Origin of the sequence: Erwinia sp. B116, from assembly GCF_002865965.1 — a bacterium.
GTDB lineage: Bacteria > Pseudomonadota > Gammaproteobacteria > Enterobacterales > Enterobacteriaceae > Erwinia.
Genome location: NZ_JRZZ01000005.1, coordinates 115,344 through 173,014 on the forward strand (window position 1 = coordinate 115,344; position 57,671 = coordinate 173,014).

Sequence of the window (57,671 nt, forward strand, 5' to 3'; positions counted from 1 at the left end):
AAGAGAGCCTGGCCAGCGGTAAGGTGATCGAAGATATGGATGCCAAAGGGATCGTGCTGACGCAGCCTTTATCGGCTTTTCCACCCATCTTCCAGGAAGCGCTAAGTAAGATAAAAAATCATGGTTCCGTTACTATTGTGGTCCCGCCAAATCTGGCGTATGGCGAGAAGGGCTATCCACCTAAAGTGCCGCCCAATGCCACAATGGTTTACGATATACGGATTGCCGAGTCGTATCCGGAAAATAAAAAGAAGAACGCATCGCCAGAGAAAAAGGTGTTACCCGGCAATCCCGCTCCGGAGAGTAAGAGAAGCCAATAGTTAAATTCCCTTAAGTTTCTCTGTTTTATTCCAGTACAAACTCTTACGATTTTCATTCTTAATGGAGGTAATCATTCCTTCTTTTTCAAGCTTGATCAATATATGTCTGGCATTATAAATACTTAAGTCGGAGCGATCTGCGATATCACGCGTACTGGCATAAATGGGATGCGGTCCGGATGGCATTTTTTCCGCAAAAAACTCGTTAAGTGCATGAATTACCTTTGCGACAGATTTTTCCCGATGCAGACAACTGGCACGTTCGAACATTGACAACTCCTTTATAAAATATATAGCTCCTGCTGTGAAAGGATCGGCCAAACTTTTACCTAACCCCTGTTGTGACAATGATAACCTCAGCCTGACTTAATCAAAACTTAATATCAATTATTAATTTATAATAGAATATAAAACTAACATAGTGAGATTTTAAGGAATTAAAGACTGATTTATCGAAAAACCAGCCTCCTGATAAGGATTTTTATATGCGCATTAATATAGCGTCAATAGTGATTAATTTTAATCACGCATGAGGCAGGATGTTATATCGCACTGCAGCGACAGGATAAGTTCGTCCGGCCAACTTGCGTTATGAATCTTTTGATAACAAACGCAATCAAAAATAAAAATCAGAAATGAAATGAAATATTTGATTAATGAAAAAATAGATTTTGATTCTGCAACCGGCTGGCTCCAGCTTATGGGGGAAGAGAACGCCTCTCTGCAACTTTCGCGCCCAAGCACGCTATTATTAACCGAACTCATAGTAAATGCCGGCAAAACATCATCGCGCGAATCGTTGCTCACCAACGTCTGGGAAAAAAATGGCCTTATCCCTTCCAGTAATAACCTTAGCAATCATATCAGTTATTTGAGAAAAACATTCAGGCAGCTGGGCGTTGAGGATGATGTCATCACGACCGTTCCGAAAGAAGGATTTCGGCTGGCGATGGTCACCCGATGCCATGATGCCGTTCACATAAACAAAAACCGCGTTGATGCCGATACCAAAACAGTTTCACCTGAATCGGAGGCAACCGAAAAACCACACCAGAAGGCGTCTCTTTCGCTTAATACCGTCGCTAACATTAGCATAACAGTAGCGCTGATACTGATATCCATTAGTTTACTTACTGTAATTACCCTGCCGACGAGATCGCAGGTGGCGATGACTCCTTTCCCACCGATCGGGCTTTGCCTGATGTATGAGATGAATGCAGGTAATCCGTCGTATCAGGAGGAGAAAAAAAACCGCCTCAAAGAGGTTATTAATCGTAATAACATCGATTGTAATAATAAAAAAAGCACGAATTACTTTGAATTCTATCATTTCAATCCAGAGGAAAAAAATGAACAGAAAGGTCTGTTTTTCGCCCAGTGCGTTATCGGAACGCTGGAGAGCGAACACTGTGTGAACTACCTCTCTGTCACCATCGATAAACCATGATCAAGAAAACGCTTATCGCCGGTGCCCTGCTGTGTACTGCACTGATTATGCCGATCTGCATGTGGATCCTGGCGCCCGAGCGGGCCAGCCCTGCGCTGGCACTCTCCTGCCGGGCGAACGTTCATTTTGCGATTAATCAGGATGCCACCACCACCACCATGGATGGCCAGGTTTCCCTGGTCACGCTGGGAAAATCACGACTGGCAATGCAATTTTCCGGTCAGATGACCACACCTGAAGGGCGATTTCTGCTCAACCGGGTCCTGATGATGACCTACCACTATCATCCTGAAAATCAGGCACTGGAACTCAATTACAGCCATAGCAACGTCAGTGAAACTGACAACATTCCTGATAGCGTGTTTTATCAACGGCTGGTAAAAAACCCTGCTTTACTGCTCTACCTGCAGCGCTTTAACCACGACAGCTGGCTGGTTTCCGGGCTGAATATGCCGCTTTACATCTGTACGGATCGCTGAGGATAAAAAAACGGCCTATCCTGCAGGATAAGCCGTTGTCGGAAGACGTAATCGGAGGTTATTTTTTACCGTATTTTGCTTCCAGCGGTGCGAACCACGGTGCGACGAAATCAGGTGAGGTGCCCCAGCCTGGGATAATCTTGCTCAGTGTGGCGACGTTAACGGCACCTGGCTGGGCCTTGAGCTGCGACTGAGAGATGGCTGCGGCCTGGAACTGATAGCTGGCCGGCGTTGGCTCGCCGCCGATTTTATTGGCTACCAGGCGCATGTTGATTGCACCAATCAGCTTGCTGTCTACCGCCACGGTCTGCTGCCACGGGCTGTTTTTCTCGCTCATCAGCTGCAGATCCTGGTTGGAAACGTCAATGCTGTAGAGTTTGATTTCAGTGCGGCCGTTCTCCTGCAGGGCTTTGTAAGCGCCCTGAGCAAACGCGTCCCATGAACCCCAGATGGCGTCAATTTTGCCTTTCGGATATTTAGCCAGAATGGCGCCAATCTTATTAGCGGTATCGCCCTGCACGTCGGAAGAGACGGCACCAATCGATTCCAGCTGGTGAATACCCGGGTTGGCCTTCAGCACCTTCTCATACACCACCTGGCGACGTTCCATCGCCGGGAAGCCGGCGACCCACAGCTTCACGATATTCGCTTTGCCGTTGCTGTCTTTCACCAGCTGATCGAGTGACAGCTGCGCCAGCGAGGCGTCATCCTGGGCGGTCACCGTGACGCCCGGCAGAGTCTGATTCACCGGCGTGTCGAAGACCGAAACCTTGATGCCGGCGTCGGTAATGCGTTTTACCAGCGCGGTCGCGTAAGGGTCTTTACCGTGCGACAGAATGATGCCGTCATACTTCTGGCTGATCGCCTGGTTCACGAAGTCCTGGAAACGGGCGTCATCGCCGTTGCTGAGGAAGGTGCTGACCTTAAAGCCCAGCTTGCGCCCTTCCTGGATCGCCCCGGCCACAAACTGGGTGGTGTTATCGTCCGAGCCCAGGTTGCGGATCACCGCCACGCGCACCGGGCCCTGATGATCGGCAATCGCGGCCGGGATGGCAACGTCAGCCGCAAGGGCGGGCAGCGAACTTAACAGGCTCAGCGCCAGCAGTGAAAGCGTAATTTTTTTCATTATTCTCTTTTCCCGTCTGCAAATGTCAGGCCGGTCGGCGCTGAACGTAGGTGATAGCCAGTGCAACCGCCAGCACCAGACCTTTAATAATATCCATGGCGTAATAGGGCACCGACAGCATCACCAGGCCATTCTGCAGCACCCCGAGGATCACCGCGCCCAGCAGGGTGCCCAGCGCGTTCGGTTTACCCGCCCCCGCCAGCGACAGGCCAATCCACGCCGCCGCCACCGCATCCATCAGATAACCGCCACCGGCGTTTACCTGCGAGGAGCCGATGCGTGACGCAAGCAAAATGCCGCCCAGCCCGGCCAGCAGCGCCGAGATCACATAGGCGAGGATGCGGTAACGGTTGGTGCGAATGCCGGACAGGCGCGCCGCCTCCGGGTTACCGCCGATCGCATACATGCGCCGCCCGTGTTTGGTCAGCGACAGCAGCAGTTGCGCTACCACGGTGACGACCAGCATAACGATAACAATTACCGGCACCTGGCCCAGCAGCGAGAACACCGGCGGAATAGTGCCTTCGGCCATATCACCGCTCGGCAACACCATGTTTTCCGTGATCGAACCGCCAAAACTGTAGGTCATCGCCACGCCCTGCACCACGAACAGGCTGGCCAGCGTCGCCAGCATATCGGGAATTTTCAGCACCACGATCATAAAGGCGTTAAACAGGCCGACCAGCGTACACAGCAGCAGGGTCAGAGCAATTGCCTGAGTGGGACCAAAGCCGTACCAGACAAACAGTGAAATCACCAGCGAGTTGGCCAGCGACGCCGTTGACCCGACAGAGAGGTCGAATCCGCCGATGGTCAGCGAGACGGAGACGCCGATGGCGATCACCGTCACGATGGCGATCGAGCGCAGGATATTGATAATGTTGGTCGGCTCAAGGAAGCTGTCAGACGCGATGCCAAAGCCGGCGATCAGCAGGACTACCGTCAGCAGCATGCCCCACTTATAGAGAAAATCCGTGAGCTGATGGCGGACGGACGGTGCCGCTTTAAGAGAGTGTTCTTTGCTGCTCACGCAGGGGTTCCTCCGGTGGAGTAAAGTAAAAGTGTTTCTTCGTTAACGTCGCTGGCCGCCATCTCGGCAACAATGCGACCGTCCCACAACACGCAGATGCGGTCACACAGGCCAACCAGTTCGGAAAATTCGCCGGAGGCGTAAATCACGCCTTTGCCCTGGCGCGCCAGCCCGTCGATCAGTTCGAACAGGTCCGTTTTTGCCTTGATGTCGACGCCCTTAGTCGGTTCATCAAAGATCAGCACGTCGGCGTCATTGCGCAGCCATTTGCCAATCGCCACCTTCTGCTGATTGCCGCCGGAGAGGCGTCGCAGGGTCTGCCGTGGCCCGGTGGTGCGCACCCCCAGCCTGGCAATCACCTCTTCCGCCCAGCGCCAGGCGCGGCGGTGGCCAAACAGGCTCCAGCGCGAGAAGCTGTTATCCGCGCTGACGCTGAGGTTCATCACCACCGACTCATCGATAAAGATCCCCTCTTTACGCCGCTCTTCCGGGATCAGCGCCATGCGGTTAGCCACCGCCGCGTGCGGCACGGTCGGCCGCCACGGCTTGCCATGCAGTTCGCCCTGCTGCAGGCGGCTCTTGCTGGCACCGAACAGCGCCTTGCACAGCTCGGTTTTGCCCGCGCCGGCCAGCCCGGCAAGGCCGAGGATTTCGCCTTTGCGCAGGGTCAGGGTAATGTCTTTCAGCAACTTCTCATCGTGCAGCCCGGTCACCTGCAGCAGCACCTCATCGCTGAACGGCGGCCGCCGCGGCGGGTAGATATCGTCCAGCTGGTGGCCGAGCATTTTTTCAACGATCTGTTCACCGCTCAGCCCCTGCATCGGGCCGCTTTCAATCAGCTGCCCGTCACGCAGTACCGTCAGCCGGTCACAGGTAGCCTTCAGTTCATGAATGCGGTGGGAGATAAACACCACGCCGATGCCACTCTCACGCAGACGCCGCACCACGCTGAACAGCCGTTCGCTTTCATGCTGATCGAGCGGTGCGGTAGGTTCATCGAGGATCAGGAAACGGCAGTGGTGGGAGAGCGCACGCGCCAGCAGGATCTGCTGCTTTTCCGCCAGCGTGCACTGCTCAACTTTCTGGCGCACGTCGATCTGCACGTCGAGCTGTGCCAGCAGGGCGCGGGCCTGGCGGCGCAGTTCACCCCAGCGATACAGCACGCCGCCTTCGGCCAGCCGATCCAGCATGATGTTCTCCGCCACGCTGAGGCCGGCGACCAGCGCCACGTCCACCTCCTGCTGCACCAGGTGAATACCCAGCTGTTTGGCATCGCGCGGGGAACGGATAGTGACCGGTTGTCCATCGAGCAGGATTTCACCGCTGTAATGCTCCCAGGCACCGGAAAGGACCGCCATCAGCGTCGATTTTCCGGCCCCGTTGGCGCCGGTGAGCGCGTGAATCGAATGTCCTTCCAGGGTGAGGTCCACCGATTTAAGCGCCATAAAACCGCCAAAAGCGATCGAGATATGGCGCATTTCAAGGCGATTTAACGCGGTCATGACGAGTTTCTCTGGCAAAAAAAATCAACAGTCGAGCCGCATTTTTTAATGGATTATCACTGCTGGCAACGAACGAAAGGGCATAAGCTAACACGAAATGGTATTAGCCATCCAGATGTCCAATGACTATAGCGCTAAGCGCTGAGTAGGAAGCAATAAGCAGATGATTAAGTTAATTTATCACTTAATCACAGCGTAATTATGCTGTTTACGCCAGGGTAGCCGGCCAGGTTAAGTGAGTAAGGGTTACCAGGGCCGTGAACGGCGTGGCGCCAGACGGGCGAAAAAAAACCGGCGAGGGATGACCCTCGCCGGTTATCAGCGGACTAACAGATTATTTCGCCGCAGCGAACAGCTCTGCAGCCTGGTCCCAGTTTACTACGCTCCAGAATGCCTTGATGTAGTCAGGGCGTTTGTTCTGGTATTTCAGGTAGTAAGCGTGTTCCCACACGTCCAGACCGATGATTGGTGTACCGGAAGCACCGGCAACCGCTTCGCCCATCAGCGGGCTGTCCTGGTTAGCGGTAGAGACCACCGCCAGCTTGTCGCCCTTCTTAACCAGCCACGCCCAGCCGGAGCCGAAGCGAGTGGTTGCGGCTTTTTCGAACTCGGCCTGGAAAGCCTCAACGCTGCCGAAATCTTTTTCGATCGCCGCTTTCAGCTCGCCACCCAGGGTGGTGCCGGTTTTCAGGCCTTTCCAGAAGAAGCTGTGGTTAGAGTGGCCACCGGCGTTGTTGCGCAGTGGGCCTTTCTTGTCGGCCGGCAGCTGGTCCAGTTTAGCGATCAGCTCGTCAACCGGCAGGTTAGCGAACTCGGTACCTTCCAGCGCTGCGTTAGCGTTATTAACATAGGCCTGGTGGTGTTTAGAGTGATGGATTTCCATCGTCTGCTTGTCGAAATGGGGTTCCAGCGCGTCGTAGGCGTAAGGCAGGGATGGCAGTGAATAACTCATGTTCATCGTCTCCATTAAAGTTATGGCGGTGCCAGTTTTTTCAGCACCGGGTAAGCAGTCGGATCATTATAGTTAAATAAATGATCGGGAAAAGGGATATCAATGCCCCGCAATCAGTAAGGTTAACACCCCAGGCGGGCGGGGCACAGGGGTTATGGCTTTCCCTGCCTCCAGTATAACCAAACGATCTAAGGGATTGTTTTACTTTGGGTCTGACTGGCGCAGGCGCTGAGGATGGCTGTATACCGTGGCCCGGCCCGGCTTGCTGAACCCGACCAGCGTCAGGTTACTGCGCTGCGCCACCTCCACCGCCAGCCGGGTGGCAGCAGAGACGGCGAACAGGATCTCCACACCGCACATCGCCGCTTTCTGCACCATCTCATAGCTGGCCCGGCTGGAGACCAGCACAGCACCGCAGCTTCCCCACTCTGCCTGACAGCGCTGGCCTAACAGCTTATCCAGCGCCACGTGGCGACCGACATCCTCACAGCCTGCCTGCAGCTGGCCGTCTGGCGCTATCCACGCGGCCGCATGGGTACAACCGGTCAGCTGGCCGATCGGCTGAAAGTCGGTGAGCTGGCGCAGCGCGCCGTCCAGCCGGTTGAAATCAAAGGTCTGGGTAAAGGGCAGCGCGGGCACCGGTTTACCGATCTCGGCCAGTTGCTCCACGCCGCAGACGCCACAGCCGGTGCGCCCCGCCATCGCACGCCGCTGCGCCTTCAGCGCCATAAAACGTCGGCTGGAGAGCTCAATCTGCACTTCAATACCGCCACAGGCCGGCACAATATCGATGCCAAAAATCTCTTCCGGCCCGCTGATAATGCCTTCTGACAGGGAAAATCCGAGGGCAAAGGCCGCCAGATCCTTTGGCGTGGCCATCATCACCACGTGCGAGATGCCGTTATAGACCAGCGCTACCGGCACCTCTTCCGCCAGCCAGTCTGGCTGCGCCTGCTCCAGCGCGTTGCGCTGCCAGACGGACAGCTGGCCTGCACCGTCTAACGGCGCGTGGTGCTCGTCCTGCCGTTGTTTATTGCTCACTAAGTCACCTGCCCGGTCCGCCCTGCGAAGAGTGTGGTAATGTTGCTACTAAGCGTACCAAAAAACGCCGCGGCTGAGTGTGAACCGGCGGCGGGCGTGCCGAAAAACGCATTTTGCCGTGCGATGGCGCATGGAAGAGGCGGCAGACGGCCACTATAATTTTCAGCAGACTGCCCTTTCTGGCAGTGCCATTCACCCGAATAAGGCTCCTGATGACTATTCGCATTATCCCGCAGGCACCACAGGACAGGCACCCTGACCGGCCCGAAGGGGAGATCCCGCCGTTACTGTTTCCACAGCTGAAGTCACTGTATGCCCGCCGGGCTGGCCGCCTGCGCCAGCTGGCCGAGAAAAACCCGCTCGGCGACTACCTGCGCTTTGCGGCGGTGGTGGCCAGCGCGCAGGTTATCGTACTGTACGATCATCCGCTACAGGGGGATTTACAGGCCCGGCTGGCCGACAGCGCCCGCGTGGGAACGCCGCCGCTGGACGTGGCGACGCTGCCGCGCGACGGACACTGGCAGCGGCTGCTGCAGTCGCTGATCGCCGAGCTGAAACCCGAGATGAGTGGCCAGGCGCTGGCGGTGCTGGAGAATCTGGAGAAGGCCTCCGCCAGCGAGCTGGAGGCGATGGCGCAGTCGCTGCTGCGGCATGAATTTACCCAGGTCAACAGCGACAGTTCACCTTTTATCTGGGCGGCGCTGTCGGTCTACTGGGCGCAGATGGCGGCGCTGATCCCCGGCCACGCGCGGGCTGAGGCCGGCGATCCCCGTCCGCTCTGCCCGGTGTGCGGCAGCGTGCCGGTCTGTGGCGTGATGCAGATGGCCAGCGGCGGCGAAAGCGCCCGCTATCTGCACTGCAACTTATGCGAAACTGAATGGCATATGCCGCGCAGCCAGTGCAGCAACTGCGGGCAGGAGAAGCAGCTACACTACTGGTCGCTTGAAGGGGTGAATGCCGCGGTCAAAACCGAGAGCTGCGGCGACTGTGGCTCCTTCCTCAAGCTGCTTCACCAGCAGATCGACCCGGCGGTAGAGCCGGTGGCCGACGATCTGGCGTCGCTGGTGCTGGATGCCCGTATGGAGCAGGAGGGCTTTGCCCGCAGCAGCATCAATCCGTTTTTATTTCCGGGAGAGTGAACGATGAAACTGATCGGCAGTTATACCAGCCCTTTTGTGCGCAAAATATCCGTGATGCTGCTGGAAAAGGGCATCACCTTCGAGTTTGTTAACGAATCGCCGTGGGTCGCTGAGAGCCACGTTCCGGACTATAACCCGTTAGGAAAAGTCCCGGCGCTGGTCACCGATGAGGGTAAGGTCTGGTACAACTCAGCGATGATCGCGGCTTATCTGGAGTCTCTGCACCAGGCTCCGGCGTTTCTGCCGGTTGACCCGGTCGCCGCGCTGGAGGTGCGTCAGCTTGAGACGCTGGCCGACGGCATTGGTGATGCGGCGCTGCTGATCGTCCTTGAGCTGCAGAAGAAACCGGAACAGCAGTCAGAGCAGATGATGGCGCGCCAGCGCCAGAAAATCGAGCGCGGGCTGGATACCCTGGAAGCCGCGGCTGTCACCGGCCGCTGGCTTAACGGACGGGATATGAATCTGGCCGATATCGCCACCGCCTGTCTGCTGAGCTATCTGAACTTCCGCCGCGTGTTACCCGGCTGGCCGGTTAACCGCCCGGCGCTGGTCGCGCTGGCCAATAACCTGTTCACCCGCGCCAGCTTCACGCGCACCGAGCCCTCCGCCGCCTGACGTCCTGTATTGCCTGCGCCCCGTTCGCCCGATTGCCGGTGCCCGCCAGCGGCAACCGGCAGCGAAAGCGGTGAACACGTATTGCACAACCTGCAAAAACCCCGCTAAAATACTGTATTAATTTACAGTATCCACTAACCGGCAAAGGACCAGGGATATGATGCAACGCTGTGGCTGGGTCTCTGACGATCCACTGTACCTCGCTTACCACGATCGCGAATGGGGCGTACCGCACCACGACGCGCAGGCGCTGTTTGAAATGATCTGCCTTGAGGGCCAGGTCGCCGGGCTCTCCTGGCTAACCGTGCTGAAAAAACGGGAAAATTATCGCCGTCTTTTCCACCACTTTGATGCGAAACAGGTGGCGCAGATGGATGAGGTGGATACCGACCGCCTGATGCAGGAGAGCGGGATTATCCGCCATCGCGGCAAAATCAACGCCATCATCGCTAACGCCCGCGCGCTGCTGGCGATGGAGGCCAGCGGTGAATCCTTCCACGACTTTATCTGGGGCTTTGTTGACCATCAGCCGCAGATCACCCGTTTTGAACACTATCGTGATGCGCCGACCATCAGCCCGGCCGCCGAAGCGATGTCAAAAGCGCTGAAAAAACGCGGTTTCAAATTTGTCGGCCCGACGACCTGCTACTCGTTTATGCAGGCCTGCGGGCTGATCAGCGAGCACGTTAGCGGCTGCTTCTGCCACCCCGATCGTCAGCCGTAGCCGGCCCGGAAAATTTGGGAATGCACCTGGGGATTTCCCGCGCTTTTCAGCGGCATAATAGCCCGGCCAGCGGGTAAGGTTGCCCGCAGCTGAATGAGAAAGAGGGAATACCCATGAAGAAAAGTGTCATTACCCTGGCGCTGGTGCTGAGCGGAACGCTGGCCCTCGCAGGCTGCACCACCAACCCGTATACCGGCGAACGGGAAGCGGGCAAATCTGGTATTGGCGCTGGCCTTGGTGCGGCGCTGGGAGCGGGCGTGGGTGCGCTCTCTTCATCGAAAAAAGATCGCGGTAAGGGCGCGCTGATTGGCGCGGCGGCGGGTGCGGCACTGGGCGGCGGAGCCGGTTACTATATGGACGTGCAGGAAGCCAAACTGCGCGACAAGATGAAAGGTACCGGGGTCAGCGTCACCCGCAACGGCGATAATATCGTGCTGAACATGCCGAATAACGTCACCTTTGACAGCAGCAGCAGCACGCTGAAACCTGCGGGAGCGAATACGCTGACCGGCGTGGCGATGGTGCTGAAAGAGTATCCTAAAACCGCGGTTAACGTGGTGGGTTACACCGACAGCAGCGGCAGCCGTCAGCTGAATATGACCCTGTCGCAGCAGCGCGCCGACAGCGTGGGCAGCGCGCTGGTGGTACAGGGCGTGGCGGCCGATCGCCTGCGCACCAGCGGGCAGGGCCCGGATAATCCGCTGGCCTCTAACGCCACCGCCGAAGGTAAAGCGCAAAACCGCCGCGTCGAAATTACCCTCAGCCCTCTGCAGTAACGCCTGAACGGCGGCGTTGGCGTAGGGAATAAATCCTCTGCGCCATAGCGAATTTTAGTGAATCGTGCTAGTGTGCGCAAAAAATGATCGTTGCCTGCACACCATGTCACTGAAAGCTATCGCCGCCAAACTGGGCCTCTCCGTTACCACCGTCAGCCGGGCGCTTAATGGCTACAACGACGTGGCAGAGGAGACGCGCCAGCGTATTCAACTGGAAGCCCGCCGTCGCGGATATCGCCCCAGTACGGTCGCCCGCCGCCTGAAGATGGGTAAAACCAACGCGGTCGGTTTACTGTTTCCGGTTGAGCCCCAGCCGTTTAACGATGCCAGCTTTGTAGAAATGATGGCGGCTACCGCACAATCGCTTGCGCGGCACGATATCGACCTGCTGGCAATCGCCGATGATACCCAGGACGACCACCGCAACCTGCAGCGCATTCTGCGCACGCACAGCGTGGATGCGCTGATCGTCGCCCATACCTGCCGCCATGACAGCCGCCTGCTCAGGCTGCAGCAGCTGGACTTTCCCTTTCTGGCGCTCGGGCGCAGCCAGCTGGATGCCCCCTATGCCTGGTTCGATTTTGATAACTACGCCGGTGGCCGTCTGGCCGCCGGACATTATGCCGCTCAGGGGCTGGGCCAGATAGGCTGGCTGGGCAGCCACCACGATCAGACCTTCGTCAGCCAGCGCCGCCAGGGCTATCTGGACGCAATGCAGCAGCACCGGCTGTCATCGGCGCTGTGCTGGCAGGTGGAACCTTCACGCCGTGAGGGGTATCGTATGACCCGCTCGCTGCTGGCAGAACAGCCCGCGCTACAGGCCTTAATCACCGACTGCAATATGCTGGGCGACGGCGCGGCGATTGCCCTGCGCGAGGCCGGTCGCCTGGCCGGCAGTCATCGCGTTGAGCTGATGGTCTACGACGGCCTGCCCGCGGACTCGGTGGTCACCGAGCCGGTTGCCAGTATCGCCCAGGCCACCCGGCTGGCGGTCGGGCAACAGGTGGCACAGATGGCACAACAGCTGATTGAGGGTGAGCCATTGAGTGCCCTGCAGGTGCTGTGGCAACCGCAGCTGATACTGCCGTGAGCGGGCAGTTGTGATAGGCTGACGCAATACCTGCAATCCGAGACCGCCATGAATCCTAAGGCCGCTAAAGCCACCATCAGCGACGTTGCCCGCACGGCAAAAACCGGCAAGACCAGCGTTTCCCGCTATCTCAACGGCGAGTTTGACGTGCTTTCCGACGCGCTGCGGCAGCGTATTGAAGCGGCGATCGCCGCCCTCGATTACCGCCCCAGCCAGATGGCGCGCGGGCTGAAGCGTGGCCGCACCCGCCTGATTGGCCTGCTGATTGCCGATATTACCAACCCGTACTCGGTAGACGTGCTGAGCGGTATCGAAGCCGCCTGCCGGGCGCACGGCTACACCCTGCTGATGTGTAACACCAATAACGCGCTGGAGCTGGAACAGTATTACCTCAACCTGCTCAGCAGCTATCAGGTTGAAGGGCTGGTGGTTAACGCCGTCGGCATGCGTGAACAGGCGCTGAGCAAACTGCAGCAGTCTTCGCTGCCGATGGTGTTGATTGACCGCAAGATCCCCGACTTTGTCTGCGATGTGGTCGGCCTGGATAACCACGCGGCGGCGCTAGAGGCTACCGACCATCTGCTGGATCGCGGTTATCAGGCGCTGCTGTTTGTCAGCGAGCGCCTCGGGCTGGTGAATACCCGGCTGGAGCGCGTGCACACCTTCCGCCAGCGCATGGCGCAGCATCCCGGCCTGGTGGCAGAGCAGGTAGAGGTGACGCTGGGCGAAAATCAGCGGATTGAGCAGGTGCTGCAGGAGTTTTATCAGCGTCACCGCCATCTGCGCTGTGCGGTGATGGCGGTCAACGGCGCGCTGACGCTGCAGGTGGCGCGGGCGCTGCGCCGCCTTGACCTGAACTGGGGAGAAGATATCGGCCTGCTGGGCTTTGACGAGCTGGAGTGGGCTGAGCTGGCCGGCAGCGGCATCACCACCTTAAAGCAACCTACCTGGCAGATTGGCCACGCCGCACTGGAACAGGTGATCCGCCGCATCGAAGGCGACCCGCAGCCACAGGGGGAGCAGGTGTTCCAGGGAGAGCTGATCGTGCGCGGTTCAACGCGAATGCTGCTGGGTTAGTGCGTCTGGTTTAATTTCAACAACTCATTGAAATTAAACCAGATTAAATAAAATCTAATGCTATAAGCCCCTCTTCGTCGGCTGTTTATTTTCACTTTATTTCCCATCTATTCTTCAAAATCAGCAAAACCATCATTTACTTCCCCGACCAGCAAGCAATACAGTTCCTGAAATTCATTGAAAAGGAACTCACTATGGCTATTCCGGTATATCTTATCGATGAAATACAATGGATTGTCAGATGAAAAAAATACCGCCATTCTGTTAACGCTACTTATCATTAATTTTCAGACAAAAGCCATCTCTCCCCCCATCGGTATGGCTGAAAGGTATGAAAGAGAGGATGGAAGTAATGCTCAGGAGAACCTCAGTAACCACCGGTTAATACCGAGGATCCTTGTCGACGGTGAAGAGGTACAGTTTGAAAAAAACACATTATTACAGGTAAAAGCTAAGCTTGGCGGAGAGATAAAGGATAGCGGAACCACACAATGGTTATGCTATAAAAATCAAATAACAACCTTCTGGTTTATCTCCAACAATGAGATGCAACACGGCGACCTTTCAGGTGTTGCACTCTCCAGTGCTGATAAAAATGAGGATTGTAAAAAAACCCAAAAAACTATCGTAGTTAAAATCCACCATACGGAAATCGGTACGAGCTGGGATTATTTTTCATCGATCTGGAAAACAGAGACACTTCCCAAATCCGGTTCTGTCTGGCTGTACAGTGAATTACCCGCAGCTAAGAATTTCATTCAGCTAAATATGGCGAACTTTACATTCAGACAGGGAAAACTTGCCGATATGCTTTTCACTCAGGTCACCAGCAATTAGCCGATAACCCTTTTATCCAGGCCACCAGCGACCCGATACCGCAGGCGGGGAGATCCCCGCCGGTTAATTCTTTCAGTGCGCCACCCGCGGTGGCTCCAGCCGGACGGAGATTTTACTGCCGTCGGAGACCTCCATCTCCACCAGGTTACCGCGGCTGGAACGCATAATCAGGTAACTGAAGCGTATTATTACCGCCATTTTCTCTTCAAGACTTAGCGGACTGTCGTTGAGAACGTCCTCAATTTGCCGGTGAAGTTCCTCGAAAAGCGCCTGCCTTTGTTCACTGTACATTCGGTTATACTCCCTGCCAGAGTGAAATCCTGTAAAACACCCGCGGCTATTGTGCTGAGCGCTGCGGAGGTTTTCCGGTCATTTGCTGCTTTTGATGCCTGATGGTACAAAAAATTACCAGGTCCGTGAGCGCGATCATAAATTCAGCAGCCGCCGCTTTCCTTTGGAACCGGTCCCATTTAACGTTTTTACATCAAATCGGGCAAAAGAGGCCGGAAACATGAAAAGAGAAGTGTTTGTCGTCACTGCAGCCTATGGCTCGCAACAGATTGAGGAACTCGGCGGGCAGCAGGCGCTGCTGCCGGTGATTGCCGCCGCAGGAGCAGACGGCGTCGAGATCCGCCGCGAGTTGTTTAGCGAACAGCAGCTGCAGGAACTGCCCGCGCTGGCGGCGGCGATCGCGGCGGCGCGGCTGATCGCGGTCTATTCGGTGCCGGAAGCGCTGTTTATGGCCGACGGCGCGCTGAACCCGCGCCTCGACCAGCACTTTGCCGAAGCCGGGGTGCTGAACGCCCAGCTGATCAAATATTCGCTCGGCCACTATCGTCCGCAGCAGGATCGCCGCGCCCTGCGCGACTACCTTGCCCGGCAGCAGGTGCACCTGGTGGTCGAGAACGATCAGACCGACTGCGGCCGGCTGGCCGCGCTGGACGCCTTCTTCCACGGCTGCGGAGAGGAGCGCACCTGCAGCGGCATGACCTTCGACACCGGTAACTGGCTGTGGGCGGGAGATCCACCGCTGGAGGCCGCCCGCCGCCTGGCGCGCAACGTCAGCTATATCCACGTGAAGGCGGTGGCCGCCCAGGGCAGCGGCTGGCGGGCGGTACCGCCGGATGAGAACGACACACTGTGGCGTGAGACGCTGGCGCTGCTGCCCGCTGACGTTCCACGGGCGATCGAATTCCCGCTCGAAGGCCCTGACCTGGTGGCTGTCACCCGCCGCTACGTCAACCTGCTGCGGGAGGCGTAACCATGAACCTGAAAACTGATGCTACGCTGGACGTGGTGACCCTGGGTGAAGCGATGGCGATGTTTGTCGCCGGTGAGCGCGGCGACCTGGCCAGCGCCACGCGGTTCAGCAAACGCGCTGCCGGTGCCGAGCTGAACGTGGCCACCGGGCTGGCGCGCCTCGGCCTGCGGGTCGGCTGGGTCAGCCGCGTTGGCGATGACTCCTTTGGCCGCTTTATCTGCCAGCAGCTGGACCTGGAAGGGATCGATCGCCGTCAGGTGACTACTGACCGGCGTTACCCCACCGGTTTTCAGCTGAAATCATCGGTGGATGACGGCTCTGACCCGCAGGTAGAGTATTTTCGCAAAGGCTCTGCCGCCAGCCATCTCTCCACAGACGACTTTAACCCGGACTACTTCGGCGCGGCGCGCCACCTGCACCTCAGCGGCGTGGCTGCCGCCCTTTCCGACAGCTCGCTGGCGCTGGTTCACCACGCGGCGGCCGAAATGAAAGCGGCGGGCAGGAGCCTGTCGTTCGACCCAAATCTGCGTCCGTCACTGTGGCCCAGCGAAGGAGTGATGGTCGCGCGGCTGAACGAACTGGCGCAGTACGCCGACTGGGTGCTGCCGGGACTGGCCGAAGGCCAGATCCTGACCGGCTATCGCCAGCCGGAAGCCATCGCCGATTTCTACCTGGCGAAGGGAGTAAAAGCGGTCGTGATTAAGACCGGCAGCGACGGTGCCTGGTATAAAACCGCCGCCGGTGAACGGGGCCATGTCGCTGGCTTCCCGGTCAGCAGGGTGGTAGATACGGTCGGCGCGGGCGACGGCTTTGCCGTTGGCGTGATCAGCGCGCTGCTGGAAGGTAAAGCGTTACCGGCGGCCATTCGCCGCGGCAATAAGATCGGATCGCTGGCGATTCAGGCGATCGGTGACAGTGAAGGACTGCCGAACCGCGCAGAACTGGGTGATTTTTAACCCCGACAGCCTGCGAAAAAAGAACCCGCCACCCCACCGTTCCCGCCCGGAAACGCCGGTGGCTCCCCTCTACAGAGGAAACACCATGAACGCAGAAAAACCGCAGTCACTCGCCGTTAAACGCTGGTGGTACATCATGCCGATTGTGTTTATCACCTACAGTCTGGCATACCTCGATCGGGCCAACTTCAGCTTCGCCTCCGCCGCGGGGATTAATGAAGACCTGGGCATCACCAAAGGCGTCTCGTCGCTGATCGGTGCGCTGTTCTTCCTCGGCTACTTCTTCTTCCAGATCCCCGGTGCGATCTACGCTGAACGACGCAGCGTGAAAAAGCTGGTGTTCTGGTGCCTGATCCTGTGGGGGATGTGCGCCACCCTGACCGGCATGGTCAGCAACATTCCGATGCTGGCCGCCATCCGCTTTGCGCTCGGGGTAGTGGAAGCGGCGGTGATGCCGGCGATGCTGATCTACATCAGCAACTGGTTTACCCAGTCGGAACGTTCCCGCGCCAACACCTTCCTGATCCTCGGCAACCCGGTGACGGTGCTGTGGATGTCGGTGGTCTCCGGCTACCTGATCGAGGCGTACGGCTGGCGTGAGATGTTTATCATCGAAGGCTTCCCGGCGGTGATCTGGGCCGTCGCCTGGTGGTTCCTGGTGCAGGATAAACCGGCGCAGGCTAAATGGCTGAGCGACGCGGAAAAAGCCGCGCTGCAGGCGCAGCTGCAGAAAGAGCAGGCCGGCCTGAAGGCGGTACGCAACTACCGCGAGGCGTTTAAGTCACGCAACGTGATCCTGCTCTGCGCCCAGTACTTCTGCTGGAGCATTGGCGTGTACGGCTTCGTGCTGTGGCTGCCCTCCATTCTGCGCAACGGCAGCCAGATGGGGATGGTGGAAGCCGGCTGGCTGTCGGCGGTGCCCTATCTTGCCGCCACGGTAGCGATGATCCTGGTCTCCTGGGCCTCGGATAAGTTACAGACTCGCAAATTGTTTGTCTGGCCGTTACTGTTGCTGGGCGCGCTGGCCTTTTTTGGCTCATATTGGGTAGGGGCAGGCAACTTCTGGCTCTCTTACGCGCTGCTGGTGATTGCCGGTGCCGCCATGTATGCCCCTTACGGACCGTTCTTTGCCATTATTCCGGAGATGCTGCCACGTAACGTCTCCGGGGGCGCGATGGCGCTGATCAACTCGATGGGTGCGCTGGGGTCCTTCCTCGGGTCGTGGGTGGTCGGTTATCTGAACGGCGAAACCGGCAGCCCTGCAGCCTCCTATATCTTTATGGCCGGGGCGCTGCTGGTGTCCGTGGTGCTGATGCTGGCGGTACGGCCGGCCCGCAACCAGACGTCAGCGCTGCCTGAGTGCGCAAAACACGCTTAATCTCATACGGGCCGCCGCGGCCCGTCGCTATCAAACAGGGAGAACCGAATGAAACCTTCTGTGGTGTTGTACAAGTCGCTACCTGCCGATTTACGCGCGAAGCTGGATGACCACTTCAGCGTGACCGAATTTAACGGCTTAACCCCGGAGAACATTGCGGCGCACGCCGACGCGCTGAACAACGCCGAGGGCCTGCTGGGCGCGGGCGGTAAGGTCGACGCTGAATTCCTGCAGCACGCGCCGAAACTGCGCGTGGCCTCTACCGTCTCCGTCGGTTATGACAACTTCGACGTCAATGCGCTGAACGATCGTGGCGTGGTGCTGATGCACACCCCGACCGTGCTGACCGAAACCGTGGCGGATACGCTGATGGCACTGGTGCTGAGCAGCGCGCGCCGGGTGGTGGAAGTGGCGGAAAAGGTGAAGGCCGGCGAGTGGCAAAAGAGCATTGGCCCGGAGTGGTACGGCGTTGACGTCCACCACAAAAAGCTGGGTATTCTGGGGATGGGCCGCATCGGCATGGCGCTGGCGCAGCGCGCCCATTTCGGCTTCAGCATGCCGATCCTCTATAACGCCCGTAAACATCATCCGCAGGCCGAGGAACGTTTTAACGCGCAGTACTGCGACCTGGATACGCTGCTGGCCGAGTCGGATTTCGTGTGCATTATCCTGCCGCTGACCGATGAAACCCATCACCTGATCGGCCGCGACCAATTGGCAAAAATGAAATCCAGCGCGATCCTGATCAACGCCGGGCGCGGGCCGGTGGTCGACGAGCAGGCGCTGGTCGCCGCGCTGAAGGACGGCACGATCCACGCCGCCGGGTTGGACGTGTTTGAGCAGGAACCGCTGCCGCTGAGCTCTGAGCTGCTGAAGCTGAACAACGTGGTGGCGCTGCCGCACATCGGCTCCGCCACCCATGAAACCCGCTACGGCATGGCGCGCGACGCGGTGGATAACCTGATCGCTGCGCTGGCAGGTCAGGTAGAGAAGAACTGCGTTAATCCGCAGGCCCTGAAGTAAAGCGCTAAGGCCGAAAGGGGAGATCCTGACCCCGAACACTATGCCGCCGGAACGGCTGACAGAGGGCTGCATAGTACACTGCAGGTAAGAGGCGGATACATACGGTTTTACGCCGCCTCTTACCGATTCCTGTAGGATGTTCAGCATAAAATGCCAGCACCTGTGCTTTAAGCGGTGCGATGATTGCATCCCTCCTGCCCCGGCGTTAAGGTTGTCACCCTCAGCGAACAACAAGTGATTAACAGGGTATGAGCTTCTCGGCATTTGGCGATAAATTTACGCAACATTCAGGCATTACGCGGTTGATGGAAGATATGGGCGAGGGCTTACGCCAGCCCGGCGCGGTGATGCTCGGCGGCGGCAATCCGGCGCAGATCCCCGCGATGAATGACTACTTCCAGCAGCTGTTGCAGCAGATGCACGACGAAGGCAAGCTGGCGGACGCGCTGTGTAACTATGACGGCCCGCGCGGCAAAAGCACCCTGCTGGATTCGCTGGCAACGCTGCTGCGTGAACAGTTTGGCTGGGAGATCTCGGCGGAGAATATTGCGCTGACCAACGGCAGCCAGAGCGCCTTCTTCTACCTGTTTAACCTCTACGCCGGCCGCCGCGCCGACGGCAGCAAAAAGCGCGTGCTGTTCCCGCTGGCGCCGGAGTACCTCGGCTACGCCGACGCCGGGCTGGATGAAGATCTGTTCGTCTCCACGCGGCCAAACATCGAAATGCTGCCGGAAGGCCAGTTTAAGTACCACGTTGACTTTGAAAACCTGCATATCGGCGACGATACCGGGCTGATCTGCGTCTCGCGCCCGACCAACCCGACCGGCAACGTGGTCACCGATGAAGAGCTGCTGAAGCTGGACGCGCTGGCGCAGCAGCATCAGGTGCCGCTGCTGATTGATAACGCCTACGGCGTACCGTTCCCGGGGATTATCTTCAGCGAGGCACGCCCGCTGTGGAACCCGAACATTATCCTGTGCATGAGCCTGTCGAAGCTGGGCCTGCCCGGATCGCGTTGCGGCATTATTATCGCTGACCAGAAGGCGATCGCCGCGATCGGCAATATGAACGGCATTATCAGCCTCGCCCCCGGCGGCATCGGCCCGGCGATCGCCCATGAGATGATCCAGCGTGGCGACCTGCTGCGGCTGTCGGAAGAGGTGATTAAGCCCTTCTACCAGCAGCGGGTGAAGGAGACAGTGGCGGTGATCCGCCGCTATCTTTCAGCGGAGCGCTGCCTGATCCACAAGCCGGAAGGGGCGATTTTCCTCTGGCTGTGGTTTAAAGATCTGCCGGTCACCACCGAGGTGCTGTACCAGCGCCTGAAGCAGCGCGGCGTGCTGATGGTGCCGGGTCATCTGTTTTTCCCGGGTCTTGAGCATGAGTGGCCACACACCCATCAGTGTATGCGCATGAACTACGTGCCGGAGAGCGAGAAGATCGAGCAGGGGATAAAGATTCTGGCGGAAGAGCTGGAGCGGGCGCACCGCGAGGGGTAATGCAGCGGGCCGCCGTGGGCGGCCCGTTAACGCGCTTATTTGAGGATTTCGATGCGGCGCGGTTTATTGGCTTCCGGCACCACGCGCTCCAGGTCAACGTACAGCAGGCCGTTGACCAGCCGTGCGTCACGCACGTGGACGTGCTCGGCCAGCTGGAACTTGCGCTCAAAGTTGCGCTCGGCAATGCCCTGATAGAGGTAGGTGCGCTCTTCCTGTTCTTCAGGATGGGCACCGCGCACGGTCAGCAGGTTGTCGTGGGAGGTAATCTCCAGCTCGCTCTCGGCGAAACCGGCCACGGCAAGGGTAATCCGGTAGTGGTTCTCCGCCACCAGCTCCACGTTGTAGGGAGGGTAGCCGCCATTGTTGCCCTGCGCCTGGCTGGATTCCAGCAGGTTGATCAGACGGTCAAAGCCAATAGATGAACGGTACAGTGGGGCAAGGTCAAAATTACGCATAGCTTAAGCTCCTGAATATCAGCGAGATTGCAGTACCGGCTCTCCACAATGGACGAGCCGCAGGCCCGGTAAACGCTGCCCTGTCGGCACAGGTTTCGTCGGGCGTAACAAATAAATGGAGATGCAGAAAAAGCTTTCAAGGGTAAAGTGCGATTTTTTTCAGCGGATCGCACTGAATGTCATACACTCAGGGATGAGCTCATCGGATCACTGTGCCAGCCGCCAGAGAGTGGCCGGGCGTGACGCCCCCGCACACCGGTGACCCGTCTCAGGTAAGGGCTTGCCATGACTGAAGGGATAATGATGATAACTGTACTGAAGAAGTACCGGATTGCCGGAATGATCGCCGTGTCGCTGGCCGGTACCAGCGGCTGTTCCAGCGTAATGACCCACACCGGCTCCAGCCAGGGCTACTACCCCGGCACCCGCGCCAGCGCCGAGGTACTGACCGACAAGGAGAGCAGCTGGGCAATGAAACCGCTGGCCGCTATCGATCTGCCCTTTTCAGCGGTAATGGATACCTTACTGCTGCCGTGGGACTATTACCGCGCCGGCGACACCAACTCCACCCGCGAGCGCATCCGCCGCAGCGAAGAGCAGAACCAGACCCGTGAAGGCCTGGCGCAGTCTGCTCCGCTGGTTACGCCTGCTCCGCGGGTAATGGTGGCACCGCAGCAATAAATATCTGCCGCCACTCGCCGCATTCACGCAGGAAGGCCACCCGTTTTCCGTCAGGCGAAAATACCACCGCGTCGCCGACCGGGGCCGGTTCACTGCGCGCGGTGATCGGCCGCAGCGCGCCGCTGGCCAGATCGCAGACCACCACCTGATTATCGCAGACAAACGCCAGCCGCTGGCCATCAGGATGCCAGCTGAACGCCGACTGAATATCGCTGGCAGCGTGCGTGACCTGCCGCGGTTCGCCGCCCAGCGGCGATACCGTCCACAGCTGCACGACCCCCGCGTCATCGCGCATCAGAAAAGCGATAGCGCTGCCGTCCGGCGAGCTGCGCAGCCAGTGGCGCGGCACGCTGACCAGCCCCGGCCAGCGGCGCGCGTCGGTGAAGGTCAGACGCTTCTGCTGCACGCCGCGCGGCGGGGCCGGCATCTGGCTAAGGGTGCCCTGCAGCGGCCGGTCGCCGGTGACGGCAAAATCGGTATTCTTCTCCGGCAGATCGACCAGAAACACCTCCGGCACCTTTTCGCCGCCGGCGCTCAGGGTGTCGCCGATAAACGCCAGCGCCCAGCGCTGGCGGCTGCCATCGGCCCGCAGATAGCCCTGCTGCCCGACCCAGCCCTCTTCATAGGCGCGGTTGATCTCGTCGCTGCCCGGCCGCGGCGCGGAGCAGGTACGGCTGACCAGCACGCAGTAGTGGCTGCCGTCGTATTCGCGCGGATGCTGTTTCGGCGGGCAGACCGCGTGCAGCGGCACCGCCACGCCGACGTTGCGCAGATCTTCCGCCACGTCCCGCTGGCGCATCACCTGATCGTTATAGGTGAAACTGAGGCGGCTACCGTCCGGGCTGAACACGTGCACGTGGGAACCGCCGCGCAGCGCACCGGCGGTAAACGGCGGCGTGATATCACAGGCGTCGAGATTCTCCGCCCGGCCGTGTTGCACGATCACCCCGCGCCGGTGGTGAAAATCGTATTTCCCCTGAATTTCCGGGTGCTCCGGTCCGTGAATAAAGACGTAACGCGGCGGCAGATCCGGGCTGACGGTGACCACGCCGACGTGCGCGCCGTGCTGCGCCTGATAAAGCACCTCCACCGCACCGCTGACGACGTTAACCCGTTCGATAGTCAGCCCGGTAAACGAGGCCCCGGACGGGCGCACGTCATAGGCCAGCCACTGACTGTCGGCGGTCCAGACGTTGATATTGGTGAGCTGATGGTGGCGTGGAGCGAAGGTGAGCTGTTGTTCTTTCATCGACATTACCCTTAACGGTTTCGTTAAGGGTAATGTATTTGCGGCGGCAAGGGTATGCCCGGCCCGCAGAGGTCGGGCGTTTACAGCACGAACTTCTCGACGGCGTGCGCTACGCCGTCTTCGCTGTTGGATTTGGTAATAAACTGCGCGATGGCTTTCACCGCGTCGATGCCGTTTTCCATCGCCACGCCGGTGCCGGCGTACTCGATCATCGCCAGGTCATTTTCCTGATCGCCGATGGTCATCACCTCGTCAGGCTGCAGGCCGAGCAGCTCCGCCAGCGCCTTCACCCCGGCCCCTTTGTTCACCTGCTTGTTGAGAATTTCGAGGAAGAACGGCGAGCTTTTCAGAATGGTGTTGCGCGCGTGTGCCTCAGCCGGAATACGCGCGATGGCGGCGTCCAGCAGCTCAGGTTCATCGATCATCATAATTTTCGGGAAGGTCAGCGAGCGGTCCATCTCCTCTACCGCGCGGTAGCGCAGCGCGATACCGGTCATGCTGGCTTCATGCACGCTGTAGCGGCTGATATCTTTGTTGGCGGTATACAGGTGGGTCTGGGTCAGCGCCTGAAAATGCACCCCCAGTTCTCGCGCCAGCTGCTCGTAGTAGAGATAGTCGTCAAAGCTGACCGGCACTTCCGCCACGCACTCGCCGCTCTCCGCGCGCTGCACCAGCGCACCGTTGTTAGTGATGCAGTACTGTCCCGGCTGCTGCAGATCCAACTCCTGCAGGTAGCGCTGCACGCCGATAAACGGCCGCCCGGTCGCCAGCACTACCGCTACGCCTTTATCGCGCGCCGCCTGCAGGGCCTGCTTCACGCGGGGAGTGATCTCATGCTGCGGGTTGAGCAGCGTGCCATCCATATCAATCGCAATCAGTTTAATCGCCATACCGTCCTCGTTAGCTTAGGGTTTGCCCCATGCTAACGCGATTCAGCCCACTCTGACCAGCGCGTGGAGGGCGTCGGGGGGCGAAACGCCTGCTTCGTGACGCAACGCGCTTTTCACGCTCCGGGCACCGCCGGTCGCCGCAACGTTATCATTTTTGGCTAAATAATTTACATCCATACAATTTTTTACAATACACCATTAACAAATCAGGGTTATCCCAGTAATATTTGTGACCTCCATCTCAATCCCGCTGTACGTTTTTATAATCAGGAATATCCATGCGATCGTCATCATCACCCCCGGAGGTTATCCTATCCAAAAATGGAACCGGTTCCACTCGACGGGAATTTCTTCGTAACACGCTCGGTATATTGGCTATCGGGGCGCTGACCCCGCTGCCGTTTAAAGCGGTCGCTGCCGGCGTCGCCAGCGGCGCTGACCCGCTCAACGGCTTTATTGCGCTGTCACAGGCGATCACCGAACACCGGCAGATCGACAGCCGGCTGGCGGCACGTTTTTATGCGGCGTTCAGCCAGTGTGACGCACAGTTCGTGCCGCGGGTTAACCGGCTGGTTCAGCTGCTGCAGCCCGGCGACAGCGCACAGCAGCTGCTGGATAAGGCCAGCCAGGCCGGGCTGAAAGACTTTCTCTATCAGATCGTTACCGCCTGGTACACCGGCACCGTTGGCGATGACCATCACGGCACGCTGGTGGCCTATCAGCAGGCGCTGATGTACCGGCCGGTCAGCGATGGCCTGGTGGTGCCCACCTACTGCGGCAATGGCCCGATCTGGTGGACCCAGCCGCTGCCCGATGAACACAGCAACCTGATTGCCAGCCTGTAATTCAACAACATAAAAAATAAGACCAAGATGAAGAAACCCATTTTTAGTGAGCAGGGAGATGCCAGCGCAGACGTTGTCATCGTCGGATCCGGCATCGTCGGCGGCATGATGGCCAACGCACTGGTCAGCCAGGGCTACTCGGTGCTGGTGCTGGAAGCCGGGCTGCGCATCGAGCGCGCCCAGGCGGTAGAAAACTGGCGCAATATGCCGTTCGCCAACCGCGCCGGTTCGGATTTTCAGGGGCTGTATCCGCAGTCGCCGCTGGCACCGGCACCGCTGTACTTCCCGCCGAACAACTACGTTAACGTCACCGGCCCCAATGCCAGCAGCTTCCAGCAGGGCTACCTGCGTACCGTGGGCGGCACCACCTGGCACTGGGCGGCATCCTGCTGGCGGCACGATCCCAGCGACTTTGTGATGCAGTCAAAATACGGCGTCGGTCGCGACTGGCCGATCGCCTACGACGAGCTGGAGCCCTGGTACTGCCAGGCTGAAAATGAGATCGGCGTGGCCGGTCCAAACGATCCCGCTAAGCAGTCACCGGCGCAGCGCAGCCAGCCCTATCCGATGGATATGGTGCCGTTTGCCCACGGCGATAACTACTTTGCCAGCGTAGTGAACCCGCACGGATACAACCTGGTGCCGATCCCGCAGGGGCGCAGCACGCGGCCGTGGGAAGGGCGGCCGACCTGCTGCGGCAACAACAACTGCCAGCCGATCTGCCCGATCGGTGCGATGTATAACGGCATCCACCACGTGGAGCGCGCCGAGCGCGGTGGCGCGGTGGTGCTGGCTGAAGCGGTGGTACACAAAATCGATACCGACGGCAATAACCGGGTCACCGCCGTGCACTGGCTGGACAGCTCCGGCGCGTCGCACAAGGCGACGGCGAAAGCCTTCGCCCTGGCCTGTAACGGTATTGAAACCCCGCGCCTGCTGCTGCTGGCCGCCAACGGCGGCAACCCGAACGGCATCGCCAACGGCTCGGATATGGTCGGCCGCAATATGATGGACCACTCCGGCTTCCACTGCTCGTTCCTGACCAAAGAGCCGGTATGGCTGGGGCGCGGCCCGGCGCAGAGCAGCTGCATGGTCGGCTTCCGCGACGGTGAATTCCGCCGCGACTACTCGGCCAACAAGGTGATCCTCAACAACATCTCCCGCGTGGTCGCCGCCACTAAGCAGGCGCTGGCGCAGGGGCTGGTCGGAAAAGCGCTGGATGAAGAGATCCGCTATCGCGCTGTGCACAGCGTCGATCTGTCGATCAGCCTTGAGCCGCTGCCGGACCCGGAAAACCGCCTGACGCTAAGCAAAACCCGCAAAGATCCGCACGGCCTGGCCTGCCCGGATATTTACTACGACGTCGGCGACTACGTGCGCAAAGGGGCCGAGGCCTCCCACGCGCAGCTGGAGCATATCGGCCAGCTGTTTAACGCCCGCGAGTTCACCATCAGCAAAGGGCTGAACGCCAACAATCACATTATGGGCGGCACCATTATGGGCAGCAGCGGCAAAGACGCGGTGGTCGACGGCAACTGCCGCACCTTCGATCACGAAAACCTGTGGCTGCCGGGCGGCGGGGCGATCCCGTCCGCCAGCGTGGTCAACAGCACGCTGACCATGGCCGCGCTGGGTCTGAAGGCCGCGGAAGATATCGCCCGCCGCCTGCGGGGGAACGTATGAAGCTGATGCGTAGCACCCAACCGCAACGCGATGCCGCCGGGCGCGGTGGCCGACCGGACGTTAATGCCCCGTGCAGCGCACCCATCGCCCGCGACGCAGCGACCTTTCCGGTTCGAAAGGCAGGCAAAATGCGGCTGACGATGGCGCTGCTGCTGGCGGCCTTCGCGCTGCCGGCGGCCGGCCTGCAGGCCGCCGATGTTGATCTGAAGCTGCTGCATCAGGGCGAGCAGGTGGCAATCGCCTCTGACTGCCAGGCCTGCCATACCGCGCCGGGCAGCAAAAAACCCTATTCCGGCGGCTATGCCATCGCCTCGCCGATCGGGGTGATTTATGCCACTAACATTACCCCGGCGCAGGGCGGAATTGGCGGCTACAGCGAGGCGCAGTTCTCGGCGGCGGTGCGTGACGGCGTTCGCGCCGACGGGGCACAACTCTACCCGGCAATGCCTTACACCTCTTACGGCAAAATGACCGACGAGGATCTGCACGCGCTTTACTACTACTTCACCCACGGCGTGCAGCCGGTAGAGCAGGCAAACCCGCAGACCCGCCTGCCGTTCCCGTTCAGCCTGCGCTTCAGCATGAAGTTCTGGAACCTGCTGTTTGCCGACGGCGCGCGCTACCAGTACGACAACCGGCAGAGCGCCGAGTGGAACCGTGGCAACTACCTGGTCAACGGCCTGGCGCACTGTAATACCTGCCATACGCCGCGCGGCGTGCTGATGCAGGAGAAAAGCGCGCTACCGCTGGCCGGCGGTCCGCTGGGCAGCTGGTACGCGCCGAATATCACCTCGGACCCGATCAGCGGTATCGGCGGCTGGCGCGACGATGAGCTGGTGCAGTACCTGAAAACCGGCCGTGCCGCCGGGAAAAATCAGGCGGCGGGCGGCATGGCGGAAGCGGTGGAAAACAGTCTGCAGCACCTGCCGGACGACGATCTGCAGGCGATCGCCACCTATCTGAAGAGCACGGCTCCGCTGCGCGACGAGGGCGACACGCGCCCGGCTCACGCCTGGGGTCAGGCGGATAACGTGGAGAACAGCGTGCGCGGGCGTAACCCGGCGACCGCCAGTAACAGCCTGACTAACGGCGCGGCGCTGTTCAGCGGCAACTGCGCCAGCTGCCACCAGCCGGACGGTGCCGGCAGCCAGAACCAGGCGTATCCGTCGCTGTTCCACAACACCGCCACCGGTCTGCAGAGCCCGAACAACCTGATTGCCGCCATTCTTTTTGGCGTGCAGCGGAAAACGGCCGACGGCGAGGTACTGATGCCCGGCTTCAGCTCGCCCTCTTACGTCGACAAGCTGAGCGATCAGCAGGTGGCGGACATCAGCAACTATGTTCGCCAGCATTACGGCAATCCTGCCGGTGAAGTGACGGCGGGTGACGTGGCCTGGGTGCGCAAAGGCGGCCATCCGCCGTTGCTGGCGCAGCTGCAGCCGTGGATCCTGCCGGGCGGCGCGGTAGTGGTGGTGCTGATCCTGCTGCTGGTGCTGTACCGCGCCAGACGGCGCTAAGTGATACCAGGGGGGAAGCGTTCGGCTTCCCCTTTGCCGTTCAGGGACGCACGTGGCTCCGCTGATGAACCGCAGGAGGACAACATGAAATTACCGCGTATCACCTTAGATGACATCGCATCGCTGGCCGATGTGACCAAAATGACCGTCAGCCGCTATCTGCGTACGCCGCACAAGGTGGGCAAAGAGACGGCCGCACGCATTGCCGCCGTGATGGTGGAGATTGGCTATCAGCGCGATGCCGACAATCCGCAGGTGATAAGCCAGGTTCAGCCGCGCATTGGGGTGATCATCCCCTCATTTCATAATCAGATTTTTGCCGACCTGCTGGCGGGCATTGAGTCCGTTACCGCCGCCGAAGGCTGGCAGACGCTGGTGATGAACTACGAATACGATCTGCAGCGCGAAGAGGAGCAGATCGCCACGGTGCTGGCCTGCAACGTCGCCGCCATCCTGCTGACCGAAACGGTGCATACGCTGCGGGCTGAGAAGTACCTCAGCGGCGCACGCGTGCCGGTAGCGGAGGTGATGGGGCTGGCAACCACCGCCGGGCGGATTAACGTCGGCTTCGATAACCGTCAGGCCGCTTACGAGATGACGCAGCGGCTGATTGCCGGCGGCCGCAAGCCGGTGTGGTTTGGCTCAATGGCCGATCTGCGTGACGAACAACGCTATGCAGGTTACCGCGACGCCATGACAGCGGCGGGCCTCTCCGCCGGGCGAATCACTCCGCATAAAATCTCGTCGGTCTCCGCAGGCCATGACATGATGGCGCTGGCACGCCAGCGTTATCCGGCTATGGACGCCATTTTCTGTACCAATGACGACCTCGCCGTTGGCGTGCTGCAGGCGTGCAGGCAGCAGGGGATCGCCGTGCCGCAGCAGATGGCGATTGTCGGCTTTCACGGCCTTGAGATCGGCCAGCTGACCCGGCCAAAGCTGGCCAGCGTTATCACTCCGCGCTTTGAGATGGGAAAAGTGGCGACTGAGATTTTGATCAGCAGGGTCAATAACCTGCCGACAGAAGAGTCGGTCACTCTGCCCTATCGCCTGTTCGCCGGCGACACGCTCTGACGGCGGGGAGACGCGCCTCTCCCCGTACCAGCATCAGCATCCATATCAGCACCCGCACCAGCAATTGCATCTGCATCTGCATCCGCACCCGCACCCGCACCCGCACCCGCACCCGCACCCGCCGATTATCCCTCCGCGATCACGCCGTTGGTAACACAGTTTTCTAACACGATTCAGCGTGAGCCTGGTCACGATTTAATCTTGCAATTCCTCTTTAATAAGCCCCTGTAGCAGCTGAATTTCCGTCGCGCAGGGAGGTCACGGCCAGGGGAGATCCCCTGCCGCTGACGCAGGCGCGGTTTATCTCAACCCGAAGTGAGGGGCCGACATGCATAATAAGATACCCGCAACGCGCTGGTGGCGCGTGATTGTGCCGATTTTGATTACCTGCATCGTGTCGTTTATGGATCGCGTGAACATCAGCTTTGCTCTGCCCGGCGGCATGGAGCAGGATCTGGCGATCACCAGCCAGATGGCCGGCATCGCCAGCGGCATCTTCTTTATCGGCTACCTGTTTCTGCAGGTGCCGGGGGGCCGCACGGCGGTGAACGGCAGCGGCAAACGCTTTATCGCCTGGTCGCTGACGGCGTGGATGGTGGTGTCCATTGCCACCGGTTTCGTCACTAATCACTGGCAGCTGCTGGCGCTGCGCTTTATTCTCGGCGTTTCCGAAGGCGGCATGCTGCCGGTGGTGCTGACGATGATCGGCAACTGGTTCCCGGAGCGTGAGCTGGGCCGCGCCAACGCCTGCGTGATGATGTTTGCGCCGCTGGGCGGCATGGTCACCGCCCCGCTCTCCGGGCTGCTGATCAACACGTTCGACTGGCGCTGGCTGTTTATTATTGAAGGCGTGCTCTCCGGGGCTGTGCTGCTGATGTGGTGGCTGATGGTGGCCGACCGGCCGCAGCAGGCGCGCTGGCTGCCCGATAGCGAGCGCGACTATCTGGTCACCACCCTGGCACAGGAACGGGCAGCCCGGCAGAAAAAATCGCCCCCCGGCAAAGCGCGCATTATCGACGTATTCCGCAACCCGGGCCTGCGTAAGCTGGTGCTGCTGAACTTCTTCTACCAGACCGGCGATTACGGTTACACCCTGTGGCTGCCGACCATCCTGCGCAACCTGACCGGGGCAAATATGACCGGCGTTGGCCTGCTGGCGGTGCTGCCGTTTGTCGCCACCATCGCCGGGATTTATACCATTTCGCTGTTCAGCGACCGCAGCGGCAAGCGCCGCCAGTGGGTAATGATCTCACTGTTCTGCTTCGCCGCCGCGCTGCTGGCCTCGGTGGTGCTGCACCAGCATGTGGTTGCCGCCTATATTGCGCTGATCGTCTGCGGCTTCTTCCTGAAAGCGGCCACCAGCCCGTTCTGGTCAATGCCCGGTCGGCTGGCCTCGCCGGAGCTGGCGGGCAGCGCACGCGGGGTGATTAACGGACTCGGCAACCTCGGCGGCTTTGTCGGCCCGTGGCTGGTGGGAATGGTGATCTATTTGTACGGCCAGAGCACCGCCATCTGCGTGCTGGCCGGGTCGCTAACTATTGCCGGGCTGATTGCCGCCACGCTGCCGCGCAGCTGCGATCTGCATGACGCCGCGGCAGAAGACGCACCTGAGCCGGGCGGGCTGAGAAAGGTGTAAGCATGGCTACTCATGCTGGTAACGCGTGAAATGATTGCTCTCCTGGGTCATCAGCGTTACCAGCTTAGGGTGAACAAACAGCTTCTCTTTTCCAGACCTTAATTCCGTCAGTACCCCGATATCGCAAAGCTGCTTCAGATACACGGAAGCCGTTTGCCTGCTGACGATTTCCTTGTCGGTCAGATTGCTGATGCGGCAGTAAGGCTGCTCAAAAATCACCTGAACCAGCTCGTGACTGTAGATTTTTGGCAGCTGCTGGCGAATATACCCGGTGGTATGCTCGATCAGCTCCCTCGCGGCAGCAATTTTGCGGGTGGTCCACTGTGAGGTGTGCTCTACGGCGCTCAGCATATATAAAATCCACGGCTGCCAGTCCTGGTCGCGGGTTACACCGATGAGAAAGCGGTAATAGTCCTGCTTGTTACGCACGATATAGTGGCTTAAATAGAGGATTGGCAGGCTAAGCAGCCCCTGCTCAATAAGATACAGAATATTGAGAATACGCCCGGTACGACCGTTGCCATCGCCAAACGGGTGGATAGCCTCAAACTGATAATGGGCCGCCGCCATCTTCACTAACGGATCGATATCATCTTCCTGATGAAGAAAGGCTTCCCAGTTAGCCAGCAGGTCGCGAATGACCCCTTCGCCTTCTGGCGGAGTATAGATCACTGCCCCCGTCACCGAGTTGCGCAATGCCGTTCCCGGCACCCGACGAATGTCCATATCTGTCGATTTCAGGATGCTGCATACCTGAATCATGGTGGTGACACACAGCGGACGTCGCTCAATTTCCAGGAATCCCTGGTACAGCGCCGTACGATAGCGTAGTGCTTCTTTGGTGGCGGCATCAGCCAGCGTGTCTTCGGCGGCATATTTAAACAGTTTGTCCGAGGTCGTCACGATATTCTCGATCTCGGAGCTGTCTTTCGCTTCCAGCAGCGGCAGGAGATTGATCAACAGCCCCTGGTTAGGCAGAAGTTCACCCGCCTGTTTCAGCTCTGCCAGCGCGGCACGCGCCCGGATGCAGGCCTTGAGCGTAACGATATTCTCCAGCACGTCACCCTGTTGGGGTAACGGTGGAAGCCGGTTGTAAGGGTGTTCTGCGTGCCAGCTCATAGGGTTTTCCGATTATTGCGCTCCTGTCATCATAGGAGGTAATGCCGGGCATGAAAACGACGTGTCGAAATTTTCGCATTTTTTCGACACGTTATCTGGATATGTCGATGCGCTTAACATGAAGGAAGAACGTGTCGAAATTTTCGCATTTTTTCGACACGTTATCTGAATATGTCGATGCGCTTAACATGAAGGAAAAGCGAGACGAAAAAAAAGCAGATCCGAAGATCTGCTTTTTTATTATCAACAACAGCGGGTTAGCGCTTAGATATCGATATTGGCCGCGCGCAGCGCATTCTCTTCGATAAAGGCGCGGCGCGGTTCTACCGCATCACCCATCAGGGTGGTGAACAGCTGGTCAGCGGCAATCGCATCCTTCACGGTCACGCGCAGCATGCGGCGGCTGTCCGGATCCATGGTGGTTTCCCACAGCTGGTCCGGGTTCATCTCACCCAGCCCTTTATAGCGCTGAATGGTCAGGCCACGGCGTGACTCTTTGCTCAGCCAGTCGATCGCCTGCTCGAAGCTGGCAATCGGCTGACGGCGCTCGCCGCGCTCAATAAAGGCGTCTTCCTCGATCAGGCCACGCAGCTTCTCGCCCAGCGCGCAGATCTTACGGTATTCGCCGCCCAGCACGAACTCGTTGTCCAGCGGGTAGTCGGTGTCGACGCCGTGGGTACGCACGCGCAGCACCGGTTCAAAAATATGCAGTTCGCGGTTCTCGCGCACCACGCCGGCATAGCTGCTGCCGTGCTGATCGTTGTCGTTCAGGTAAGCGACCAGGCCGTCTAACCAGCTCTGCACCGGGGCCTGTGCCGCCAGATCGCCGAGGGTCGGATTGTAGATCAGCGCGTTCAGCAGCGCAGACGGATAGCGACGCTCCATACGCTTAATCATCTTACGCGTGCTGTTGAACTCGGCCACCAGGCTCTCCAGCGGCGCGCCGCCCAGCGCCGGGGCGCTGGCGTTAGCGTGCAGGGAGGCACCGTCGAGGGCGATGGCGATCTGATACTCGTCCATCGCGTCCATATCCTTGATGTACTGCTCCTGTTTGCCCTTCTTCACCTTAAACAGCGGCGGCTGCGCGATGTAGACGTGGCCACGCTCGATGATTTCCGGCATCTGGCGGTAGAAGAAGGTCAGCAGCAGGGTACGGATGTGCGAGCCGTCGACGTCCGCATCGGTCATGATGATGATGCTGTGGTAGCGCAGCTTGTCCGGGTTGTACTCGTCACGACCGATGCCGCAGCCCAGCGCGGTGATCAGCGTGGCCACTTCCTGCGAGGCAAGCATCTTATCGAAGCGCGCCTTCTCAACGTTAAGGATCTTACCCTTCAGCGGCAGAATCGCCTGGTTTTTACGGTTACGTCCCTGCTTGGCAGAACCGCCCGCAGAGTCACCCTCCACCAGGTAGATTTCAGACAGCGCCGGATCGCGCTCCTGGCAGTCCGCCAGCTTGCCCGGCAGGCCGGCGAGATCCAGCGCGCCTTTACGGCGGGTCATTTCGCGGGCGCGGCGCGCGGCTTCACGGGCGCGGGCCGCATCAATGATTTTGCCGACCACGATTTTAGCATCGCCCGGATTTTCCAGCAGGTATTCAGCCAGCAGTTCGTTCATCTGCTGCTCAACCGCCGATTTCACCTCAGAGGAGACCAGCTTGTCTTTGGTCTGTGAGGAGAACTTCGGATCCGGTACCTTCACCGACACCACGGCAATCAGGCCTTCACGCGCATCGTCACCGGTGGCGCTAACCTTGGCCTTCTTGCTGTAACCCTCTTTATCCATATAGGCGTTCAGGGTACGGGTCATCGCGGTGCGGAAACCGACCAGGTGGGTACCGCCGTCGCGCTGCGGGATGTTGTTGGTAAAGCAGTAGATGTTTTCCTGGAAGCCGTCGTTCCACTGCAGCGCCACTTCCACACCAATGCCGTCTTTCTCTGTAGAGAAATAGAACACATTCGGGTGGATCGGGGTTTTGTTTTTGTTCAGATACTCAACAAACGCCTTGATACCACCTTCATAGTGGTAGTGGTCGGTTTTACCATCGCGCTTATCTTCCAGCTTGATCGACACGCCGGAGTTCAGGAACGACAGCTCACGCAGACGCTTGGCCAGGATCTCATATTCGAAATCGGTGACGTTGGTAAAGGTCTGATGGCTTGGCCAGAAGCGCACGCGGGTACCGGTCAGGTCGGTTTCACCAGTCACGCTCAGCGGGGCCTGCGGCACACCGTGAACGTAGACCTGCTGGTGCACTTTGCCTTCACGACGGATGGTCAGCTCCAGCTTTTCAGACAGGGCATTCACCACCGAGACGCCCACGCCGTGCAGGCCGCCGGACACTTTATACGAGTTGTCGTCGAACTTACCGCCGGCGTGCAGCACGGTCATGATCACTTCAGCGGCAGAGATACCCTCTTCCGGGTGAATACCGGTTGGAATACCACGGCCGTCATCGATGACGGAGACAGAGTTATCCGCATGAATGGTAACAAGAATATCAGAGCAGTGACCGGCGAGTGCTTCGTCAATGGCGTTATCCACGACCTCGAATACCATGTGATGCAGACCGGTGCCGTCATCCGTATCGCCGATATACATACCCGGGCGCTTGCGTACCGCATCCAGCCCCTTGAGAACTTTGATACTGGAGGAGTCATAAGAATTCGACATCAACTTTTCTCGCTCGTTTAATCTTCAGGTTGAACCGCTATTTTACCCTGTTCCACGTGGAACATCTTGCCCTTTTCGTCAGTCATATCGAACACCTGTTCAGGCGCGATAGCGCTGACGAAAACCTGGGCCCGAGTGGCCTTCAGCCGCGACGCCAGCAGGTGGCGACGGGTTTCATCCAGCTCAGAGGCAAAATCATCTATCAGATACAGGCAACGTTGCCCGTTCTGTCGGGTGAGAAACTCACCCTGTGCCAGCCGCAGTGCGCACATCAGCAGCTTAAGCTGGCCGCGCGACAGCAGATCTTCCACCGGCGTGCCCTCGGCGCGGATGCGGAAGTCGGCCTTGTGCGGGCCGCTGGCGGTGTAGGTCAGCGCCCGATCGCGCTCAAAGCTGCGTTCCAGCAGGTCGGCGTAACCGGTCTCTTTGTCCCAGCCGCGCTGAAAGGAGAAGCTCAGCTGAAACTCGGGCAGAAACTGCGCGCAGGTGGCGTTAATATCCGCGGCGATCGCTTCGCCGTAGGCCGCACGCCAGGCGCTTATCTGCTCCGCCAGCGGGGCCAGCTCGCGATCCCAGGCCTGGATCTGCTGATAGCGCGACACCTGGCGCAGCGCGGCGTTGCGCTGCTTCAGCAGGCGCTTCAGGTTGCTCCAGGCGGTGAAAAAGCCCGGTTCGTTGTGAAAACAGCCCCAGTCGATATAGGCACGCCGGTATTTTGGCCCGCCGTTGAGCAGGGTGAAACCTTCCGGCGTGATCAGCTGCATCGGCAGCATCTGCGCCAGCTCCGCCACCTTGTGGCCGTCGCTGCCATCAATGCGCACCTTGCTGTCACCGTTACGATTTTTGGTCAGCCCGACCGATACCTCACGCTCCGCGCCGGCAATGCGCCCGTGCAGCACAAAGGCTTCCTGCTCGTGGCGGATCACCCGCCCGGCCTGCAGGCTGCGAAACGCCCGGCCGTGCCCGAGGGTGTAGACAGCTTCCAGCACGCTGGTTTTGCCGCTGCCGTTGGGGCCGACCAGAAAATTAAATCCCGGTGCCAGTGCCAGGTCCGCATGTTCGATATTACGGAAGTCTTTGATCAGAAGGCGGGTTAAAGCCATAAATGCAGTGATTCCGCAGAGAGTAAAGGTGTTGACCGGCCGGCGTTAATGCGTAGGAAAATCAAAGCTACAGCAAATCAATGTCGTGTATTTTAAACGCACTGGCCGTTTATTTCTCTATCACACCGAACCCGGCCATCGCTATCGCAGCCTGTTTGCGTAGGGCCAGCGCGCAAAACCCATAGCGTACCCAGCTACGTAAGGTGTTTGAGCGCTGCCCGGACGAAAATGGCAGGCCAGGCCGCTTATAAGCGCATCGGCATGACAACATAGGCCGCCGACTGGCTGGCTGCATCCTCAATCTGCACGCTGGAGACCGAATCGGTCAGCAGCAGGCGCACGTTTTCGCACTTCAGCGCGTTGAGCACGTCCAGCACGTAGCTGACGTTAAAGCCGATTTCCAGATCGGTGCCGCCGTAGGTGACGTCCAGCATCTCTTCCGCTTCTTCCTGCTCCGGGTTGTTGGCGGTAATTTTCAGCTGATTTTCGCTGATATAGAGGCGTACGCCGCGGAACTTCTCGTTAGAGAGGATTGCGGCACGCGAGAAGGCCTGCTTAAGCAGGTCGCAGCTGGCATCGAGGGTTTTATCCGGATTTTTCGGCAATACGCGGCGATAATCCGGGAAACGGCCGTCAACCAGCTTCGAGGTAAAGATAAAGTCACCGACGTGGGCGCGGATATTGTTGCTGCCGATCTGCACCTGCAGCGGCGTGTCGCCGCCGTCCAGCAGGCGCACCAGCTCAATCACCCCTTTACGCGGCACGATCACCGAATGGTTCGGCAGCGGCTGCCCCACCGGCATTGAGCACACCGCCAGACGGTGGCCGTCGGTGGCTACGGTACGCAGCTCTTCCCCTTCGGTTTCGAACAGCATGCCGTTCAGGTAGTAGCGCACGTCCTGATGGGCCATTGAGAACTGCGTCGCTTCGATCAGCCGCTTAAGGGTCGCCTGCGGCAGGGTGAATTCGACCTCACTCTGCCAGTCATCCAGGTTCGGGAAGTCGCTGGCGGGCAGGGTGGAGAGCGAGAAGCGGCTGCGGCCGGAGCGCACCAGCATTCTTTCGCCATCCAGCATCACCGTGATCTCGGCGCCTTCCGGCAGGCCGCGACAAATATCAAAGAACTTACGCGCCGGCACCGTGGTGGCACCTGGCTGGTGATCCTGGGTCAGTGCCACGCGGGCGACCATTTCCATTTCCAGGTCGGTCCCGGTTAACAGCAGCGTGCCGTCATTCACCTGCAGCAGCAGGTTACCGAGGATCGGCAGAGTCGGGCGTCCGCCCAGCGGGCTGCTGACCTGTTGTAAGGGTTTGAGTAACTGCTCACGTTCTACAATAAATTTCATAGTCAGGAAGATAATGTTCTGATTAGATTTGAGAAATCTTCTTTAATGTCATGACTCTCTTCGCGCAGCTGCTCAATTTTACGGCAGGCATGCAGCACGGTGGTATGGTCACGACCCCCGAAAGCATCACCGATTTCCGGCAGGCTGTGGTTGGTCAGCTCTTTCGCCATCGCCATCGCCATCTGACGCGGGCGGGCCACGGAACGCGAGCGGCGTTTGGAGAGCAGGTCAGCCACCTTAATTTTATAATATTCAGCCACGGTCTTCTGAATATTGTCGATGGTCACCAGTTTCTCCTGCAGCGCCAGCAGATCGCGCAGCGCCTCGCGCACGAAATCGATGGTGATCGCACGGCCGGTAAAGTTGGCGTTGGCAATCACCCGGTTCAGTGCCCCTTCCAGCTCACGCACGTTGGATCGCAGGCGTTTAGCAATAAAGAAGGCCACTTCGCCCGGCAGACGAATGTCGTTCTCATCGGCCTTTTTCATCAGGATCGCCACGCGGGTTTCCAGCTCCGGCGGTTCGATCGCTACGGTCAGCCCCCAGCCAAAGCGCGACTTCAGACGATCTTCCACCCCGTTGATCTCTTTCGGATAGCGATCGGAGGTCAGAATGATCTGCTGATTGCCCTCTAACAGCGCGTTGAAGGTGTGGAAAAACTCCTCCTGCGAGCGCTCTTTATTGGCAAAGAACTGAATGTCATCGATCAGCAATGCATCCACCGAACGGTAGTAGCGTTTGAACTCTTCAATCGCGTTGTTCTGCAGCGCCTTCACCATATCCTGCACAAAACGCTCGGAGTGCATATAGACCACTTTGGCATTCGGCTTACGCGCCATAATGCCGTTGCCCACCGCATGCAGCAGGTGGGTTTTACCGAGGCCGGTGCCGCCGTAAAGGAACAGTGGGTTATACGCGCCGCCCGGATTATCAGCCACCTGGCGCGCCGCCGCGCGCGCCAGCTGGTTCGATTTACCCTCAACGAAGTTGTCGAAGTTATGTTTGGTGTTAACGTTCGAGCGGTACGACAGCTCCGCCGGGGCAGGCATGCTGTCCCAGCTTGGGCGTGCCGGCGCCGGGCGGTGACCCTGCAGCGGTGCGCTGCTCTGCGCACTGGCCAGCACCCGCTGGGCAGCGGGCTGGACGACCGGCTTACTGCCGACTTCGAAACGCAGTAAGGGCACGTTAGCGCCACAAAACTCGTTAAGCAGACCGTTGATGTTGTTCAGGTATTTATCCCGAACCCAGTCAAGCACAAAACGGTTTGGGGCATATAAGGCCAGCGTGTTGTCGTTCAGTTCGGCCTGCAGTGGGCGTATCCACATGCTGAATTCTGTGGCAGGGAGCTCATCCTGCAAGCGGGCAAGGCACTGTTGCCAGAGCGTTAGTGACACGGCGGACTCCACTCGAAAAAATTCGATAAGAAAAAACACTGAAGCGATAATTTCATCATTGTTGACGCATGCTGATGAGTCGCATGCGAACCGCTATATGCGGTTACTCCGCTACACCCTTCAAGGCTGAAGCTGCTGTTCCAGTGAAAGGGGCCTGCACCCACCCCTGTACATGGGGATCGCGGGGTGACGTCCTGGAGGATCGTTAGCGGAAGGGCGGATCATAGCGCAAAGCGCCGCAGAGATCTTCACTTTCTACACAGTTTTGATCCAATTTATCCACAGGCTGTTACGGCGGGGATAAGTTTACGCTACCTGTGACAAAAGGGGGGAGCGATCGTGGTAATTGCGGAAAAAATTCGGCTGCCGTCACGCTATTGCGGCAGTGGCACCGGCAACGGATCGCCGGAAGATCCTGCACGATCCTTGCGCTTTGTAGCGGAGGCCGTATAATTCTTGCCCCGGTATGTTGCGCCTTGCCCTTTTTGGATAGTTTTGCGAGCCACTACGGGCAATCATGACGTGCTTTTGCGCGAAGTAAATTGACTCCGGACTGTACAATTATTACAATCCCGCCTCTTTATTAAAGACACACTGAGGCGTCGGGTCAGTTTTCGGACCGGTTAACGCGTCACCAAGTGAAATTTTTCAAGTTTAGGTAGAAATCGCCATGAAACGCACTTTTCAACCGTCCGTACTGAAGCGCAACCGTTCACACGGTTTCCGTGCTCGTATGGCAAATAAAAATGGTCGTCAGGTTCTGGCACGTCGTCGTGCTAAAGGCCGTTCTCGTCTGACCGTTTCTAAGTAACAAAAGCTAACCGCTGAGTGGTTAAGCTCGCATTTCCCAGGGAGTTACGTTTGTTAACTCCCACTCATTTCACTTTCGTCTTCCAGCAGCCACAACGGGCTGGCACGCCGCAAATCACCATTCTCGGCCGCCTGAACCAGCTGGGGCATCCCCGCATCGGTCTTACCGTCGCCAAAAAACACGTGAAACGCGCGCATGAACGTAACCGGATCAAGCGATTGACCCGCGAAAGCTTTCGTCTGCGTCAACACGAACTCCCCGCCATGGATTTTGTCATCGTGGCGAAAAAAGGAGTGGCCGACCTGGATAACCATGCGTTGACGGAAGCGTTGGAGAAACTATGGCGTCGTCATTGTCGCCTGGCTCGCGGCTCCTGATCGGGCTGATTCGCGTTTACCAACGCGTAATCAGCCCGCTGTTAGGCCCCCACTGCCGTTTTCACCCCACCTGTTCGCAATACGGCATTGAAGCATTGCGACGGTTTGGGGTGTTAAAAGGCAGTTGGTTGACGATGAAACGCATATTAAAATGCCACCCTCTTCATGCGGGTGGCGACGACCCGGTGCCGCCGAAAACCGACGATAACTGAGAACATTAACGATGGATTCGCAACGCAATCTTTTCCTCATCGCTTTTCTGTTCGTGTCCTTCATGATCTGGCAAGCCTGGCAGACGGACCACGCTCCGCAGCCACTGCAGACCCAGACTACCCAGAACACGACCAGTGCAGCGGGTGATACCGCCAGCCAGGCAGTACCCGCCAGCGGCCAGGGCAAAACTATTACCGTGAAGACAGATGTCCTGTCACTGCATATCAATACCCGCGGTGGCGATATCGAACAGGCGCAGCTGCTGACCTACCCGGATACCCTGGGTTCTGACCAGCCGTTCCTGCTGCTGGAAAACACCCCGGCCTTCCAGTATCAGGCGCAGAGCGGCCTGACCGGTCGTAACGGCCCGGACAACCCGGCTAACGGTGCCCGCCCGCTGTACACCAGCGCGCAGGAAAGCTTCACGCTGGCCGATGGCCAGAGCGAACTGCGTATTCCGTTGACCTTTACCGCTGAAAACGGCGCGGTTTACACCAAAACCTTCGTGCTGAAGCGTGGCGAATATGCCATCAGCGTCGACTATCAGATCAATAACGCCAGCCAGCAGCCGCTGGAAGTGTCGATGTTTGGTCAGCTGAAGCAGACTATCGACCTGCCTAAGCATCGCGATACCGGCAGCAACAACTTTGCGTTGCACACCTTCCGTGGCGCGGCTTACTCCAGCAGTGAGACCAACTACGAGAAGTACAAGTTCGACAAAATCAGCGACAACGAAAACCTGAGCACCACCACCAACAACGGTTGGGTGGCGATGCTGCAGCAGTACTTCGCGACCGCCTGGGTACCGCAGACTGCCGGTGCCAACACCCTTTACACCAGCAACCTTGGTAACGGCATTGCGGCGATCGGCTATAAATCTGCACCGGTGACCATCGCGGCGGGTTCTCAGCAGGAGCTGAAAGCCACCCTGTGGGTGGGCCCGGAAATTCAGGACAAAATGGCTGCTGTGGCACCACACCTGGATCTGACCGTGGATTACGGCTGGCTGTGGTTTATCTCCCAGCCGCTGTTTAAGCTGCTGAAGTTCCTGCAGAGCTTTATCGGCAACTGGGGCTTCTCGATTATCGTTATCACCTTTATCGTGCGCGGTATCATGTACCCGCTGACGAAGGCGCAGTACACCTCGATGGCGAAAATGCGCATGCTGCAGCCGAAAATTCAGGCGATGCGTGAGCGTTTAGGCGACGATAAACAGCGCATGAGTCAGGAGATGATGGCGCTGTACAAGAGCGAGAAGGTTAACCCGCTGGGCGGCTGCCTGCCGCTGGTTATCCAGATGCCAATCTTCCTGGCCCTCTACTACATGCTGATGGGTTCGGTGGAACTGCGTCACGCGCCGTTCGCGCTGTGGATCCATGACCTCTCTGCACAGGACCCGTACTACATCCTGCCGATCCTGATGGGTATCACGATGTTCTTCATTCAGAAGATGTCGCCGACCACCGTCACCGATCCGATGCAGCAGAAGATCATGACCTTTATGCCGGTGATCTTCACCGTGTTCTTCCTGTGGTTCCCGTCTGGCCTGGTGCTGTACTACATCGTCAGCAACCTGGTGACCATTCTGCAGCAGCAGCTGATCTACCGCGGGCTGGAAAAACGCGGTCTGCACAGCCGCGACAAGAAGAAGGCGTAATTCGCTGTTACCTGCCGGCGTAAACGGTCAGCATCGACCCGGACAGGCACAGTGAGTACAATAAGGCGGTCATTATGACCGCCTTTTTTTTTGCATCCGAAAGAGAATTCAACATGAGCCACAGCGATACAATCGTCGCCCAGGCGACGCCGCCAGGCCGCGGCGGCGTCGGTATTTTGCGTATTTCCGGTCAGAAGGCCGCAGAGGTGGCACAGCTGCTGCTGGGCAAGCTGCCGAAGCCGCGCTACGCCGACTACCTGCCGTTCCGTGACGCCGACGGCAGCGTGCTCGACCAGGGAATTGCGCTGTGGTTCCCCGGTCCCAACTCCTTTACCGGTGAAGACGTGCTGGAGCTACAGGGGCACGGCGGCCCGGTGATCCTCGACCTGCTGTTGAAGCGCATCGTGGCGCTGCCGGGGCTGCGCATTGCCAACCCTGGCGAATTCTCTGAGCGCGCATTTCTTAACGACAAACTGGACCTGGCGCAGGCGGAAGCCATTGCCGACCTGATTGACGCCAGTTCCGAACAGGCGGCACGCTCAGCCGTTAACTCGCTACAGGGGGTATTTTCGCAGCGGGTCAACGGTCTGGTGGAAGCACTTACTCACCTGCGCATCTACGTGGAAGCGGCTATTGATTTCCCGGATGAGGAGATCGACTTCCTCTCCGACGGTAAAATAGAAGCGCAGCTGAATGCGGTGATCGGTGAACTTGACGGCGTGCGCGCCGAAGCACGCCAGGGCAGCCTGCTGCGTGAAGGGATGAAGGTGGTGATCGCCGGGCGACCGAACGCCGGCAAATCCAGCCTGCTCAACGCGCTGGCCGGTCGTGAAGCCGCCATCGTTACCGACATTGCCGGCACCACCCGCGACGTGCTGCGCGAGCATATTCATATCGACGGCATGCCGCTGCATATTATCGACACCGCCGGGCTGCGTGACGCCAGTGACGAAGTGGAACGTATCGGCATTGAACGCGCCTGGAACGAGATCGAACAGGCGGATCGCGTGCTGTTTATGGTGGACGGCACCACCACGGCGGCCACCGGGCCGGCGGAGATCTGGCCGGACTTTATCGCCCGCCTGCCGGACAGCCTGCCGATCACCGTGGTGCGCAATAAGGCCGACAGCACCGGCGAAGCGCTGGGGCTGAGTGAAGTAAATGGTCACTCACTGATTCGCCTGTCGGCCCGCACCGGCGACGGCGTTGAGGTGCTTCGCAGCCACCTTAAGGAGAGCATGGGCTTCTCCGGTAATATGGAAGGCGGCTTCCTCGCCCGTCGTCGCCACCTGCAGGCGCTGGAGTTAGCGGCCACTCACTTACTGCAGGGCAAAGATCAGCTGCTGGGTGCCCGTGCCGGCGAACTGCTGGCGGAAGAGCTGCGGGTCGCCCAGCTGGCGCTGAGCGAAATCACCGGGGAATTTACCTCTGACGATCTGCTCGGGCGCATCTTCTCCAGCTTCTGCATCGGCAAATAATCCTCCTTCCTGCGCCTGTGCTCTGCCGCACAGGCGCACAGGCGGTTCCCCGCTTAAGACAGGAAGCGCCAGTAACGTGGGCAGCCTGGTGACCTTTGCGAACGCCTTACTCAGCGGCGATCCTTCCTCTGATATCCTCACCCGTGATGCAGTAAACCATCAGTGCCAGATCATCTGAGGGAATAGCCCGATTTGTGGATGATTAAAGCCAGGTGGCGTATTTTGCGATATTTTAATCTGCCACAAAAAAATATAATCATTACTGCGATATTATATAAAAATAAACCCCTTAAAATTTAATACTAATATCGAAGTATAATAAAGACGCCCGGACGTTAAGTATTGAGTCTTGTAATAGAAACCGGATCGTGTAAGAATTCAGCGCGTTGGCTCATTAACTACGCTGCGGGATAGTTGAGAGCCAAACACCAATATAAAAATCAACCACCTTGATTTTATATTGTCCACTCACTGTTTCTATCCCGTTCAATATGAATTGACTTTTTCAGGGGAATCCCTGGGTAAATAACTGAGTAATCTCTGGCAGTTATTACCCCTGGGCGCATTTTTCTGAACAGACTTAACACATCACCGTAAGGATACATTTTAAATGAAACTGAATAAAATCATGCTGGCCGCGGCCATGACTTTTGGCTCTCTCTCCATGGCACAGGCAGCCAACCAGGGCGGTGGCCAGATCTCATTCAGCGGCTCTATTATTGATGCTCCCTGCTCTATCGCCAATGAGTCACTAAAACAAGATATTCAGCTGGGTGCCATCTCCAATGCGATGCTGAAAACAGGCAAGCATTCAACGCCGGTTGACATCAACATCAAACTGGAAAACTGTGAGTTTGGCGAAACGGCCAAGAAAAATAACGTGACGGTCACCTTCACGGGTAACGCGGCTGCAGAAGACAGTAAAATGCTGGCCTTAACCGGCAACTCTTCTGATGCCGGTATCATGTTCGAAGATCAGTCCGGAACAAAACTTAACCTCGGCAGCGCCAGTCAGTCAGTTAAGCTGGCCGGTGACCAGACGCTGAATTTCAAAGCCTATGTTCAGGCGACCAAATCTTCATCACCCAGTATCACCCCAGGCGATTTCACCGCTGTTGCCAACTTCCAGATGGCTTACGAATAAGTTTTAGCCGTTGAATTACAACGTGCGGCCACAACCCGCACGTTGATACTGTCACAGGACGCGGTTATGTCTTTCATCTTGAGCAACACTTTCTGTATTGCACCACTCATGCTGGCGGTCTGGTCACTTTGCCCTCTGGCCATGGCTACCCAGCAGGAAGAGGGAACGGTGAATATGCAGGGCACAATTATTAACAGCGCCTGTACCATTGCCATGAAAGACCTGCAGCAGAGTATCAGCCTTGGTACGCTGCCCGTTTCCTCTCTGGCCAGCCTGGGAAGAGGTACCCCACAGCGTTTTACGATTCATTTAATCCATTGCATGCTGGATCACACGGATGCCCGTCAGAGGCAGCTGAAGGGATTTCAGACAACTTTTGAGGGGAGTGGTCGCGGCTCACTCTTTACACTGCAGGGAACAGCCTCAGGCGTGGCGCTGCAGATAGGCGATGATGCCGGAAACATTGCCACCACCGGCAAAGCACTTCCTGTACAAACTGTTTCACCTGATCAAATGCAGTTGCGCTATTTCCTGACGCCTGTAAGAAATCAGCAACCGTTAATTGCCGGTGATTATTTTGCCACTATCCGTTTCAGACTGGATTATTTTTAACTGTCCAGACTTCAACCCGTGACGTTTCATACCAAAAAACAAAAAACAGGTTCATGATGAAACAATTATCAGCAAGGAAGCTGAAGCGGAAAAATATATTAGCCGCCTTCATTGCGCTGGCGCTGTCTTTCCCAGGGTACTTAATCGCCAGTGACGACATTCAGTTCAACATGGACGTTCTGGATATTAACGACCGTAAAAATGTTGATCTGAGTCAGTTCTCGCGTAAGGGCTATATTATGCCCGGCGATTACACCATGTCGGTACAGGTTAACAAAACCAGCCTGGCAGAAATGCCGGTGACCTTTATGGCCAACAGCCAGGATGACAAATCGAGCGTTGCCTGCCTGACGCCTGAACTGGTCAGAAAGTTCGGCCTGAAAGAAGGCGTGATAAAAAATCTTAAATGGATGAAGAATCAATGTCTTGAGCCAGACAGCCTGAAAGGACTGCAGGTGAACGGCGATCTCGCCACCTCATCACTCTATATCAGTATTCCGCAGGCGTGGCTGGAATATGCCAGTGACGACTGGGATCCCCCTTCCAGCTGGGACAACGGCATTCCCGGCCTGCTGCTTGATTATAACCTTAACGTTCAGCAACAAAGACAGCACCACGGTAGCCGTCAGCTTAACATCAGCGGCAACGGTACGCTGGGTGCCAACCTCGGGGCCTGGCGTCTGCGTGCCGACTGGCAGGGCCGCGCCGATCGCCAGAGCGGTCTGGCAAACGCCTCATCAAACCACTCGTTTGACTGGAGCCGCTATTACGCCTGGCGTGCGCTGACCTCGCTGCGGTCAAAGCTGACGCTGGGAGAGGATTACCTTGATATGCGGTTGATTGACAGCTTCCGTTACACCGGCGCCAGCCTGCGTTCTGATGACAATATGTTGCCGCCGAATTTACGCGGCTACGCACCTGAAGTCACCGGGGTGGCGCGAACCAATGCCAAAGTGGTCATCAGCCAGCAGGGCAGAGTGCTGTATGAATCCCAGGTCGCGGCGGGTCCGTTTCGTATTCAGGATTTGAGCGATGCGGTCACCGGCCAGCTGGACGTGCGCGTGGAAGAGCAGGATGGCAGCGTGCAGGCATTTACCGTCAATACGGCGAGCATTCCCTATCTGGCTCGCCCGGGCACTATCCGCTACAGCGTCGCCAGCGGTAAACCCTCAGACTGGAAACACCGTACTAACGGGCCGATGTTTGGTGCCGGTGAGTTTACCTGGGGGGTCAGCAACGGCTGGTCACTTTATGGCAGCGGTATCAGCGGCGGAAAATATCACGCGCTGTCGCTGGGCGTTGGCCGTGACCTGCTGTTCCTTGGCGCCCTGTCGCTGGATGCCACCCAGTCATGGGCACAGCTACCGCATCAGGGTAAGACGCTGAGCGGGGGCTCCTACCGCCTGAGCTACGCGAAAACCTTCGACGAGTATGACAGCCAGATCACCTTTGCCGGCTACCGCTTCTCGCAGGAGGACTATATGAGCATGTCAGAGTACCTTGACGTGAAAAGCGGTGGTGAGCGTCGCGGTAAGGGCAAGCAGATGTACACCATCACGCTGAATAAGCAGTTCCGCGACCTCGGACTGTCGTCGTACTTCACCTGGACGCATCAGACTTACTGGGACAGGCCGGCTAACGATCGTTACAACCTGATGCTGTCACGCTACTTCGACCTGTGGAATCTGCGCTCGGTCAGCCTGTCACTTTCGGCTTACCGCAACCGCTATAACCAGCGCAATGATGACGGCATGTATCTTTCGCTCTCCATTCCATGGGGTGATAGCAGCACCATTGGCTACAACATGAACCTTGCTGGTAAGGACAACAGCCAGAATCTGACCTGGAACGACCGGCTGAACCGCAACGATAACTACTCGCTGAGTGCCGGTAACGCACGTCGCGGCACGCGTCTGAGTGGCTTCTGGAATCACGACGGCGATATCGCCCACGTCAGCGCTAACGCCAGTTATAACCAGGACGATTACACCGCCCTGGGGCTGACGGCCCAGGGCGGCATGACGCTCACCGCCAGAGGTGGTGCGCTGCACCGCAACAACATTACGGGTGGCACCCGACTGCTGGTGGATACCGACGGCGTGAGCGACATCCCGGTGCAGGGCTACGGCAGCAACGTGCACACCAATTACTTCGGGAAGGCGGTAGTGGCTGACGTCAGCAGCTATTACCGCAACAGCGCACGCATCGATCTCGACCAGTTGGGCGACAACGCCGAAGCGCTGACCTCTGTGGTGCAGGCCACGCTGACCGAAGGCGCGATTGGCTATCGCCAGTTCAACGTGATTTCCGGTGCCAAAGCGATGGCGACCATCAAGCTGCCAGACGGCAGCACGCCGCCGTTTGGTGCCACGGTAGTCAACGCCCGCCGGCAGGATATCGGGCTGGTTAACGACGGCGGCAGCGCTTACCTGAGTGGAATCAAAGCGGGTGAAACCATGCTGGTACGCTGGGAGGGCAAAACGCAGTGCGAAATACGCCTCCCCGATCCCCTGCCAGAAGACATGCTCAGCCAGATGCTGCTGCTACCCTGCCATCTGCCCGCCGCAGGTGCAGACGCACCAGATAAAAATTAAGCACTTAACATATTAATCAGTAACGGAGTTTCCATGTTTACCAAAAAAATCGTAGCGCTGGCGATCTTCACCAGCGCGCTGGCCGCCCAACAGGCAACAGCCGCCATTGCTCTGGACCGAACCCGTGTGGTGTTTGACGGCAACGCGAAGTCGGTCAGCCTGAGCATCAGTAATCAGAACCCGAAGCTGCCTTACCTGGCGCAGGCGTGGATTGAAGATGCGCAGGGCAAAAAAATCGCGTCGCCGTTAACGGTGCTGCCGCCACTGCAGCGCGTGGAACCGGGCAGCAAGAGTCAGGTCAGGCTGCAGGCGTTGCCGGCAGCCAGTACGCTGCCGCAGGATCGTGAAACCCTCTACTACTTTAATCTGCGCGAGATCCCACCAAAGAGCGAAAAGGCCAACACGCTGCAGATTGCGTTGCAGACGCGCATCAAGCTGTTTTACCGCCCCGCCACGCTGCGCCAGCAGCAAAACGCGCCGCGCCCTCAGGAACAGCTGACGCTGACCCGCCAGGGCGATCGCTACGTGGTGAATAACCCCACCGGCTACTACATCACGCTGATTGACGGTGCGGCCAGCAGCCACGGTAAGGGGCTGGATAACTTCAGGCCGCTGATGGTCGCGCCTAAAAGCAGTGGCGAACTGAACGTTTCAGCCAGCCAGCTGGGTAGCAGCCCGGTGCTGACCTTTGTCGATGATTACGGCGGCCGTCCGGCATTGAGCTTTACCTGCACCGGTAACAGCTGCCACGTCCAGACGGGCAAATCAGGCAGCTAAGGCCACTCTGTTTCACCGCACCCACAGGGAGACGGGAGATGCATTACAGGATAAGCGGACTCTTTTTGCAGGCGTGCAGGCGAGCCGCCGGATGTCAAACGCTGGCCCTGATGGCCGCGATGGCGGGCGGGCTTAACATCGCCTCCGTCCGGGCGGATGAGACCCGGGTTCAGGATGAGATGAGCGGCACGCTCGAGGTGTACGGATCGCTGACGGAAAGCGCCTGCAGGCTGGAGATGGAAAGCCTGCATCAGACCATCGAACTCGGCAACACCGACAGTGCAAAGCTGCTGCATCCAGGCGATCGCGCCACCCCGGTCACGTTTAAGCTAATGCTGAAAGAGTGCGTACGTGGCCGTTCTGCCGTGCGCGATCCCCGCACCGGCGCGCTGACATGGAGCAGTATGCAGCCCGCCGTTTCGGTTTACTTTTCTGGCAACAGCGACGCGGATGTCCCTGAGTACGTGCAGGTAAAGGGCACGGGCGGCCTGGCACTGCGGCTGAGTGACAGCCACGGCCGGCTTCTGCCGCTTAACCAGCGCGCAATACCGCTGTTGCTCTCACCGGGCCAGGATCAACTGAGCTGGACGGTTACGCCCGTCAGAACGCCCGCCCCACTAAAAGCGGGCGCTTACCACGCCAGCGTCGATTTCAGGATGATTTATGACTGAATTTACAACCGGGTTAATCGCACCCGCTCCACGTTCGGCGGGCGGCAGCCTTCACCACGCGATGCTACTGATGCTGAGTCTGCTCACCGGCTGGACCGGTATCGCAGCGGCAGGGACCGCCCAGTCCGACATAACCATTAAGGTCACCGTGCTTGCACCCGTCTGTAAGGTAACAGCACCGGACGGCGGGGATATTGCAGTCAATTTTGGCGAAAATATCAATATTGATAAAATCTACGATAAACAATATGCCCGGATTTTTTACTACAAAATCGACTGCGGCAAGGGCGATATGACGGGTAAGACAATACAGCTCACCCTCAAAGGCACGCCCGCCTCTTTTGCCACCAACAATGCCACACTGCAAACCGATATGGATAATCTGGGGATCCTTATTTACAAGGGCGGCCAGCCGATGCAGCTTAACAAGCCGCTGGCTCTCCCGGCTGAGGATGACGGGATAATGTCCGCAATGCCGATCAAAAATCCCGCAGGCGCGATTAAGCCCGGTGCATTCAGCGCTACCGCCACGCTGCTTGCCGAGTACGAATAGACGCCCTGCTGTAAACGCTAATGCAGCCGTCCGCATATCACGCTATGCGGACAGCACACCTCTCAATAGCCTGCCATCATCCGACAGCAAGGTCCGCAAACCGGCTGCCGGACAGCATCCCGCGCCCCCTGGTCAATCCCCTTTATCGGTCATAAATCCGAATTTTGTCGACAATCGCGTTTGCGTGATGCAAACACCTAAGAAAATTCTTACAATAGGAGCTGATGATTATCCGACCATTTTCACGGAGCGACAGATGGCAAGTCATTTTGCGCGCTGGACCCTGGTCCAGAGCAAACCCCGGGTACACCGCCTGCCGCTGGCGTTAGTCGAGTACGCTTACGACTTTGACGAACGCCGCCGCAGCCGTTTTCTTGCCGCCCGCACCCTGCTGGCCGAGCTGTTGCTGCGTATCTACGGCATTAACAGACTTCCCGAACTGACCACCCTCACCGACGGACGTCCCGCTTTTGCCGATGCCGACCTGCCCGATTTCAGCCTTGCTTACGCCGGTAATACGGTGGGTGTGCTGCTGGCCGAAGAGGGTAGCCGCGCCGGGCTGGATATGGAGATCGTACGGGCACACAGCCGCCAGACGCTGGAGCACTACTTTCAGTGCCTGACCTCCGCAGAAGTTGCCTGGGTCCGCGCACAGAATGACCAGATAGAGGCTGCCACACAGCTGTGGACGCTGCGTCAGAGTATCCTCAAGCTGACCGGAGAAGGAGAGAAAGGCAACGACTCGCTGCGGCTGCACCCGGCATCCGGGCGTTTACGCTCCGCGGTCTCACCCGATATTCAGGCGTTGTGCGATGTGGAGTCGGTAATGGTATGGTCCTGTGCGCTGTCCCCCGGCACCGATCGACTGCGGTTATGGGAGTTCGATGGCCAGGAGAGCTGGGAATCGCTGCAGGATATCAACGTGCTGGCGCAGAATATGGGGCCGCGTATGCTGCGCCTGACCAGCCTGCCGCCGGAAAAAACGCCGCACTCTCACTAACGGTTAACCCGGTCAACCCGTGACTGAGCCAGCGTTCAGGCTACGCTGGTAAAACCGGGCAGCGCGAAGGCCACCCGGTCATCACTCAGTGCGCGTCGATAAAGACGATTTTCAGCACGAACAGCAGCGCAACCACCACCACGCACGGGCTGATTTCACGCCAGCGACCCGTACCCAGCTTCATCACGCAGTAAGAGATAAAGCCCAGCGCGATACCTTCGGTAATCGAGAAGCTGAACGGCATCATCGCCGCGGTAACGAACGCCGGTACTGCTTCGGTCAGATCGTCCCACTTCACCCGAGCCAGGCTGGAGGTCATCAGCACGCCGACGTAGATCAGTGCACCTGCCGCCGCATACGCCGGCACCATGCCTGCCAGCGGCGAGAGGAACATCACCAGCAGGAACAGCACACCGGTCACCACCGCCATCAGGCCGGTGCGGCCACCGATGGAGACGCCGGAAGAGCTTTCGATATAGGCGGTTACGGATGAGGTGCCGATATACGAACCGGCCACCGAGCTGATGCTGTCAACGTACAGCGCCTGCTTCATGCGCGGGAAGGTGCCCTTTTCATTGGTCAGCCCGGCCTTGTCGGTGACGCCGATCAGGGTTCCGGAGGAGTCAAACAGGTTAACCAGCATAAACGAGAAGATAATCCCGGCCATGCCGACGTTCAGCGAGTCCTTCAGGTTCACTTCACCCACTACCGCACCGACGCCCGCCGGCATGGAGAACACGCCGCCGTACTTCACGTCGCCAATCGCCAGGCCAATGCCGGTGGTCACCACGATGGAGACCAGCACCGCCGCGTGCACGTTGCGCGAAGCCAGCACGGCGATAATAAAGAAGCCCAGCGCCCCCAGCAGCACGCTGTGCGAGGTCAGATCGCCTACCGCCACCAGCGTGTCTTTGTTCGGCACCACGATACCGGCGTTTTTCAGCCCCATCATGGCGATAAACAGGCCGATGCCGGCGGTAATGCCGACGCGCAGGCTGAGCGGGATATTGGCAATCATCCAGTAACGCACGCGGAAAATGGTCAGCAGCAGCAGGCCGACCGCCCCCCAGAAGATGGCACCCATGCCCACCTGCCAGGAAATACCCATCGCGCCGACCACCACAAAAGCGAAGAAGGCGTTCAGGCCCATCGCCGGTGCCAGCGCCACCGGCAGGTTAGCCACCAGCCCCATCAGAATGCTGCCGAAGGCGGCAATCAGGCAGGTGGTGACAAACACCGCCTGGGTATTCATGCCGGCCACGCCGAGGATCTGCGGGTTAACGAAAACGATGTACACCATGGTCAGGAAGGTGGTGAAACCGGCAATCGCCTCGGTACGCGCGGTGGTGCCATGCTCCTGCAGTTTAAAAATCCGTTGTAACAGCCCGGGATTGGTCATTGTGTGTTTCCAGAACGGAGAAAAATGTCGGGGGCTATCCTACCCGATAAAAGTCCGTTTGGGATGAGTCTGAGCCGGTTTTTTCGCAACCGATTGCGCCTTGTTCTGCACCAAATGACGGGGATTACGCCACACAGAGTACTTACGGCGGGGTTAACCGGCTGTCAGACGATCCCATCGCGCAATGCGACATTTTATAGCGGACGATTTCTGCTATTTTCCCGGCTCTTCTCATCAGGGACTCTGAGAATTTTCACCATGGTAAAATATGGCTCAATCGTTTTACTCTTTCTGCTTCCGCTGACGCTGTTCACTCCGAATCTGGGGGGAACCGGCCTGCAGTTACCGATGAATATCCTGACCGTCTTCGTGCTGTCTACGCTGTTGTTATTCGCTTTTCTTAAACGGCTCCGCAGTCACCACCTCACCCTGACCCCCGGCGGCATGCTGCTGCTGCTGGCTACGCTGCTGGCGCTGCTGCCGCTGCCGTTTACCGACGCGCAGTTTGCTGACAAAGCCAGCCTGCGGATGGCCGCCGTGGCAACGGCGGTATTGTGCTATTTCGCCCTGCTACAGCTACCGCTTACCGCGCCGCGCCACCTGCAGCGGCTGCTCAGCGGCGTATTGCTGCTCATCGCAGCCGAGGCGTTTATTGTTCTGCTGCAGCTGTTTCTCCCCCAGCTGAGCTGGGTTCCCCCCACCGACGGTCGTCCCGGCGGGATCTTCCAGCAGGTTAACGTGCTGGGCAGCGCTATCGCCACCGGACTGGGGCTGGCGCTGCTGCTGACCATTCTGCCCGGCTTCCGCCTGCTCAGTCCCCGGCGGGAGCGCTGGCGACAGGCCGCGCTGATGCTCCTGCTGCTGCTGTTTCCTGCGCTGCTGGTCTGGCTGCAGTCGCGGGCAGCGTGGATCGGCGGCGCGGGGGTAACGCTGCTGCTGTTTACACTGTGCGGCCATTACGATCGCCAGCGCAGCCGCCTGGCCGTCGCGCTGATTACCGTCGGCACCGTGGCGGCGCTCTGCCTGTTACAGTCGGGTGAGATGACGCTGTCGGTTATCGATCACCAGGGGTCTAACCACGCGCGCCGAACCATGCTGATCGACACGCTGCGCATGATCGCGCAGCACCCGCTCGGCGGCTGGGGTTACGGCAGCTTTGAATACGCTTTCCAGCATTTTCGCGTCACCCAGCCCATCCCGACCCGGGTCACTGAAATTGCCGAGCACCCGCATAACGAAGTGCTGCTGTGGTGGGTGGAGGGCGGCATTTGCGGACTGGCGGCGATGCTGATCCTGCTGTTCGCCGGAGTGCGCCTGCTGGCACGCGCACGCCGCGCCGATCGCAGGCGGAGTGCGCGCGGCGACCGCCGCGCCGGGCAGGCAACCGCACTGTGCCTGTCGCTGCTGCCGCTGCTGATCCACACCCAGCTGGAGTGGCCGTTTTATATGTCCACCGTCCATGCACTGCTGTTTTTACTGCTGCTGGCCGTGGCGGAACGTGCCAGCGGCGAAGCGTGGCGCTGGCGTCCTGTGCACCGGCGGGTTGTTCCGCTGTTCAGAAACGGCATACGGCTGCTTGCCGCACTGCTGGTGCTGGTGACCGGCCTGATCTGGCGCGGCAACCAGCAGCTGACCGCCGTGGAGCTTAGCGGCTTTCAGCACCCCGCCGCACTGCAGCAGCTGTCGCCCGCAGAGCGCTGGCTGAACCAGGATCGCTGGCAGTATGACCGTCACGTTGCGCTGCTGCTGGCCTTTAACGACAGCCGCGATCCGCGCCTGCTGGAAGAGTACCGCCGCTGGGCCAGCGGCTATCTGCGCTACCGGGTGGATCATAACGTTTACGCCAGTCTGATCCTGGTGCTGCAGTATCAGGGAAAACAGCAGGAGGCCGGGCGCTATCGCCAGATGGCGCATCTGCTGTACCCGAAGGATGCGCGATTTTTCTGACACTGTTCGCGCCCGCCGGGCGCCGGGGCCCGGCGCATTCGGGGTCGCAATCCATTCACGATCGCGTAAAGTGAAGGTTCTTTTCTCACCGTTAAGGACGGACGAATGTCACCCGACTGCATCTTTTTTGACTGTGACGGCACGCTGGTGGACAGCGAACTGCTCTGCACCCAGGCCTACGTCAACACCTTTGCCCGCCACGGCGCGCAACTGTCGCTGCAGACCATGTTTGAAAGATACAAAGGCGTGAAGCTGTATGACATTATCGCCGACGTCTGCCGCGAGCATCAGCTCAGTACGCCAGTCAGCGTGCTGGAGCCTGAGTATCGCGCTGAGGTGGCGCGGCTGTTTGACCTGGAGCTGCAGCCGATCGCCGGCGCAGAGGCGCTGCTGGCGCAGATAGCGGTGCCGGTGTGCGTGGTCTCCAACGGTACGGTGCCGAAAATGCAGCACTCGCTGGGGCTGACCGGGCTGCGGCGCTATTTTGATGACCGGCTGTACAGCGGCTATGATATTCAGCACTGGAAACCGGAACCCGGGTTAATGTTTCACGCGGCAGCGAAGATGGGCGTGGATATCCGCCGCTGCATTCTGGTGGATGACTCCGAAGCCGGGGCACAGGCCGGCATTGCTGCCGGCATCCCGGTATTTTACTACTGCGCCGACGCGCACAATCCGGTTATCGATCACCCGCTGGTGACGCCGTTTACCGCGCTGGATCAGCTGCCCGCGCTGTGGCGCGAGCGCGGCTGGGAATTAACGCGTTAACGGGCCGGGTTTGACTGCCGCCAGCGCAGGAACCCGGTAAAAAAGACGCGGAACCTGCGTTCTGCGTCTGGCGTTACTGATGCCGGTACACCCGCGCCTCCCACGGCCGCAGCAGCTGCAGCTCGCCGTCATCAGGGTAGTTGCCCAGCACCCGCTGCCAGCCCTCTAACGCCAGCTGCGCAGGATCGACCTGCTGCGACACGCCGCTCAGGTTGGTCAGCACCAGAAACTGCTGCCGATCCTGCCTGCGCGTATAGGCGTAAATCGCCGGATGCTCCGCCAGCCGCAGCTGATACTGTCCGTAAACCAGCGCCGGTGAGGCCTTACGCAGCGCGATCAGCGCCCGGTAGAAGCTGAGCACCGACTGCTTATCCTCCCGCTGCTGCGCAACGTTAATCGCCGGATAATTGACGCTGGTCGCCAGCCACGGCGTGCCGGTGGTGAAACCGGCGTTGTGCTCCGCGCTCCACTGCATCGGCGTGCGCGAGTTATCACGGCAGATGCGGCTGAGCATCGCCAGGATATCGGCATCCGCCACGCCCTGCTGCTGCAGCCTGATCGCCCGGTTACGCGCCGCGATATCCTGGAAATCATTCAGGCTGGCGAAGCGGGTGTTGGTCATTCCCAGCTCCTGGCCCTGATAGATAAAGGGCGTCCCCTGCATCAGGAAGTACATGGCGGCAATCGCCGTGGCGCTCTCGCGCAGATACTGTTTATCATCACCCCAGTGCGACACCACGCGCGGGATATCGTGGTTTTCGACGTAGAGCGCGTTCCAGCCTTTCCCCTCCAGCTGCGTCTGCCAGCGGGTAAAGATCTGCTTCAGCGCCGGCACGTTGATGCCCGGCCCGTCGGCGGGCGGCGGATTGTCCTGCCACAGCTTGACGTGCTCAAACTGGAAGATCATATTCAGCCGCTGATGCCGCTCGCCGACCCAGGCTTCGGCCTGCTCCGCCGAGGCGCCGTTCATTTCACCCACCGTCATAATGTCGTAGCGGTTAAACACCTGCTCGCTCATCTCATCGACAAAATCGAGCAGGCCGGGGAAGTTAAGGTGCGCGTCGAAGGAGGGCACGTAAGCCAGCCCGTGCGGGTTTGGCAGATCCATCAGCCCCGGCTGCTTCTTCATATGGCAGATGGCGTCGATGCGGAAGCCGTCGATGCCCTTCTCCAGCCACCAGCGCATCATGTCGTACAGCGCATGGCGGGTGGCCGGATTTTCCCAGTTAAGGTCCGGCTGACGCGCCGAAAACAGATGCATAAAGTACTGATCGCTGCCCGCATCATATTTCCACGCCGGTTCGCTGAAGATGCTCTCCCAGTTGTTCGGCTCACGGCCCGCTTTACCGTCGCGCCAGATATACCAGTCGCGCTTTTCGCTATCACGTGACGATCGCGACTCAATAAACCACGGGTGCTCGTCCGAGGTGTGATTGACCACCAGGTCGAGGATCAGCCGCATACCGCGTGCGTGCACCTCCGCCAGCAGGCGGTCAAAGTCGGCCATGGTGCCGAACTCGGCCATAATCCCCTGATAGTCGCTGATATCGTAGCCGTTATCGTCGTTCGGCGACGGGTACATCGGGCAGAGCCAGATGACGTCAATGCCCAGCCACTGCAGGTAGTCGAGCCGTGCGGTGATGCCGTTAAGATCGCCAATGCCGTCGCCGTTGCTGTCCATAAAGCTGCGCGGGTAGATTTGATAGGCCACCGCCTCTTTCCACCAGCGCGCCGTGGTTAACTGATTCACAGATTACCGCCTTACATTAGTGAGGTTGTGCGGGCAGCAGGCGCGGAAACGCCTGCCCGTCAGGGTCAAACAGATAGCAGCACTCGGCCGGCAGGTGAATGCCGAGCGTGTCGCCCGCCGTCAGCCGCAGGCGATCCGGGTGGCGCACCACCCACGGCTCACCGCCGCTGCCGTTATCCAGATAGAGATACGTTTCATTACCCATCTGTTCAACGAACAGCACCCTGCCCTGATATTCACAGGCGCGGTCGCCGCCGCTGAGGATATGCTCCGGGCGAATGCCGACGCTGACGCGCTGCCCCTGCGCCGCCTGCGGGGTGGCCACCGGCAGCAGCAGGGTTTTGCCGTTATCCAGCGCCACCAGGCTCTGCGCCGCCCCCGCCCGCTGCAGAGTGGCCGGCATCAGGTTCATCTTCGGCGAGCCGATAAACTGCGCCACAAAGGTGTTGGCCGGCTGGTCATACAGCTCAAGCGGCGTACCCACCTGCTCAATACGCCCCTGATTCAGCACCACGATGCGGTCGGCCAGCGTCATCGCCTCCACCTGATCGTGGGTGACGTAAATAATGGTCGATCGCAGCCGCCGGTGCAGCGCCGCCACCTCCATACGCATCTGCACGCGCAGCGAGGCGTCAAGGTTGGAGAGCGGCTCGTCAAACAGGAACAGCCGCGGCTCGCGCACGATGGCGCGCCCCATCGCCACCCGCTGGCGCTGGCCGCCGGAGAGATCTTTCGGCCGCCGCTGCAGCAGCGGCTCCAGCTGCAGCGCGCTGGCGGTTTCATTCACCCGACGGGCGATCTCAGCGGCATCCACGCCGGCCATCTCCAGCGGGAACGCCATGTTTTTAAACACGTTCATATGCGGGTAGAGCGCGTAAGACTGAAACACCATGCCGACGCCGCGCTCCGCCGGGGTATGTTCGTTAACCCGGCTGCCGTCGATCAGCATCTCGCCGCTGCCGATCGCTTCCAGCCCGGCAATCATCCGCAGCAGCGTTGACTTGCCGCAGCCGGACGGGCCGACGATCACCACAAATTCGCCGCTGTTAATCTGTAAATCCAGCGATTTAATCACCTGGATATGGTTGCCGTACTGCTTTTGCAGTTTGTTCAGAGTCAGTTGCGCCATCACGCCCCCTGCTGATTTCAATGAGCCTGTGCAGGGGCAGCCGCCCCTGCGCACGGGTTTACTTCAGGTAGTCGAGCCACGGGCGCTGGCGGGCAATCATCAGATCGACCAGCTCCGGGATCGCTTTGCATTTGTCGTTAACCGAATCCACCAGCAGCGCCTGCACCACCAGGTCGCGCGACTGGTTGAGGATCGCCTCGGCGGTCAGATCGTGTACGCCGATCTGATTGGTCAGCAGCCCGGCGATACCCGGCGGGATATCGACGCTGATGCCGTGCACCCCTTTGCGGTCGATAATCGCCGGCACCTCTACCGCGATAAACTCCGGCAGCTGGCGGATATAGCCGCGGTTGGGAATATTGACCGCCGCCTCCTCGTAGCCGGAATCGCTGAGGATGCCCTCAATAATCGCCACCACCCGCTCCTTCATCTTCAGCTCAATCTTCGGCTGCACGTGGCCCAGGTAGTTGCGGTAGAAGGTATAGAAATCGAGAATGCCGCGATGGTCGCTGACCTCGCTGGCCCAGCGGATATACTCGCCAAAATGGCTGTCGGTGGTGATCGGCAGGTAGTTGAACTTCGCCAGCACCTCCTTAAACAGCGTGCGGTCGGCCCAGGGTTTGGCGCTGTCGCGGCCGCCCAGCCAGGCGCGCTCGGTGCTGCCTTCGGTCTCCACCAGCTGGCCGTGGGTACGCGCATAGTCGAGGATATCGCTGTAGCCCGGCAGGGTGGCAAAATAGTCCGGCGCTCTGGCGCGCACGTCAGCGTAGGCGTCGGCTCCGTTGTCCTTATATCGCGCCTCCAGCAGCACGCTGAAGTGATTAAGACCGGCAGCACGCAGCTGCAGGTTGTCA

At 58.9% G+C, this 57,671-nt stretch carries 54 protein-coding genes (2 of these 54 cut by a window edge); 35 read left to right on the plus strand and 19 right to left on the minus strand.

The annotated features are described in order from the left end of the window. On the plus strand, positions 1-320 hold the end of the coding sequence (locus NV64_RS05810) for an FKBP-type peptidyl-prolyl cis-trans isomerase (protein WP_158239879.1). 1,168 nt of this gene lie to the left of the window's left edge; only the last 320 of its 1,488 coding nucleotides appear in the window; its start codon lies beyond the left edge, outside the window; the stop codon is at positions 318-320. Here the strand turns inward: NV64_RS05810 and NV64_RS05815 are convergent, their stop codons facing one another. Next, positions 321-590, minus strand: a complete 270-nt coding sequence (locus tag NV64_RS05815) for a FaeA/PapI family transcriptional regulator (protein ID WP_056240920.1) — start codon at positions 588-590, stop codon at positions 321-323. Positions 591-960: 370 nt separating this feature from the next. Here NV64_RS05815 and NV64_RS05820 point away from each other — a divergent pair, with 370 nt between their 5' ends. Together NV64_RS05820 and NV64_RS05825 are read left to right on the plus strand one after the other, a co-directional pair. Next, on the plus strand, positions 961-1,767 hold the full coding sequence (locus NV64_RS05820; protein WP_056240922.1) for a winged helix-turn-helix domain-containing protein: 807 nt from the start codon (positions 961-963) through the stop codon (positions 1,765-1,767). Continuing rightward, positions 1,764-2,246, plus strand: a complete 483-nt coding sequence (locus NV64_RS05825; RefSeq protein ID WP_056240925.1) for a FidL-like protein — start codon at positions 1,764-1,766, stop codon at positions 2,244-2,246. Before NV64_RS05820 ends, NV64_RS05825 begins: the two co-directional genes overlap by 4 nt. Positions 2,247-2,304: 58 nt before the next feature. Here the strand turns inward: NV64_RS05825 and NV64_RS05830 are convergent, their stop codons facing one another. The 5 genes from NV64_RS05830 to fdhD all read right to left on the minus strand — a co-directional run bounded on the left by NV64_RS05830 (position 2,305) and on the right by fdhD (position 7,897). Beyond that, complete coding sequence (locus tag NV64_RS05830) at positions 2,305-3,372, minus strand: sugar ABC transporter substrate-binding protein (RefSeq protein WP_056240929.1); 1,068 nt, start codon at positions 3,370-3,372, stop codon at positions 2,305-2,307. 25 nt (positions 3,373-3,397) lie between these two features. After that, the gene (locus NV64_RS05835; RefSeq protein WP_056240933.1) at positions 3,398-4,402 is read right to left on the minus strand and encodes an ABC transporter permease; all 1,005 of its coding nucleotides are present in this window, start codon (positions 4,400-4,402) and stop codon (positions 3,398-3,400) included. Next, positions 4,399-5,904 (minus strand): sugar ABC transporter ATP-binding protein, encoded by a 1,506-nt coding sequence (locus NV64_RS05840; protein WP_101505518.1) that lies wholly within the window; start codon positions 5,902-5,904, stop codon positions 4,399-4,401. The genes NV64_RS05835 and NV64_RS05840 overlap by 4 nt, the downstream gene beginning before the upstream one ends. Before the next feature lie 334 nt (positions 5,905-6,238). Next, positions 6,239-6,856 (minus strand): superoxide dismutase [Mn], encoded by a 618-nt coding sequence (gene sodA / locus NV64_RS05845; protein WP_056240942.1) that lies wholly within the window; start codon positions 6,854-6,856, stop codon positions 6,239-6,241. Positions 6,857-7,057: 201 nt separating this feature from the next. After that, a complete protein-coding gene (gene fdhD / locus NV64_RS05850; protein ID WP_101505519.1) occupies positions 7,058-7,897 on the minus strand; it encodes a formate dehydrogenase accessory sulfurtransferase FdhD in 840 nt (279 codons plus the stop codon). A gap of 212 nt (positions 7,898-8,109) precedes the next feature. Between fdhD and fdhE the strand changes: the two genes are divergently transcribed. From fdhE to NV64_RS05885, 7 genes are all read left to right on the plus strand, one after another. After that, positions 8,110-9,036 (plus strand): formate dehydrogenase accessory protein FdhE, encoded by a 927-nt coding sequence (gene fdhE / locus NV64_RS05855; protein ID WP_101505520.1) that lies wholly within the window; start codon positions 8,110-8,112, stop codon positions 9,034-9,036. Between the two features lie 3 nt (positions 9,037-9,039). Continuing rightward, entirely contained in the window at positions 9,040-9,651 is a 612-nt protein-coding gene (locus NV64_RS05860; protein ID WP_101505521.1) for a glutathione S-transferase, read from the plus strand. 160 nt (positions 9,652-9,811) lie between these two features. Continuing rightward, positions 9,812-10,375, plus strand: a complete 564-nt coding sequence (locus NV64_RS05865) for a DNA-3-methyladenine glycosylase I (RefSeq protein WP_056241200.1) — start codon at positions 9,812-9,814, stop codon at positions 10,373-10,375. Between the two features lie 113 nt (positions 10,376-10,488). Then, on the plus strand, positions 10,489-11,151 hold the full coding sequence (locus NV64_RS05870; RefSeq protein WP_056240955.1) for an OmpA family lipoprotein: 663 nt from the start codon (positions 10,489-10,491) through the stop codon (positions 11,149-11,151). Between the two features lie 103 nt (positions 11,152-11,254). Further along, positions 11,255-12,241 carry a LacI family DNA-binding transcriptional regulator gene (locus tag NV64_RS05875; RefSeq protein ID WP_101505522.1) on the plus strand — a complete coding sequence of 329 codons (987 nt, stop codon included), beginning with the start codon at positions 11,255-11,257 and terminating at the stop codon, positions 12,239-12,241. Between the two features lie 48 nt (positions 12,242-12,289). Continuing rightward, entirely contained in the window at positions 12,290-13,318 is a 1,029-nt protein-coding gene (locus NV64_RS05880) for a LacI family DNA-binding transcriptional regulator (RefSeq protein WP_056240962.1), read from the plus strand. A 219-nt stretch (positions 13,319-13,537) separates the two neighbouring features. Further along, a complete protein-coding gene (locus NV64_RS05885) occupies positions 13,538-14,155 on the plus strand; it encodes a hypothetical protein (protein ID WP_101505523.1) in 618 nt (205 codons plus the stop codon). A gap of 72 nt (positions 14,156-14,227) precedes the next feature. Here the strand turns inward: NV64_RS05885 and NV64_RS23370 are convergent, their stop codons facing one another. After that, complete coding sequence (locus NV64_RS23370; RefSeq protein ID WP_056240969.1) at positions 14,228-14,446, minus strand: hypothetical protein; 219 nt, start codon at positions 14,444-14,446, stop codon at positions 14,228-14,230. A 220-nt stretch (positions 14,447-14,666) separates the two neighbouring features. On the opposite strand from NV64_RS23370, the gene NV64_RS05895 reads away from it, so the two are divergent. The 5 genes from NV64_RS05895 (at position 14,667) to NV64_RS05915 (ending at position 20,272) form a co-directional block, all read left to right on the plus strand. Next, positions 14,667-15,416 (plus strand): sugar phosphate isomerase/epimerase, encoded by a 750-nt coding sequence (locus NV64_RS05895; RefSeq protein ID WP_056241205.1) that lies wholly within the window; start codon positions 14,667-14,669, stop codon positions 15,414-15,416. Positions 15,417-15,418: 2 nt separating this feature from the next. After that, on the plus strand, positions 15,419-16,372 hold the full coding sequence (locus tag NV64_RS05900) for a sugar kinase (protein WP_101505524.1): 954 nt from the start codon (positions 15,419-15,421) through the stop codon (positions 16,370-16,372). Between the two features lie 85 nt (positions 16,373-16,457). Next, on the plus strand, positions 16,458-17,750 hold the full coding sequence (locus NV64_RS05905; protein WP_101505525.1) for an MFS transporter: 1,293 nt from the start codon (positions 16,458-16,460) through the stop codon (positions 17,748-17,750). A 48-nt stretch (positions 17,751-17,798) separates the two neighbouring features. Then, positions 17,799-18,773, plus strand: coding sequence for a glyoxylate/hydroxypyruvate reductase GhrB (ghrB, locus tag NV64_RS05910; RefSeq protein ID WP_101505526.1), 975 nt, complete (start codon positions 17,799-17,801; stop codon positions 18,771-18,773). 248 nt (positions 18,774-19,021) lie between these two features. Next, positions 19,022-20,272, plus strand: a complete 1,251-nt coding sequence (locus NV64_RS05915; protein WP_101505527.1) for a valine--pyruvate transaminase — start codon at positions 19,022-19,024, stop codon at positions 20,270-20,272. 35 nt (positions 20,273-20,307) lie between these two features. Here NV64_RS05915 and ibpA read toward each other — a convergent pair whose 3' ends face one another. Further along, complete coding sequence (gene ibpA / locus NV64_RS05920; protein WP_056240982.1) at positions 20,308-20,727, minus strand: small heat shock chaperone IbpA; 420 nt, start codon at positions 20,725-20,727, stop codon at positions 20,308-20,310. 306 nt (positions 20,728-21,033) lie between these two features. Between ibpA and NV64_RS05925 the strand changes: the two genes are divergently transcribed. Further along, the gene (locus tag NV64_RS05925) at positions 21,034-21,408 is read left to right on the plus strand and encodes a YceK/YidQ family lipoprotein (protein WP_056241208.1); all 375 of its coding nucleotides are present in this window, start codon (positions 21,034-21,036) and stop codon (positions 21,406-21,408) included. On the opposite strand, the gene NV64_RS05930 is transcribed toward NV64_RS05925, so the two are convergent. Together NV64_RS05930 and yidA are read right to left on the minus strand one after the other, a co-directional pair. Continuing rightward, positions 21,368-22,657 (minus strand): DUF3748 domain-containing protein, encoded by a 1,290-nt coding sequence (locus NV64_RS05930; protein ID WP_056240986.1) that lies wholly within the window; start codon positions 22,655-22,657, stop codon positions 21,368-21,370. The two genes, NV64_RS05925 and NV64_RS05930, sit on opposite strands and share 41 nt — an antisense overlap. Positions 22,658-22,737: 80 nt before the next feature. After that, positions 22,738-23,547: a sugar-phosphatase gene (gene yidA / locus NV64_RS05935; RefSeq protein ID WP_056240989.1), complete on the minus strand. Its 810-nt coding sequence runs from the start codon at positions 23,545-23,547 to the stop codon at positions 22,738-22,740. Between the two features lie 278 nt (positions 23,548-23,825). Between yidA and NV64_RS05940 the strand changes: the two genes are divergently transcribed. From NV64_RS05940 to NV64_RS05960, 5 genes are all read left to right on the plus strand, one after another. Then, positions 23,826-24,392, plus strand: coding sequence for a sugar dehydrogenase complex small subunit (locus NV64_RS05940; RefSeq protein WP_056240992.1), 567 nt, complete (start codon positions 23,826-23,828; stop codon positions 24,390-24,392). A gap of 27 nt (positions 24,393-24,419) precedes the next feature. Further along, complete coding sequence (locus tag NV64_RS05945) at positions 24,420-26,075, plus strand: GMC family oxidoreductase (protein WP_056240994.1); 1,656 nt, start codon at positions 24,420-24,422, stop codon at positions 26,073-26,075. 140 nt (positions 26,076-26,215) lie between these two features. Then, complete coding sequence (locus NV64_RS05950) at positions 26,216-27,592, plus strand: cytochrome c (protein ID WP_199177630.1); 1,377 nt, start codon at positions 26,216-26,218, stop codon at positions 27,590-27,592. Between the two features lie 84 nt (positions 27,593-27,676). Beyond that, a complete protein-coding gene (locus tag NV64_RS05955; RefSeq protein WP_056240997.1) occupies positions 27,677-28,666 on the plus strand; it encodes a LacI family DNA-binding transcriptional regulator in 990 nt (329 codons plus the stop codon). Positions 28,667-28,994: 328 nt separating this feature from the next. After that, entirely contained in the window at positions 28,995-30,302 is a 1,308-nt protein-coding gene (locus NV64_RS05960) for an MFS transporter (protein WP_056241000.1), read from the plus strand. Positions 30,303-30,308: 6 nt separating this feature from the next. Here NV64_RS05960 and fic read toward each other — a convergent pair whose 3' ends face one another. From fic to dnaA, 5 genes are all read right to left on the minus strand, one after another. Then, positions 30,309-31,421, minus strand: a complete 1,113-nt coding sequence (fic, locus tag NV64_RS05965; protein ID WP_056241003.1) for a protein adenylyltransferase Fic — start codon at positions 31,419-31,421, stop codon at positions 30,309-30,311. A gap of 264 nt (positions 31,422-31,685) precedes the next feature. Continuing rightward, on the minus strand, positions 31,686-34,094 hold the full coding sequence (gene gyrB / locus NV64_RS05970) for a DNA topoisomerase (ATP-hydrolyzing) subunit B (protein WP_056241005.1): 2,409 nt from the start codon (positions 34,092-34,094) through the stop codon (positions 31,686-31,688). A 17-nt stretch (positions 34,095-34,111) separates the two neighbouring features. Next, positions 34,112-35,197 (minus strand): DNA replication/repair protein RecF, encoded by a 1,086-nt coding sequence (gene recF / locus NV64_RS05975; protein WP_101505529.1) that lies wholly within the window; start codon positions 35,195-35,197, stop codon positions 34,112-34,114. A gap of 245 nt (positions 35,198-35,442) precedes the next feature. Continuing rightward, the gene (gene dnaN / locus NV64_RS05980; RefSeq protein ID WP_056241011.1) at positions 35,443-36,543 is read right to left on the minus strand and encodes a DNA polymerase III subunit beta; all 1,101 of its coding nucleotides are present in this window, start codon (positions 36,541-36,543) and stop codon (positions 35,443-35,445) included. Between the two features lie 2 nt (positions 36,544-36,545). Continuing rightward, entirely contained in the window at positions 36,546-37,937 is a 1,392-nt protein-coding gene (gene dnaA / locus NV64_RS05985; protein WP_101505530.1) for a chromosomal replication initiator protein DnaA, read from the minus strand. Positions 37,938-38,607: 670 nt separating this feature from the next. Between dnaA and rpmH the strand changes: the two genes are divergently transcribed. The 12 genes from rpmH to NV64_RS06045 all read left to right on the plus strand — a co-directional run bounded on the left by rpmH (position 38,608) and on the right by NV64_RS06045 (position 49,824). Continuing rightward, entirely contained in the window at positions 38,608-38,748 is a 141-nt protein-coding gene (gene rpmH, locus NV64_RS05990) for a 50S ribosomal protein L34 (RefSeq protein ID WP_003023858.1), read from the plus strand. A gap of 17 nt (positions 38,749-38,765) precedes the next feature. After that, positions 38,766-39,125, plus strand: coding sequence for a ribonuclease P protein component (gene rnpA, locus NV64_RS05995; protein ID WP_072166455.1), 360 nt, complete (start codon positions 38,766-38,768; stop codon positions 39,123-39,125). Then, a complete protein-coding gene (gene yidD / locus NV64_RS06000) occupies positions 39,089-39,337 on the plus strand; it encodes a membrane protein insertion efficiency factor YidD (protein WP_072166456.1) in 249 nt (82 codons plus the stop codon). The genes rnpA and yidD overlap by 37 nt, the downstream gene beginning before the upstream one ends. 11 nt (positions 39,338-39,348) lie before the next feature. Further along, positions 39,349-40,995: a membrane protein insertase YidC gene (gene yidC, locus NV64_RS06005; protein ID WP_056241017.1), complete on the plus strand. Its 1,647-nt coding sequence runs from the start codon at positions 39,349-39,351 to the stop codon at positions 40,993-40,995. 113 nt (positions 40,996-41,108) lie between these two features. Then, positions 41,109-42,473 carry a tRNA uridine-5-carboxymethylaminomethyl(34) synthesis GTPase MnmE gene (gene mnmE / locus NV64_RS06010; RefSeq protein ID WP_056241217.1) on the plus strand — a complete coding sequence of 455 codons (1,365 nt, stop codon included), beginning with the start codon at positions 41,109-41,111 and terminating at the stop codon, positions 42,471-42,473. 610 nt (positions 42,474-43,083) lie between these two features. After that, on the plus strand, positions 43,084-43,617 hold the full coding sequence (locus tag NV64_RS06015; protein WP_056241018.1) for a fimbrial protein: 534 nt from the start codon (positions 43,084-43,086) through the stop codon (positions 43,615-43,617). A 66-nt stretch (positions 43,618-43,683) separates the two neighbouring features. Further along, entirely contained in the window at positions 43,684-44,229 is a 546-nt protein-coding gene (locus NV64_RS06020; RefSeq protein ID WP_056241021.1) for a fimbrial protein, read from the plus strand. A gap of 56 nt (positions 44,230-44,285) precedes the next feature. Then, a complete protein-coding gene (locus tag NV64_RS06025) occupies positions 44,286-46,823 on the plus strand; it encodes an outer membrane usher protein (RefSeq protein WP_101505531.1) in 2,538 nt (845 codons plus the stop codon). A gap of 33 nt (positions 46,824-46,856) precedes the next feature. Then, positions 46,857-47,600, plus strand: a complete 744-nt coding sequence (locus NV64_RS06030; RefSeq protein ID WP_101505532.1) for a fimbria/pilus periplasmic chaperone — start codon at positions 46,857-46,859, stop codon at positions 47,598-47,600. Between the two features lie 38 nt (positions 47,601-47,638). Then, complete coding sequence (locus NV64_RS06035) at positions 47,639-48,271, plus strand: fimbrial protein (protein ID WP_146005456.1); 633 nt, start codon at positions 47,639-47,641, stop codon at positions 48,269-48,271. Further along, positions 48,264-48,824, plus strand: a complete 561-nt coding sequence (locus NV64_RS06040) for a fimbrial protein (protein ID WP_101505533.1) — start codon at positions 48,264-48,266, stop codon at positions 48,822-48,824. The genes NV64_RS06035 and NV64_RS06040 overlap by 8 nt, the downstream gene beginning before the upstream one ends. A 256-nt stretch (positions 48,825-49,080) precedes the next feature. Then, positions 49,081-49,824 carry a 4'-phosphopantetheinyl transferase superfamily protein gene (locus NV64_RS06045; protein WP_056241032.1) on the plus strand — a complete coding sequence of 248 codons (744 nt, stop codon included), beginning with the start codon at positions 49,081-49,083 and terminating at the stop codon, positions 49,822-49,824. Positions 49,825-49,909: 85 nt separating this feature from the next. Here the strand turns inward: NV64_RS06045 and NV64_RS06050 are convergent, their stop codons facing one another. Beyond that, positions 49,910-51,223, minus strand: coding sequence for an NCS2 family permease (locus NV64_RS06050; RefSeq protein ID WP_101505534.1), 1,314 nt, complete (start codon positions 51,221-51,223; stop codon positions 49,910-49,912). A 348-nt stretch (positions 51,224-51,571) separates the two neighbouring features. Between NV64_RS06050 and NV64_RS06055 the strand changes: the two genes are divergently transcribed. Continuing rightward, positions 51,572-53,170, plus strand: coding sequence for a PglL family O-oligosaccharyltransferase (locus NV64_RS06055; RefSeq protein ID WP_158239880.1), 1,599 nt, complete (start codon positions 51,572-51,574; stop codon positions 53,168-53,170). Positions 53,171-53,275: 105 nt separating this feature from the next. Next, positions 53,276-53,938 carry a 6-phosphogluconate phosphatase gene (gene yieH / locus NV64_RS06060; protein ID WP_056241040.1) on the plus strand — a complete coding sequence of 221 codons (663 nt, stop codon included), beginning with the start codon at positions 53,276-53,278 and terminating at the stop codon, positions 53,936-53,938. A gap of 73 nt (positions 53,939-54,011) precedes the next feature. Here the strand turns inward: yieH and NV64_RS06065 are convergent, their stop codons facing one another. The 3 genes in view from NV64_RS06065 to NV64_RS06075 are tightly spaced (at most 58 nt apart) and all read right to left on the minus strand, a layout consistent with a single transcriptional unit that may run on beyond the window. Then, positions 54,012-55,688 carry an alpha-glucosidase gene (locus NV64_RS06065; RefSeq protein ID WP_101505536.1) on the minus strand — a complete coding sequence of 559 codons (1,677 nt, stop codon included), beginning with the start codon at positions 55,686-55,688 and terminating at the stop codon, positions 54,012-54,014. A gap of 16 nt (positions 55,689-55,704) precedes the next feature. Continuing rightward, positions 55,705-56,817, minus strand: coding sequence for an ABC transporter ATP-binding protein (locus NV64_RS06070; protein WP_101505537.1), 1,113 nt, complete (start codon positions 56,815-56,817; stop codon positions 55,705-55,707). Between the two features lie 58 nt (positions 56,818-56,875). Beyond that, on the minus strand, positions 56,876-57,671 hold the 3' portion of the coding sequence (locus tag NV64_RS06075) for an alpha-glucosidase (RefSeq protein WP_101505538.1). 566 nt of this gene lie beyond the right edge of the window; only the last 796 of its 1,362 coding nucleotides appear in the window; the start codon falls outside the window, past its right edge; its stop codon occupies positions 56,876-56,878.

Bases quoted from the DNA above. Each gene is read 5' to 3' on its own strand.
- NV64_RS05815 (WP_056240920.1), bottom strand. From the start codon at position 590: ATGTTCGAACGTGCCAGTTGTCTGCATCGGGAAAAATCTGTCGCAAAG.
- NV64_RS05820 (WP_056240922.1), top strand. From the start codon at position 961: ATGAAATATTTGATTAATGAAAAAATAGATTTTGATTCTGCAACCGGC.
- NV64_RS05825 (WP_056240925.1), top strand. From the start codon at position 1,764: ATGATCAAGAAAACGCTTATCGCCGGTGCCCTGCTGTGTACTGCACTG.
- NV64_RS05830 (WP_056240929.1), bottom strand. From the start codon at position 3,372: ATGAAAAAAATTACGCTTTCACTGCTGGCGCTGAGCCTGTTAAGTTCG.
- NV64_RS05840 (WP_101505518.1), bottom strand. From the start codon at position 5,904: ATGACCGCGTTAAATCGCCTTGAAATGCGCCATATCTCGATCGCTTTT.
- sodA (WP_056240942.1), bottom strand. From the start codon at position 6,856: ATGAGTTATTCACTGCCATCCCTGCCTTACGCCTACGACGCGCTGGAA.
- fdhE (WP_101505520.1), top strand. From the start codon at position 8,110: ATGACTATTCGCATTATCCCGCAGGCACCACAGGACAGGCACCCTGAC.
- NV64_RS05860 (WP_101505521.1), top strand. From the start codon at position 9,040: ATGAAACTGATCGGCAGTTATACCAGCCCTTTTGTGCGCAAAATATCC.
- NV64_RS05865 (WP_056241200.1), top strand. From the start codon at position 9,812: ATGCAACGCTGTGGCTGGGTCTCTGACGATCCACTGTACCTCGCTTAC.
- NV64_RS05870 (WP_056240955.1), top strand. From the start codon at position 10,489: ATGAAGAAAAGTGTCATTACCCTGGCGCTGGTGCTGAGCGGAACGCTG.
- NV64_RS05875 (WP_101505522.1), top strand. From the start codon at position 11,255: ATGTCACTGAAAGCTATCGCCGCCAAACTGGGCCTCTCCGTTACCACC.
- NV64_RS05880 (WP_056240962.1), top strand. From the start codon at position 12,290: ATGAATCCTAAGGCCGCTAAAGCCACCATCAGCGACGTTGCCCGCACG.
- NV64_RS05885 (WP_101505523.1), top strand. From the start codon at position 13,538: ATGAAATACAATGGATTGTCAGATGAAAAAAATACCGCCATTCTGTTA.
- NV64_RS23370 (WP_056240969.1), bottom strand. From the start codon at position 14,446: ATGTACAGTGAACAAAGGCAGGCGCTTTTCGAGGAACTTCACCGGCAA.
- NV64_RS05895 (WP_056241205.1), top strand. From the start codon at position 14,667: ATGAAAAGAGAAGTGTTTGTCGTCACTGCAGCCTATGGCTCGCAACAG.
- NV64_RS05900 (WP_101505524.1), top strand. From the start codon at position 15,419: ATGAACCTGAAAACTGATGCTACGCTGGACGTGGTGACCCTGGGTGAA.
- NV64_RS05905 (WP_101505525.1), top strand. From the start codon at position 16,458: ATGAACGCAGAAAAACCGCAGTCACTCGCCGTTAAACGCTGGTGGTAC.
- ghrB (WP_101505526.1), top strand. From the start codon at position 17,799: ATGAAACCTTCTGTGGTGTTGTACAAGTCGCTACCTGCCGATTTACGC.
- NV64_RS05915 (WP_101505527.1), top strand. From the start codon at position 19,022: ATGAGCTTCTCGGCATTTGGCGATAAATTTACGCAACATTCAGGCATT.
- ibpA (WP_056240982.1), bottom strand. From the start codon at position 20,727: ATGCGTAATTTTGACCTTGCCCCACTGTACCGTTCATCTATTGGCTTT.
- NV64_RS05930 (WP_056240986.1), bottom strand. From the start codon at position 22,657: ATGAAAGAACAACAGCTCACCTTCGCTCCACGCCACCATCAGCTCACC.
- yidA (WP_056240989.1), bottom strand. From the start codon at position 23,547: ATGGCGATTAAACTGATTGCGATTGATATGGATGGCACGCTGCTCAAC.
- NV64_RS05940 (WP_056240992.1), top strand. From the start codon at position 23,826: ATGCGATCGTCATCATCACCCCCGGAGGTTATCCTATCCAAAAATGGA.
- NV64_RS05945 (WP_056240994.1), top strand. From the start codon at position 24,420: ATGAAGAAACCCATTTTTAGTGAGCAGGGAGATGCCAGCGCAGACGTT.
- NV64_RS05950 (WP_199177630.1), top strand. From the start codon at position 26,216: ATGGCGCTGCTGCTGGCGGCCTTCGCGCTGCCGGCGGCCGGCCTGCAG.
- NV64_RS05955 (WP_056240997.1), top strand. From the start codon at position 27,677: ATGAAATTACCGCGTATCACCTTAGATGACATCGCATCGCTGGCCGAT.
- NV64_RS05960 (WP_056241000.1), top strand. From the start codon at position 28,995: ATGCATAATAAGATACCCGCAACGCGCTGGTGGCGCGTGATTGTGCCG.
- fic (WP_056241003.1), bottom strand. From the start codon at position 31,421: ATGAGCTGGCACGCAGAACACCCTTACAACCGGCTTCCACCGTTACCC.
- gyrB (WP_056241005.1), bottom strand. From the start codon at position 34,094: ATGTCGAATTCTTATGACTCCTCCAGTATCAAAGTTCTCAAGGGGCTG.
- recF (WP_101505529.1), bottom strand. From the start codon at position 35,197: ATGGCTTTAACCCGCCTTCTGATCAAAGACTTCCGTAATATCGAACAT.
- dnaN (WP_056241011.1), bottom strand. From the start codon at position 36,543: ATGAAATTTATTGTAGAACGTGAGCAGTTACTCAAACCCTTACAACAG.
- rpmH (WP_003023858.1), top strand. From the start codon at position 38,608: ATGAAACGCACTTTTCAACCGTCCGTACTGAAGCGCAACCGTTCACAC.
- yidD (WP_072166456.1), top strand. From the start codon at position 39,089: ATGGCGTCGTCATTGTCGCCTGGCTCGCGGCTCCTGATCGGGCTGATT.
- yidC (WP_056241017.1), top strand. From the start codon at position 39,349: ATGGATTCGCAACGCAATCTTTTCCTCATCGCTTTTCTGTTCGTGTCC.
- mnmE (WP_056241217.1), top strand. From the start codon at position 41,109: ATGAGCCACAGCGATACAATCGTCGCCCAGGCGACGCCGCCAGGCCGC.
- NV64_RS06015 (WP_056241018.1), top strand. From the start codon at position 43,084: ATGAAACTGAATAAAATCATGCTGGCCGCGGCCATGACTTTTGGCTCT.
- NV64_RS06020 (WP_056241021.1), top strand. From the start codon at position 43,684: ATGTCTTTCATCTTGAGCAACACTTTCTGTATTGCACCACTCATGCTG.
- NV64_RS06025 (WP_101505531.1), top strand. From the start codon at position 44,286: ATGAAACAATTATCAGCAAGGAAGCTGAAGCGGAAAAATATATTAGCC.
- NV64_RS06030 (WP_101505532.1), top strand. From the start codon at position 46,857: ATGTTTACCAAAAAAATCGTAGCGCTGGCGATCTTCACCAGCGCGCTG.
- NV64_RS06035 (WP_146005456.1), top strand. From the start codon at position 47,639: ATGCATTACAGGATAAGCGGACTCTTTTTGCAGGCGTGCAGGCGAGCC.
- NV64_RS06040 (WP_101505533.1), top strand. From the start codon at position 48,264: ATGACTGAATTTACAACCGGGTTAATCGCACCCGCTCCACGTTCGGCG.
- NV64_RS06045 (WP_056241032.1), top strand. From the start codon at position 49,081: ATGGCAAGTCATTTTGCGCGCTGGACCCTGGTCCAGAGCAAACCCCGG.
- NV64_RS06050 (WP_101505534.1), bottom strand. From the start codon at position 51,223: ATGACCAATCCCGGGCTGTTACAACGGATTTTTAAACTGCAGGAGCAT.
- NV64_RS06055 (WP_158239880.1), top strand. From the start codon at position 51,572: ATGAATATCCTGACCGTCTTCGTGCTGTCTACGCTGTTGTTATTCGCT.
- yieH (WP_056241040.1), top strand. From the start codon at position 53,276: ATGTCACCCGACTGCATCTTTTTTGACTGTGACGGCACGCTGGTGGAC.
- NV64_RS06070 (WP_101505537.1), bottom strand. From the start codon at position 56,817: ATGGCGCAACTGACTCTGAACAAACTGCAAAAGCAGTACGGCAACCAT.